This window comes from Streptomyces sp. NPDC006261 (genome assembly GCF_040613515.1).
Classification (GTDB): domain Bacteria; phylum Actinomycetota; class Actinomycetes; order Streptomycetales; family Streptomycetaceae; genus Streptomyces.
The window spans coordinates 1-55671 of record NZ_JBEXSI010000046.1 but is presented as its reverse complement, the minus strand read 5'-3'; the positions used below and the strand labels follow the sequence as shown (position 1 = coordinate 55671).

The window sequence follows — 55671 nt, the reverse complement described above, 5'->3', positions numbered from 1 at the left end:
ACGACTGGCACTCCCCGCACGGGGTCGGCGTGGGCCCCTGCTCGCAGTTCAGGCAGCGGGCGAGGATGCGCGCACTGGTCGTCTTTCCACAGCCGCGCGGCCCGCTGAACAGGTACGCGTGATTGACCCGGTTGTTCCGCAGGGCCTGCTGGAGCGGGTCAGTGACATGCTCCTGACCGATGACCTCGGCGAACGACTCGGGGCGGTAGCGGCGGTACAGCGCAAGGGACGACACATCTACGAGGTTATCGGGGCGGACTGACAACCAGCCCCACACGGCCCGCCCGGGGCTTCCCGGCCCAGCTCAGGCGCCGGAACACCGCCCCGGAAGCCGCCGGAACCCCGCACCCGGCCCCGGAACGCAAAAGGGCCCCCCACGCACCCGCCAGAGCCAACCTACCCTTGCTGCCTTCCGGCCCTGGGGGAGTTCAGTCAGATAGCGCCACGTGAGGGGCTGACGCCCACCTTAGCGGATCCCCACCCCCTCCAGTCCACCCACCCGCCCACCCACCCGCCCCGCCGGACGACCTGCACGGCCTCTGCGGACGATCTTCGGGGAACGTGTTCGCGAGCACCCTCCAACGTCTTGTATTGTTTGCGGCGGAGGATTCGCCTAGTGGCCTAGGGCGCACGCTTGGAAAGCGTGTTGGGGGCAACCCCTCACGAGTTCGAATCTCGTATCCTCCGCCATTGCTCTCACCGGGCAATACGTCGAAGGGCCCCGCAGCTTGCTGCGGGGCCCTTCGACGTTGACGGTCTCAGTTCTGGTCTCATGGGAGACATCAGGGACACTTCACTCCGCCGACTTGCCGTCGCCGGGTCGAGTCACAGGACATCGCCTTCACTCAGAAGCGGGTTTCTGCCGACTCAGGACGCAAGCGTCCCCCGCGATCCGCCATTCTGGGTCTGCGCAGGTCCGATTCCGGTCGGAGACCACCGGCACTCGTCTTTGTGAGGTGTCCCATCGGCAAGCCCAGTGGATCAACTCTGGCCGCGTGGCTGAGTGATCTGGAAGTCGACCGGCTTGAGCGGGTCCTGGCAGCTCGCCCGGATGCCGTGTCCCCGCTGGAACCACGATCGTTCGGCGAACTCGCGGACCGCCTTCAGCGCCCGGCGTCGGTGGCCCCGGTGTTGACCGGACTCGCGCTGCCACACCTGCAGGTAGCCGAGACACTGGCGGCATTGGGGCCCGTTCCATGTGCCGCCCTGGCCGATCTGGTGGATGTGACCGGAACGGAGAGCGCTCGCGGGCTGGGCGCGGCCTTGGAGGCGCTGGCGGACCGCGCACTCGTCTGGCCGGACGGCGAAGGGCTGCTGCGCATGGCGGCGCCGTTGCCGCAGGCGTGGGACTCGCCGCTGGGGCTGGACGCCCCGCTCACCCTGCTACTGGCGGACACGACCTCCGAGGAACTGCGCCGCATGCTGGTGGCCCTGGGCATCCCGTCACCCGGCACCACCAAGAAGCATCGACTGACGGCCCTCCTGGAACACCACAGCGATCCGGAGCGGGTGGCCGCGGTGATCGATTCGGCACCTTCGTCCACCCGGAATCTGCTTGAGCGGCGAGCCTCTCACGGGGGTGAACGGGCCGGATCACCGGCGCATTTCCTCATGTTCGGGACCCCGTCGGCCGACTCCGAGCCGATTGTGCGCTGGGCACTGGAGCGGGGACTGCTGGTCCAGGACCGGCACTCCGGGTACGGATCCACACGCATGCCCGCCGAGGTGGCGCTCGCACTGCGCGGTGCCGGCTGGCGCGCCCCCTTCGAGCCCGTCCCGCCCGTCGTGCGGACGGTGTCCGTCACCTCGGCGGAAGTGGACCGGGAGGCGGCGGCCGCCGCCACGGCGTTCGCCGCACATGCCGCGTCGGTTCTGGCGACGTGCTCCGCGGCTCCGCCGGTCCTGCTGAAGTCCGGCGGGGTCGGAGCACGTGAGCTGTCCCGGATCAGCAAGGCGGCGCAGTGCGACGACATGGTCGTACGCCTTGTTCTGGAGACGGCGTACGCCGCCGGGCTGCTGGCCCGGGACGGCGACCATGTCGCGGCAACGGACGGATACGACACCTGGGCGGAACGAGAACCGGCGGAGCAGCTCACGGCGCTTCTCCACGCCTGGCGGACGCTTCCGCTGACTCCGACCCAGGCGCGCGGCGAGGACGGCAAGGCGCGGCCCGCGCTCGCCGGAACACCGCCCTGCGGCGGCTCTCTACAGGCCCGGGAGGGGCTCCTCGCCGCCGCGGCGCAGCTCCCGGCGGACCGGGGAGTGCACAGCCCCGCAGAACTGGGGCCGCTGGTCGCCTGGCATCGCCCGCTCGCCGAGCAGCTTCCCCAGGACACCACGCCTTTCGCCACCGCGATCCGGGAAGCGGAACTGCTCGGGGTCGTCGCCCGCGGCGCCCTGTCCCCCATCGGTGCCGCTCTGCGGACCGACGACGCCGAAGCGCTGACCGCCGCCTGCGAGCGGCTGCTGCCGACGGCCACCAGGGCAGTCCGTTTCGGCGCGGACCTCACCGCCGTCGTCACCGGCACACCGTCCGCCCGCCTCGCCGCACTGCTGGACACCGTCGCTGACAAGGAAGCCGGTGGCACGGCATCGGTGTGGCGGTTCAGCCCCACAACCGTTCGCCGTGCCCTGGACATGGGCCGCACGGCGGAGGCCATCGCGGCAGACCTGGGCGCCGTCGCGGTCGGCGCCCTCCCTCAGCCGCTGTTTTACCTGATCAACGACTCCGCACGCACTCACGGCCGTGTGCGCATCGCCCCCGCTGCCTGTGTGATCCACGGCGAAGAACCCGCTCTCCTCGCCGAACTCGTCACGCACAGAAAGCTCGCCGCCCTCGGCCTGCGCTTGCTGGCACCGACCGTGCTGGTCAGCCGGACCCCACTCGACAAGACGCTCGACACGCTCCGGGCCGCCGGCTACGCCCCCGTTGCCGAGAGGGCCGACGGAACCGTACGCGTCGAAAAGACCCGGCGCCAACGTGCCGCCGCACCGGTCCCGCCCCCACTCCCAGGCCAGCGGCGGCGGCCCGTGCCGACGGTCACTCCGGTGACAGTCGGCCTGAGCGCGCTGGCCGCCAGGCTGCGGGCCGCCCCGCCGATACTTCCGGATCCCGACCCGTTCGGCACCGGGGTCCCCTACGGCACGGACACCGAGGAGATCGTCGCCGGATGCGCGAAGAACCTGGCGTACAGCGATGTCCGCCAGCTCGCCCATGCCATCGCCGCCGGCACAGCCATCACGGTCGAGTACGTCGCCGCCTCGGGCAACCGGACCGTACGTACCCTCAGCGAGCTCGTGCTCGACCCGCCCTATCTGTATGCCTGGTGCCACCTGCGCGACGACGAACGGGTCTTCACCCTTTCCCGCATCCACGCCATCATGCCCGGGTAGCCGGGATCCGCGTCGTGTACTGGGTGTTCGGCCGGCCACTCCGGCGATGCGCACGACCAAGTACCGCGAAGAACCGCCACTACGATCGCCGACCATGGACTGGGTCGAGCGCACCGCGCAGTTGAGGCAGTGGACGAGGAACGGGGCGCGGGCTCCGCACAAGCCGTTGCTGCTCCTGTACGCGCTCAGCCGGTACCAGCAGGACGCCGACGTCGAGCTGCGGTACAGCGCGGTGGAGGAGCACTTGGGGCGGCTGCTCACCGAGTACGGTCCCAGCAATCGGACAACGCCCGCCTACCCCTTCCATCACCTGGTGAGCGACGGCGTGTGGGAGGTGCGCACCGAGCGCGGTCCGGGCAGCCCCGGGACCGGGGTCAGGGAGCTGCGCGCGACCGGCGCCACTGGGCGGCTGACCCCGGAGCTACGGGCGGCACTACGGCGGGAGCCGTCCCTGCTCGGCCGGATGACACGGGTGCTGCTCGATCTGCACTTCCCGCCCTCCCTCCACGGCGAACTTTGCGAAGCCGTCGGCCTGGCGCTGGAGGAGGCCGAGACCGGACCGACATCGGCCACGCGCAGGCAGCGGAACCGGCGGATGCGGGAAGCGGTCCTGACGGCGTACGAGTACCGGTGCGCCTTCTGCGGGTACGACGGCAGGATCGGCGCGGTGCCGGTCGGGCTTGAGGCCGCCCATGTGCGCTGGTGGGCGTTCGACGGACCGGACGACGTCGAGAACGGGCTGTGCCTGTGCTCACTGCACCACAAGCTGTTCGACAAGGGCGTACTCGGTCTCGGCGAAGGCCATGGCAAGGGCCACCGCATCCTGGTCTCGCAGAGCTTCGTCGGCCACAGCACCGCCGCCCGGGAGCACGTCATCACGCTCGCCGGCCGTCCGCTCATCGGCCCCCAGCCGGGCGTCCGCCCCATCGCCGCCGCCCACCGTTCCTGGCACACCAGCCAGGTCTTCCACGGCAGCCCGCGTCCCGCCACGACCGCCTGACCGCCGACCTGGCGGTCACGAGAATTGCACTGGTAAGGAGTGTGATACCAAGAGAATGGTCGCTTGTCTGGCGACGAAGAAGGTAACGGTGACGATTCCCGAGGATCTCCTGGACGAGATCCGTGCGGAGGCGGCAGAACGGGGGATGTCGGCGTACGTCGCCGAGGCGCTGCGCTTGAAGCGCGACCGGGACCGACTGAGGGAGCTGTCGGACTGGCTGCAGGAGGAGCACGGTCCTCTCACCGAGGAAGAGCGCACCACAGCGTTCAAGGAGTTGGAGGGCCTCGACGCCGAGCACGAGCGCCGGCGCGCCACCGGCTCGCACGGCGCCGGAGAAGCCGCGTGAGGAAGCGGTCCGGTGAGCCCGGGCAGCGGCCGCTGCGCGTCTTCGTACTCGACTGCGAAGCCCTGTCCCTGGCCGTGCGCGGCGACCGGAAGATGATCGCGTGGCTCGACCTCGCAGCCCGGGGCGAAGCCGAGGTGGTCGCGTCTCCGATGACGCTGGCGAGGCGTACGACGGCAGAACCACCGAGCAGCGTGGGGACTGGGTGCTTTCCCGGCTCGAAGTCGCCGACATCGGGAAGGACGAGGCCCGCCGGGCCCGCCGCCTGCTGGCGGACGCCGAGCTGCACGGTCACAAGTACGCGATCCACGCGCTACTCGCCGTCGTCGCGCGCCAGCAGTAAGGGCAGGTCACCGTCTTCACCTCGGACGTGGACGACCTGGAGAGGCTGGTCCCGGAGTCGATCGTCGTCAAGAAGGTATGACCCGGCACTCCGGTCTCAGTTCCGGTCTCATTCCAGCCTGTCCAGTGCCGTGCACCATCCGTCCGATGCCCGGCTCCGTTCCAGGTCAGAACAGCCCCGCCCCACTCCGAACCGTCGGACGAACATGTGGAAAGCATGGCGGGGGCAACCCCTCACGAAGTCGCATCTCGTATCCTCCGCCGTTGCTCTCACCGGGCAATGCGCTGAAGGGCCACCGTTCGCGGTGGGGCCCTTCGGCGTTCGTGGTCTCATCTGCAGTCTCCACGAGACTCTTCGGAGCCCTCCGCGCCGCTGTCGTCAGGCTTGTTCGGAGCCCAGCTGCACCGACGGCGAGGAGGTCCTGGCGGAAGGCTCGGTGACCCGAGACTCGAAGCACTCCCGCTCGCCGTCGGCCGACGCCGGCCGGAAGCAGGCCCGGACGGTGCTGCCGACGGTGACCTCGGTCATCCCGGTGTAGACGAAGGCCGCCGCGTCCTCCGCGTTCCCGACACGCACGCTGTGGGTCGGGCCGTCCGCCGTGACGTCCACCCGGTCGCCGATCTCGGTCCCCCAGGTCCGTACCCAGCTCGCACCGCACTTCTCGCTGTGCCGCAGCTCGACGTGGGCTCCGGTGGCTGTGCGGTACGTGGCGAGGGTGTCGGGGCCGATGCCACAGATCAAGCGCATCGGATCCCGCCCTTCGCAGGCGGTCCCATGGCACAGCGGAGCCAAGGAGAAGGGAACGGAGGCGGGCGACGGTTCATCCCTGGGCGCCTCGGAGCCCAGTAGCAGGAAGAGCAGCACGACGGCGACACCACCGGCGATCACGCTGCAGGCCGACGCCAGCAGCACCAGGAGCCTGCTCCGTCCAAGGCGTCGCCGAGGCCCTTCGGTCGTGGCGGCCTCCATGGGCGGTGGCGGCGGACCGTCCGTCGACGGGGAAGGGGCGGGCTGGGGGGTTGCCGCCGAGCGCCGGCTCCAGCTCGACTCGGCGATCTCCCAGAGGGCCAGCGGTCGCCCCTGCGGATGGTCTGCTAGACGGCACAGGTCCTGTACGGCCTGGCGCGGAGGCAGGGCCTTGCCGTTGAGGTAACGCTCCCACGAGGACTTGCTGTACGCCGTCCGCTCCGCCAGTGCGACCAGGCTCAGCCCCGCATCGGCCCGCAGTTCGCGCAACGCCGTGATCAGCCGGGTATGTTCCGGGGTCACGTCGGACCTGCCTCCCGCAAGGCATTCCACGTGGGCGGGTCGATGACTCCGTTCACGATCAGCCCGTTCCTCTTCTGCAAGTGCTCGACCGCTCGTCGCGTCTTCGGGCCGAAGACACCGTCGATGTCCCCCGGCACGGTACCCGCCCGGCGTAGCAGGCACTGGGCCTCGGCCACTTCGAGGCCCACCTGGGTGTTGGAGAGGAGCATGTCCGCGGTCGGGCTCAGCCCCGCGCGCCAGCGGCCGTCGCGTCTCTCCATGCGGCAGGTGTAGATGACCGGGACCAGGGTCTCCGACACGGTGGCCGGCGCGGTCGCGACGGCCTCCTCGCGCTGGTGGGCGAGCTGGGTGCGGGCCTCGGTGAGCCGCACAGCCAGCAGGAGGGCCACAGAGACGGAGAGTACGGTGACCACGGTCGCCGCGATGAGCGCTGCGCGCAGGTGGCGCCCGGACGGCTGCCGCTCCCCGGGGACCTGGACCTGGGCCGGGGCCGCGGTCGGGCTCTCGGGCGCCCGGGCGGCGGCCTGCCGTCCCTCCGACCAGCATTCGGCCGCGCTCTCGTGCAGCGCCAGCAGGCGGGCCGGATCCTCGCCGCAGACCCGGGACATGGCCGCCACGGCCTCCTGCGGCGGCAGGGACCTACCGTTCAGGTACCTCTGCCACGACTTCGCGCTGTATCCGGTCCGCGCGGCCAGTTGCCGCGAGCTGAGTCCGCTGCGGTCCTTCAGCCCGCGCAGCCGGACCATCAGCTGACGGGCGGGCGGAGGCAGTTCCGCGGGCATTTCCTTCCAGCGGGGCACGCTTTTCCCATCACGTTCCGGACCGCAGGCGCGGCCTCCAGGCATCGGTCCCATTCTGCCTCAGCTGCCACGGGCGGCACAGAGCGAGAACCTGCCGCGACAGCCTGGCGGGCGTCCGCTCGGACGCGGAACCGGCCGCCCCTCCGACCTCGTCATCCCGCCGCAGGGACTTGGCGGGCGGCATCTCCGCAGGCCGGAACGCGGGACGTCCCGGGACGGGGTCACTTCCGCGGCAGCTGTGGCCGACCGCCGCGCCGCTCCTGCAGTCTCGGTGTCGAACCGGCCGGATGCGGTCGGCGCCATTCACGCCACCTCACAGGAGTGTCCCCATGACGCCGAACGGAAAGCTGCCGGCGATCCGGCTCACCGCCGGACTGCCCGTGTCCGCCACCCTGTTGACGGCGCCCTCCGCCAGCGGCACGTATGACTGCGCCTACCCCCGCGTGTGCCGGTAGGGCGGCTCGCATTCCGGCCGCAACGTGTTCGGGGGTTCCAGGACACCTGTCAGCACAACATCCCGCACGGTGGCCGGGACCGGACAGACGCAGTCGTCACCACTCGTGACCACGAATCCGGCTGGCTGCTCGACGTGGGCGCCTCCCCGGACGCGTACATCTGTACGCCGCACCACACTGCAGTGAACCTCGGTGACTACGCGAGCCCCAACGGCGGCACCTGGGCGGGCGTCGTCGACACCATCAAGACCTGGAGCGACGACGGAAGGTGCGACCGCACCTTCCAGGTCCGGCAGGAGGGCGTCTCCCAGACCAACGAGGGGGAGCCCGCGTGTTTCTGGTGATGCCAGACCCGAGGCAGCATTCTGTATACCTTGCGAAATTGAGAGACATCCACGAAGCCCTCATCAGGGCTCGTGAAGAAAGTCGTATCCGAAATGAACCCACGAACCAGAAGGGTAGAATCGTGCAACGAGCATCCATGCCGGTCCGCACGCGGATCGGAGCGCTGGGAGCACTGTCCCTCCTTGTCGCCGCCGGCCTGACGGCCAGCCCGGTGATGACGACACCGGCCCACGCCGCCTATGGACCCTGCAACACCACCTCATGGCGTGACGTTCCCACTCTCGGCGGGAAGAACGACTACAAGATTCCGGCCCGCTCGGGCAATGGAATCTCCTGCTACCTGAGCTACTACGAGGGCTCTTCCTCGGCGGTCAAGGCTCTTCAGCAGGCCATCACCATTTGCTACCCCGGCACCTGGGCCTCCACGAGGATCCACAACTCCGGTGGCGTCGACGGCGTCTACGGCACCGGCATGGTCGAGGCGGTGAGGTGGCTGCAGATCAACGAGCTCAACCTCGCCGGCAGCGCGGACGGCGCCTACGGTCCCCAGACGCGAGGGAAGATGCGGTGGCCCCACTACTACGATCGTGGTGCGCTGCTGAACTCCTGCAGCAACCCTTCCACGCTCTGACCCGGCCGGCCGGGCATCATCCGGTGACGTTGCCGGACTGCCCGAAGGCCACTGTCGGCTCACAGCGGATTCGCAGGCTGCGACGGGGAGGCCAAACCGCCACGAAGGGCCTCGCCGGAAAGGCGGCTACCGGGGAGGGAAGCATGAGCCGTACCCCTCAAGCCCTACTTCCGGGGCGGGCCCGCTGCATTCCGATATGCGTCTCGGCGTGGGCCAGCGAAGAGACGCTGCAAGAAAGCCATCTCGATACGCCTGGCTGCGTCGCCAGTCAATTCGCACACCACCAGAAGGTTCCAGGCTGCTGCATGGGGCAGCCTTCATATCAGCGAGGAAACAGTGCACAAGCGACGGATAGTTCTTGCGGCCACTCTGGCCGTCATGGGATTCGCACTTCCGGCCTGCAGCGGCGACGAGGAAGGGGTGGCGGCGCAGGATTCGCCGTCGGCACCGGCACCGGCCCCGCCCATGCCCACGCCCACGCCCACGCCCACGCCCACGCCGAGCAGCGAAACCCCGGCTGCCGACGACAACAGTGGAGACAGTGGTAGCACGCCGGCCGAGGGAGACGTCACAGAGCCGGGGGCAAAGCTCAAGGTCGGCGACAGGGCCGTCCTGCCGTTCAAGTACACGAGCGACAAGAAGGGCACCATCGCCCTGACCGTCACAGCGATCGAGAAGGGCACCGAAGCCGACATGGCCGCCTTCGGTGACAAGGCGAAGGGCATGACGCCCTACTTCATCAAGATGAAGGTCGAGAACGTCGGCGGCACCGACCTGTCCTACGCGTCGCTGAAGCTGGACGGCGTGCTGGAAGGCGGTGCGGGCACAGGCGTCATATTGATGGGCGACATTCCGGGCAAGTGCGACAGGGAGACCGCACCCCGCGAGTTCACCACCGAGGGTGCGTCGTACGAGACCTGCTCGCTCAGCGCCACGAAGACCGCGCCTGTCACCGGCGCCAAGTTCGACGAGGGCGACGCGTACAGCAACAGCCCGGTCATCTGGGCCAACTGAAGCAAGGTTCACCCCATGCCGCAGCCGAGGCTTGGCACCATCGGGGGGATGGCCGCGTACCCCGACGAGAAACGGTGTGTGCGGACTTACGGAAGGCGCTGACAAAACTGAGGCGTCAGGTCATGACTTCTCCCTTGTCACCGCGAGCGGCGGATCACCGGCCACGAGCAAGCCGGCCAAGGACTGCGAGCCAGCCCTGCCGGACCACAAGCCTGCCTGGCAGGACGGCCCGAAAGCCACTGTCGCGGCGCCAGCGCTGCCCGCACGAGTTCGACTCTCGTATCCTCCGCCATTGCTCTCACCGGGCCATACGTCGAAGGCTCCCGCAGCTTGCTGCGGGAGCCTTCGACGTTGACCGTCTCCGTCAGGAAGACGCGTCACGCCTTGTGCGGTCCGTCGCCCGTCGCGCCCTGCCCAGTCCTTGAAGAAGTTCCCGCGTCGGGTAGTAGGCGTGCAAGGCCGCCTCACTGCCTGAGCCCAGCGCCGTCATGATCCGCTGCAAACGGGCCGAGCGCAGGTCGCCTGCCACGACGATGCGCGGGTGCTGGCCGGCCGGCGGGCAGTAGCCGTCGGCGTCCCGGACGAGGTCGCCTGCGGGGGCGGTGGGTGCGCTGCCGATGCTGAGGTACGTCATGTCTGCCGTCACCCTGTGCCGTCCGCCGGACCGGCTCAGCATGTCAGCTGTCACCGTGGCCGCGCCCGCCTGCTGCAGCGTCAGGTGCTGGACAGGCAGGAACGTGACGCGGGGGTCGTGGCGGGTCTCCTCCGCCTTGTACGTGTCCGCCTCCGGGTACGCCACGAGCAGGCGGGTGGCGGTGGCCGGGCGGCCGGGCGGCCGCCTGCATGGTGGACCGGGCGCCGTTCTTGTCCGCACCCGGCCCTGCGATGTCGGCCCGCTTCTTCAGCTCACTGTGGAGGACGAACGCCTCATGGCCCACAGCTCCCAGACCGTCCTTGCGCACCACCCGGTCCGGCGCGCCTGCGCTTCCCGGCCCGGCGCCTCGTTGCGCCGCATACCCGTACGGCCCTGTGCCACCGCTTCCTGGGCACTCTCCCACTCTTCCCAAGCCGTGCGTGCTCCCCCCGTCGTGCAGCGGCGGGCCTTGCCTCGGTGACGGTCCGCCGGACGGAATGAGTTATCACCTGCCATCCCGGCTCGGTCCCCGCCTCGGAAGCCCCGTCGCTCCACCTGTGCTCGTACGGCAACCGAAGGGCGCTTTTCGGACAACCCTGGTCCATCTGGGGGACCCCAGACAACCCCAGGCACCACGCACCCCCTCTCACAGACCGGACACAGCGTCGCCACAGGCGAGTCGGGGCCGTGCTGTTCGTCCGCGTCCCAGCACGCACTCGGAAAGCCGGAAGTACGAGGAATGATGACCAGATCCCAGCAGGGCCGCACCAGCCGCCTCACCCGCCCCTCGATCGCCATCGCCGCGGCCGTCGCCGTGACGGCGGGGGTCGTCGCCGCCGCGCCCGACGCGAAGACGACTGCGGCAGGGCCGAAGCTCAGCCTGATCGCCGCCTCCAAGTCGGTGACGCTCGACTCGTGGAAGGAGGATCCCGGGGTCTATCTCGATCTCGGGACCTACCTCACCTCCGAGAACGGCGCGTTCGAGTTCAAGGTGACCCGTAAGTCCTACAAGGATCCGGTCGTCGCCTCGCAGATCATCCGGGACGGGAAGAAGACGCGGACCAAAGCGCTTCCCGCGGGGCTGGTGAAGGACTTCTCCGGGCTGCCGGGCTTCATGCAGGTCAGCGTCGTCGACGCGGCGGGGAAGACGGTGCTGAAGAAGACCGAGAGCTTCTGTCCCAACAACGCCTCCGGGCGGGTGCGGCCCGACGCCCCCGCCAACTCGAAGTATCCGCAGAGCTGTCCCGTCAACCCCTTCACCCTCGGCTCCGTCTGGGGCGTGGAGAACGGGTGGGCGGCCAACACCTACGCCGGGTACTACTCCGAGCCGGTCCAGCTGCCCGTCGGCACGTACACCGCCAAGGTCTCCGTGACCAAGAAGTACCGCGACCTCTTCGGGATCGCGAACAAGCCGCAGAGTGTCAAGGTCGTCGTTCGCGAGCGGAGTTGGGAGGGGGAGGGCGAGGAAGGCAGTGAAAGCGGTGGTGGTGTGTCCGCTTCGTCTGCCGACGCCGCCGCCGCCTCTAAGGACGCCTCCAGGTCCGCGCACGACGCCCACGCCGGGCACGGTGCCGCAGCCGCCCCGGCCCCCTCCGGCCACGCCGGGCACGGCGCGCCCGCCCGCACCGACGCCCCCGCCGCCGCGACGACCGGTGCCGGGGCCACGTTCAACGTCGGTCACGGGCCCTACCCGCCGGCGCCGCCCGCCCTCCCCTGGGCGCTCAAGAAGCAGGCCGCCGAGAAGCAGGCCGGGAAGGGCGCCTCCGCGGCGCAGGGGTTCTCCGCCGCTCGTGTCGGTGACCGGGCCGGGCAGACCGACGGGTCGCGGCAGGCGCCCGGGGTGCAGCCCAACGCCAAGCGGCCCACCGGCAAGGCGACCGTGCCCAACGTGCCCAAGCCCGACCTGCGCTCGCTGCCCGCGTACGGCATCACCGTCAGCGACGGCTACGAGGACGTGCCCGGCAAGGACTACCTCGCCTTCAGCGCCAACGTGTGGAACGCGGGCCCGGCCAGGCTCGTCGTCGACGGCTTCCGCTCCCCGGGCAAGAAGCTGATGGACGCCTACCAGTACTTCTACGACGCCAAGGGCAAGCAGGTCGGCTACACCCCGACCGGCACCATGGAGTGGGACCCGCGCCCCGGCCACGAGCACTGGCACTTCACGGACTTCGCCAGCTACCGGCTGCTGAAGGCCGACAAGAAGGAGACCGTGCGCAGCGGCAAGGAGGCCTTCTGCCTCGCCAACACCGACGCCGTCGACTACACGGTGAAGAACGCCAACTGGCACCCGGACAACACCGACCTGTCCACCGCGTGCGGCCAGGAGAACTCGATCTCCGTCCGCGAGGTGCTCGACGTCGGCTCCGGTGACACCTACACCCAGGATCTGCCCGGCCAGTCCTTCGACATCACCAACCTGCCGAACGGCACGTACTACATCCAGGTCCTCGCCAACCCGGAGAACCAGCTCAAGGAGACCGACTACACCAACAACAGCGCTCTGCGGAAGGTCGTCCTCGGCGGCAAGAAGGGCGCTCGTACGGTGAAGGTACCGGCGCACCACCTGGTGAACGCCAACTGACCTCGCTTCCACAGGGCGGATTGTCCGCTCAGTGACTCGCCTCCGGCCCCGGGACTCCCTTCCCGGGGCCGGAGGTGTGGCTCGGCCGTTCACCGTGAAGGCGAGTGAAGGCGAGTGAAGGCGACCGGGAGTCAGCCCTCATGCACCAGGCTGGGCAACTGATCACCCGGCTTCGCGCGGGTCGTCAGCGGCCCGTCGGCCCACGACCTGCCCCATGACGTCCGCGTCCAGGCAGGCGGTGCCCTCCTCGCCGCTCACCGTGCCGGACGGTGACGAGGAGCAGGACGACCAGGGCCCCGCCTCCCGTGAGGAAGGCGGGCACGTCCTCCATGACCACGGCGACGACGAGGGCCGGAAGATGAAGGTGGGGTCAGTCCTCACCCTCCAGATTGCCCTCGGTCTCCAGGTAGACCTGGCGCAGCGCTTCGAGGACCGCAGGGTCCGGCTTGGCCCACATGCCGCGCGACTCGGCCTCCAGCAGGCGTTCCGCGATGCCGTGCAGGGCCCAGGGATTGGCCTCCTGGAGGAACTGGCGGTTCTCCGGGTCCAGGACGTACGTCTCGGTGAGCTTGTCGTACATCCAGTCGGCGACGACTCCGGTCGTGGCGTCGTACCCGAAGAGGTAGTCGACCGTGGCCGCCAGCTCGAACGCGCCCTTGTAGCCGTGGCGGCGCATCGCCTCGATCCACTTCGGGTTGACGACCCGGGCGCGGAAGACGCGGGAGGTCTCCTCGACGAGCGTGCGCGTGCGGACGGTCTCGGGGCGGGTGGAGTCCCCGATGTAGGCCTCCGGGGCCTTGCCCTTGAGCGCGCGCACGGTGGCGACCATGCCGCCGTGGTACTGGAAGTAGTCGTCGGAGTCCGCGATGTCGTGCTCGCGGGTGTCGGTGTTCTTGGCGGCGACCTCGATGCGCTTGTAGGCGCTCTCCATCTCCTCGCGGGCCGGGCGGCCGTCGAGCTCGCGGCCGTAGGCGTAACCGCCCCAGACCGTGTAGACCTCGGCGAGGTCGGCGTCGGTGCGCCAGTCACGGGAGTCGATGAGCTGGAGGAGGCCCGCGCCGTACGTGCCGGGGCGGGAGCCGAAGATCCTGGTCGTGGCCCGCCGCTCGTCGCCGTGCTCGGCCAGGTCGGCCTGGGAGTGGGCCCGTACGTAGTTCTGCTCGGCGGGCTCGTCGAGCGAGGCGGCCAGGCGTACGGCGTCGTCGAGCAGCCCGATCGTGTGCGGGAACGCGTCCCGGAAGAAGCCCGAGATGCGGAGCGTGACGTCGATACGGGGGCGGCCCAACTCCTCGTACGGAATGGGCTCCAGGCCGGTCACGCGGCGCGAGGCGTCGTCCCAGACGGGCCGGATGCCCAGCAGCGCGAAGGCTTCGGCGATGTCGTCGCCCGCCGTGCGCATCGCGCTGGTGCCCCAGAGGGAGAGGCCGACCGAGGTGGGCCAGTCGCCGTTGTCGGTGCGGTAGCGGGTGAGGAGCGAGTCGGCGAGGGCCTGGCCGGTCTCCCAGGCGAGCTTGGAGGGGACGGCCTTCGGGTCGACCGAGTAGAAGTTGCGGCCGGTGGGGAGCACGTTGACCAGGCCGCGGAGCGGGGAGCCCGACGGGCCTGCGGGGACGAAGCCGCCGTTCAACGCGTGTACGGCGTGGGTGAGTTCGTCGGTCGTCGCCGCCATCCGCGGGACCACCTCGGTGGCGGCGAAGACGAGGATGTCCGCCACGGCCTCGGGAAGGCCCCCGGCGACCCCTGCTACTGCCGCCGGGTCCCAGTCCGCGTCGTCCATCGCCTGGACGAGCGCGCGGGCCTGCTCCTCGATCTCGTCGGCGGCGGTGCGGGTGGCGGCCGACTCGTCGAGCCCGAGCGCCTCGCGGAGCCCCGGCAGCGATGCCGTACCGCCCCAGATCTGGCGGGCGCGCAGCACGGCGAGGACGAGGTTGACCCGGTCGTTCCCGGCCGGCGGGTTGCCGAGCACGTGCAGCCCGTCGCGGATCTGGACGTCCTTGATCTCGCAGAGCCATCCGTCGAGATGCATGATGAAGTCGTCGAAGCCCTCGTCCTCCGGCCGGTCCTCCAGGCCGAGGTCGTGGTCGAGCTTCGCGGCCTGGATGAGCGTCCAGATCTGCGCCCGGATGGCCGGCAGCTTGGCCGGGTCCATCGCGGCGATCTGGGCGTGCTCGTCGAGGAGTTGCTCGAGCCGCGCGATGTCGCCGTAGCTGTCGGCGCGGGCCATCGGCGGCACGAGGTGGTCGATCAGCGTGGCGTGGACGCGCCGCTTGGCCTGCGTGCCCTCGCCCGGGTCGTTCACGAGGAACGGGTAGATGAGCGGGAGATCGCCCAGGGCGGCGTCCGGGCCGCAGGCGGCCGACAGGCCCGCGTTCTTGCCCGGCAGCCACTCCAGGTTCCCGTGCTTGCCGAGGTGGATCATCGCGTCGGCGCCGAAGCCGTTGTCGTCGGCGGAGGCGGCGATCCAGCGGTAGGCGGCCAAGTAGTGGTGGGAGGGAGGGAGATCGGGGTCGTGGTAGATGGCGATCGGGTTCTCGCCGAAGCCGCGCGGCGGCTGGATGAGGATGAGGAGGTTGCCGCGCCGCAGGGCCGCGAGGACGATGTCGCCCTCCGGGTTGGCGGACCGGTCCACGAACATCTCACCCGGCGCCGGCCCCCAGTGCCGCTCCACCGCGAGGCGCAGCTCCTCCGGGAGCGTGGCGAACCAGCGGCGGTAGTCGGCGGCCGGGATACGGACCGGGTTCCTGGCCAACTGCTCGTCGGTCAGCCACTCCTGGTCGTGGCCGCCCGCCTCGATCAGCGCGTAGATCAGCTCGTCGCCGTCGCCGGAGACCAGCCCCGGGATGTCGGCCTCGGGCCCGAAGTCGTACCCCTCGGCGCGCAGCCGCCGCAGCAGGGCCACGGCACTGGCAGGCGTGTCGAGACCGACGGCGTTCCCGATCCGGGAGTGCTTGGTCGGGTACGCGGAGAGCACGAGGGCGATGCGCTTCTCCGCGTTCGGAATGCTCCGCAGTTTGGCGTGCCGTACGGCGATCCCGGCGACCCGGGCCGCACGCTCGGCGTCGGCGACGTACGCGGGCAGCCCGTCCTCGTCGATCTCCTTGAACGAGAACGGGACCGTGATCAGCCGGCCGTCGAACTCCGGCACCGCGATCTGGGTGGCCGCGTCCAGCGGGGAGACGCCCTCGTCGTTCTCCTCCCACGCGGCGCGCGGGCTGGTGAGGCAGAGCGCCTGGAGGATCGGAACGTCGAGCCCGGTCAGCGCGCCCGCGTCCCACGACTCGTCGTCGCCGCCGGCGGAGGCCTCGGCAGGCCGGGTCCCGCCCGCCGCGAGGACGGTGGTCACGATGGCGTCGGCGGCGCGGAGCGCGTCGATCAGCTCCGGCTCGGGCGCACGGAGGGACGCCACGTACAGCGGGAGCGGGCGGGCCCCCGCGTCCTCGACCGCCGTGCACAGCGCGTCGATGAACGCGGTGTTCCCGCTCATGTGGTGGGCGCGGTAGTAGAGGACGGCGACCGTCGGCGCACCCTCGGGCACCTCCCGGGCCACCCGCTCCAGCGGGCCCCACGCGGGGGCCGGGGCGGGCGGCTCGAAGCCGTGGCCGGTCAGCAGCACGGTGTCGGACAGGAACCGCCCCAGCTGCTCCAGGTTGGCGGGCCCGCCGTGCGCGAGGTAGGCGTGCGCCTCGGCCGCGATCCCGATCGGCACGGTGGAGGCGGCCATCAGCTGCGCGTCGGGGGCCTGCTCACCGGTCAGGACGACGACCGGCCGCCCGGTGGCCAGCACCGCGTCGAGCCCCTCCTGCCACGCGCGTACACCGCCGAGGAGACGGACGACGACGAGGTCGACGCCGTCCAGCAGTTGCGGGAGGCCGTCGAGGTCGACGCGGGAGGGGTTGGCGTACCGGTAGCTGACCGGTCCCTCGGACGCTCGGGCGCTCAGGAGGTCGGTGTCGGACGTCGACAGGAGCAGGATCATGCTGCGTCAGGCCTTCCTCGGGGTGTCCACGCCCCGGGCGGTGTCGGAGGGGTCTCCCCGCATCCGGCTCAGAGAACCGGGCGCTGCGCCCGGCTCGGAGAACCGGGTGCTCGGGGAAGGGAGTTCCTGACTCGCCCGGCCGGTGGTGGCGGCCGTGCTCACAGTGGCGGGACCGCGCCGGAATCTCACCGGGCTTCCTCCCCTGTCGCCGTCTGGCGATGGCGGCCTGAACGGACCACCGCCTGCATCCTAAGCGGCGGGGGTGGGAGCGGGGCAGGGGGCGGGGGTGCGGCGGTGATCACTGCCAGGCCCGCGTGTCACTTACGAGGCGGGGCCTGTCCCGCAGGTCACAGGCGCACACCGACGGTGGGACCGGCCCGGTCGGTATGCTCGCCGCCATGCCCGACTCCGCCCCCTCGCCCCTTTCCGCGGGCGGCGTCTCCCCCCGCACCGGTGGCGACGCCTGCCCGGGAACGCTGCGGCTGCACCGGGCGGACGACGGGTCACTGGCCCGGGTACGGATTCCCGGCGGCGTGCTGAGCGCGGATCAGGCGGAGGCGCTGCTGGCGGCGGCCGCCCGGTTCGGGGACGGTGAGCTGCATCTCACCTCGCGGGGCAACGTACAGCTGCGCGGCCTCGGTACGGAGTGCGGCGGCGAGCTGGCCGGCCTGCTCACGGCCGCGGGCCTCCTGCCCTCCGCAGCACACGAACGGGCCCGCAACATCGTGGCCTCGCCGCTGGCGGGCCTGGACGGTTCGCCGTCGCTCGGGCGCTGGCTGACCGGGCTGGACGAGCTGGTGTGCGCTTCGGCGGCCGCCGCCACCCTGTCCGGCCGCTTCCTCTTCGCCCTGGACGCGGGGCGGGGTGATGTGGACGCGCTGGGAGCGGACGTGACGCTGATCGCGGACGGGCCCCCGGGGGCTGCGCTGCTGCGGATCGGGGCGACCGACGAGGTGTTCCGGGTCCCGGTCGCCCATGCCCCGCGCGCGGCGCTGCTGGCCGCCGAGGAGTTCCTGCGCGCGGCCCGGGACTCGGGCGCGTGGCGCGTGAAGGACCTGCCCGGCGACGTACGGGCAGCGCTGATCCGCACCATCGGCTCGGCGGCGGGCCCGGCGCTCCACCGCCCCCGCCCGCGTACGGCGACGCCCCCGGCCCCCGGACCGCACGGCTCCACGACCGCGACCGCGCTGAGCACCGACGTGCCCCTGGGGCGGCTCACCTCCACCCAGTGGCGGCTGCTCACGGGGACAGCCAGGCGGTACGGCGGCGAGCTGCGGCTCACCCCGTGGCGCGGGATCGTCATCCCCTTCGGAGCCGGCCGGGACGAGGCTGCGGAGGCACTCCGCGCGCTGTCCGCGTCCGGCCTGATCACCGCCCCCGACTCCCCCTGGACCGGCGTAGGCGCCTGCATCGGCCACCCCGGCTGCGCGAAGTCGCTGTCCGACGTACGGGCCGAAGCGGGGGCCGCTGTCGGACGGCCCGGGCGGCTACCTGTGTACTGGTCCGGGTGCGAACGCCGCTGCGGCCACCCTCACGGGGAGTGGATCGACGTGGTCGTCACGCCGGACGGACACCGGATCTCCCACGTACGGGGAGAGCGCCGGGACCCCCCAAGGGCCGTGCGCAACGACCCGGCGGCACTCGCGGCGGCGGTGGCCGCGGCCCGCGCCTGAACACCCTTCCTTGATGAGCTCACGGCAGAAGAAAGCGACAGCACTGTGCACCAGTACGAGAAGGACGGACCGGCGATCTACCGCCAGTCCTTCGCCACCATCCGCGCGGAGGCGGATCTGGCCGGGCTGCCCGCCGACGTGAGCCAGGTCGCCGTCAGGATGATCCACGCCTGCGGCATGGTCGACCTCGTGACGGACCTCGCCTTCTCGCCGAACGCCGTGGCCGACGCCCGCGCGGCACTGCGTTCCGGCGCGCCGATCCTCTGCGATGTGGCGATGGTGGCCAGCGGGGTCACCCGCAAGCGGCTGCCCGCGAACAACGACGTGGTGTGCACGCTGTCGGACCCGTCCGTGCCCGAGCTGGCCGCGAAGATGGGCACGACCCGCAGCGCGGCGGCTCTGGAGCTGTGGCGGGACCGGATGGAGGGGGCGGTGGTGGCGGTGGGCAACGCCCCGACGGCCCTGTTCCGGCTGCTGGAGATGATCGAGGAGGGCGCCCCGCGCCCCGCCGCCGTCATCGGCGTCCCGGTCGGCTTCGTCGGCGCGATGGAGTCGAAGGAGGCCCTGGCGGAGCACGTGTCGGGCCTGGAGCACCTGATCGTGCGGGGCCGGCGGGGCGGCAGCGCGATAGCTGCGGCTGCCCTCAACGCCATAGCCAGCGAGGAAGAGTAGTGACTTCTCCAGTGACGGACATCAGCAAGGGCGGCGGCAGGCTGTACGGCGTCGGGCTCGGCCCCGGCGACCCGAACCTGATGACGCTGCGGGCCGTCCAGGTCATCGGCGAGGCCGACGTCATCGCGTACCACAGCGCCCGCCACGGCCGCTCGATCGCCCGGTCCATCGCCGCTTCGCACCTGCGCCCCGACCACATCGAGGAGCCCCTGGTCTACCCCGTCACGACGGAGACCACGGACCACCCGAGCGGCTACCGGGGCGCACTGGAGGAGTTCTACGAGAAGGCCGCGGCCCGCCTGGCGGCACACCTGGACGCGGGCCGGACGGTCGCGGTCCTCGCCGAGGGCGACCCGATGTTCTACGGCTCGTACATGCACATGCACAAGCGGCTGGCCGACCGGTACACGACCGAGGTCATCCCCGGCGTGACGTCCGTCAGCGCGGCGGCGGCCCGCCTCGGCACCCCTCTCGTCGAGGGCGAGGAGATCCTCACCATCCTGCCCGGCACACTCCCGGAGGAGGAGCTGACGGCCCGTCTCGCCGCCACGGACACGGCGGTGGTGATGAAGCTGGGACGGACGTTCCCGGCGGTGCGCGGGGCGTTCGAGGCCTCGGGGCGGCTGCCCGAGGCACGGTACGTGGAGCGGGCGACGATGGCCGGGGAGCGCACGGGCGACCTCGCGGACATCGACCCGGCGTCGGTGCCGTACTTCTCGGTGGCGGTGCTGCCGAGCCGTGTGGACGCGGTCAGGCCTTCGGGGGTGGCGGTCGGCGAAGTGGTCGTCGTCGGCACCGGCCCGGCGGGCCCGCTGTGGCTGACGCCACAGACGCGCGGGGCCCTGGCGGCGGCCGACGCCCTGGTCGGCTACACGACCTACCTGGACCGGGTCCCGGTCCGTCCCGGCCAGGCGCGGCACGGCTCGGACAACAAGGTGGAGTCGGAGCGGGCGGAGTTCGCGCTGGACCTGGCCCGCCGGGGACGCCGCGTCGCCGTGGTCTCGGGCGGCGACCCCGGGATCTTCGCGATGGCGACGGCGGTGCTGGAGGCGGCCTCGCAGGAGGAGTACGCGGACATTCCCGTACGGGTCCTGCCCGGGGTCACCGCGGCCAACGCGGCGGCGGCGCGCGCCGGCGCACCGCTGGGCCACGACTACGCCACGATCTCCCTCTCGGACCGCCTCAAGCCGTGGGAGGTCATCGCGGAACGCCTGCGCGCGGCGGCCTCGGCGGACCTGGTGCTGGCGTTGTACAACCCGGGCTCCAAGTCCCGTACGTGGCAGGTCGGCAAGGCCCGCGACCTGCTCCTGGAGCATCGCTCGCCGGACACCCCGGTGGTGCTGGCCCGGGATGTGGGCGGCCCGACGGAGTCCGTACGTACGGTACGGCTGGCCGATGTCGACCCGGCGGAGGTGGACATGCGGACGCTGCTGATCGTGGGCTCGTCGCAGACGCGCTGGGTGCGGCGGGACGGGACGGGCGAGTCCATCGTGTGGACACCGCGCCGCTACCCGGAGGTTCCGGAGCCATCCGCGTAGAGCTCCCGTACGACCCACTCCACGGCCGCCTCGGGCGTAGCGGCCACCGGCACTCCCTCGGGAACCGGTGGCCGCCGCACCACGACGACGGGAATCCCGGCCTCGCGGGCGGCGGTGAGCTTGGGGGCGGTGGCCTCTCCCCCGCTGTCCTTGGTGACGAGGACATCGAGGCGATGGCGCCGGATGAGCTCGCGCTCACCTTCACGAGCGAACGGCCCCCGGTCGAGCAGGACTTCCATCCGTGCCGGGCAGGGCGGCTCCGGCGCGTCGACGGACCGCACGAGAAACCACAGGGAGTTGAGCTCGGCAAAGGCGGCGAGCCCCATCCGTCCGGTGGTGAGGAAGACCCGCTCCCCCAGCGTGGGCAGCAGTTCGGCGGCCTCGGCGAGCGACGCGGCAAAGTGCCAGCGGTCGCCGTCCTGGGCGACCCAGCCGGGCCGGCGGAGGGCGAGCAGAGGAACATGGGCCTGCGCGGCGGCCAGGGCCGCGTTGCGGCTCATGGTGGCGGCGAAGGGGTGGGTGGCATCGACGAGGGCGTCCACACCCTGTGCACGGATCCAGTCGGCGAGCCCGTCGGCCCCTCCGAACCCACCGACGCGCACGTCACCGGGCGGCAGCCGGGGAGCGGCCACGCGCCCGGCGAGCGAGGTGGTGACGCGCACGCGCGGGTCACCGACGAGGCTCTCGGCCAGCCGACGGGCCTCGGTGGTACCCCCCAGAACAAGCACATGCACAGGTACAGCCACAGGCATCGGAACGGACTCTTCTCATGGACGGCTTCTCGTGAACGCTGAGGCGCGGGGCGGTCGCAGTGCCCAACTCAAACACACGGGTCTGCGCCCCGGCTGGACGACCGGTGCGTGTGCGACGGCGGCGACGACGGCCGCGTACACGGCACTGCTGACCGGCGACTTCCCGGACCCGGTGAGCATCAGGCTGCCGAGGGGCCAGACACCGGCGTTCGCGCTGGCGGTGGAGGAGCTGGGGCCCGGGCAGGCGAGCGCCGGGGTGGTGAAGGACGCGGGGGACGACCCGGACGTGACGCACGGGGCGCTGGTGAGGGCGACGGTACGGAGGCTGCCGCCGGGCTCCGGAGTGGTGTTCCGGGCGGGCCCGGGCGTGGGCACGGTGACGCTCCCCGGCCTGCCCCTGGACGTGGGCCAACCGGCGGTGAACCCGGTGCCGCGCCGGTTGATGCGCGAGCACGTGGAGCGGGTGGCGGCGGAGCACGGGGAGCCGGGGGACGTGGAGGTGACGGTCTCGGTGGACCACGGGGAGGAGATCGCCCGCTCGACGTGGAACGGCCGCCTCGGCATCCTGGGCGGCCTGTCGATCCTGGGCACGACGGGGGTGGTCGTCCCGTATTCCTGCTCGGCCTGGATCGACTCGATCCGCCGGGGAGTGGACGTGGCAAGAGCGGCAGGCCTGACGCACGTGGCGGGCTGCACGGGCTCGACCTCGGAGAAGACGGTCGCCGCGGAGTACGGCCTGCCGGACATAGCCCTCCTGGACATGGGCGACTTCGCGGGCGCGGTCCTGAAGTACGTACGCCGTCACCCGATCGCCCGCCTCACGATCTGCGGAGGCTTCGCGAAGCTCTCCAAGCTGGCAGCCGGCCACCTGGACCTCCACTCGGCCCGCTCCCAGGTGGACAAGCCGTTCCTGGCGGACCTGGCCCGGCAGGGCGGCGCTTCCGAGGAGTTGGCGTCCCGGATCGCCACAGCCAACACGGGCCTGGAGGCCCTGAGGCTGAGCGAGGCGGCGGGCGTGCGCCTGGGCGACCTGGTGGCGTCCCGCGCCCGCGACGAGGCGCTGTCCGTCCTGCGCGGCGCCCCGGTGGAGGTGGACGTGATCTGCATCGACCGGGCGGGGGTGGTCGTGGGACGGGGATAGGTGGACTTCCCCTCCTACCCCCTAGCTCTTCTGCAGAGTGCGGGTGACACCGGCGAGGATGGCGGTGGTCAGCACCCAGCCGACGGCGATCAGCAGATAGGCCAGCCACTGGACGCCGTCGTCCGACCAGTACCACCCGGCGCGCTGCCCCAGATCACCGATGGGAACCAAGAGGTCGAGGGTGTAGACGAACGGCTGGAACGGACTGCCTTCGCCTTCCTTGACCGCGCTCGGGGTGTGCGTACTGAAGGCCAGCGTGCCCAGCAAGGTCAGCGCGAGGAGCCATACACCGGCCATCCAGGGCCGGTAGCCGTAACCCACGGTCACATCGAGAAGGTGCCCCCACACGCGCGCCGGCAGGGGAAGGGTCAGACGCCGGTGACGCTGCTTGGCCAGCAGCACGCGGCGGGCTTCGTCGTCATGGCCGACCTGCCGGTACCAGCCGGCGAGTTGCTCGTACGGCTGTGGGGCATAGCCAGGATTCCGCAGGACCCAGCCCAGCCGACGGGCCACCTCGTCACTCGCGCGCGCCCCACCGTCGCATTCGCCTGACGCGGATGACGGGCCCGCGGACCGGATGGCCCCGTAGGTGAACCCGTCGAGGAGCACCTTCTCGGGCCAGCTCTGCTCGCCGTCCCGGAACCAGGCGGTCTGTGCGGACCGGAGGTCCACCAGCCCTGAGGGCGGCGCCGCGAGCCGGTGGTCGAAGTCCCCCACGGACATCGATGCGCAGTCCAGGGCGGTGCCGTCGCCGTTCAGATGCGCGCCTTCGAAGGTCAGCAGACCTTCTATGCGGGTCCTTCGCAGCCGTACCTCCCCCTGTGCGGTGAACCCCTGCGAGCAGTTCACGGACGAAGCGACCACGGCGCCTGCGGCAAGGGCGACGCCTCCGGGGTTCTCCAGCCGTGCGCCTTGTAGAAACAGACCGTTGAGCAGCTGGGCGCCGGGCACCCGCAGTCCGCCCCGTGTGACGAGCCGCTCGCCGAAGACGCTGCCTTCCAGGACCAGGCCGCCGGCTAGTACCGCCCACTCGTCCGGACCCGAGACCTCGGCATCCGAGACCACCAGATTCCCGGCCATACGGGCGTTGATGAGGGTGAGAGCGCCGCCCGCAACCGTCGACCGCCGCAGGTCCAGATCGCCCCCGATGCGGGCGAGTTCGGCGTCGACCCCAGGAACCCAGCTGTCCGTGATCACGATCGTCCGGGTCGTAGCGCCGTACAACCGCAGCGGCTCGTCCAGCCGACAGCCCTCCAGGGAGAACGTGTACGAGATCTCCGCCCCGGACAGGTCGAGACGGCCGCTGATGCGCGCCCCCACGAGTCGCAGGGCGGCCACCGTGCCGGACCGATCGCCGTCGTCCACACCGAGCAGCAGCGTCGCCACGACGGAGGCACGAACGGTACGTTCGGTCCCCCACCGAGCATCCGCAGCCGGAACGTCCGCCTCCGCCGCACCGGTACGCAGATCAACGCGACGCCCCTCGGGGAAGGCGTCCCACAGTTCGCGCTCCGGCGGGGTCAACTCCTCATATGACAGCACCTATGTAGAATAATGACCGGCGCGTCGGTGGCCCCTCAAACCCTCCCCATCCAGGAAAGCCTGGATGTCAGGCGCGAGTTCATCCAGCGCACCTGCGCAGAACTGGGCGTCACGGCCTGAGAAACACCGCCCCGCCCCCGCAACTACTGCCCGGCAACGCCCCCGGCTGCGGCAGCAGTGGCGAGCCGAGACCGCCACCCGCCCGGATCCCGTCCGGATCCCGCCCGGCCTCCACGGCCTTCGCGGCGTCTTCAGCGAGATCGATCCCCGGATCGGCGGCCCGGCGCTCGGCCCACCGCGCCCAGCCGGCGGCCTGCTGGCACTCGGGACATACGGTCTCCCCGCCACAGGCCCGGAAGACATGCTCGTTCCCGGGTCCCTCACAGGTGACGAGAGGCGCAACGTACGGAGGAACGGCAGGCGCGTCAGGCAGGACGGGAGGCGGTGCTCCCTCCGCACAGACCTCAAGCTCCCACCTGAACCACGACCGCTCGGCTCTGGCAGCCCCCACGACGCTCGCCACGCCCCGGTCGGCACTCGCGAACGGCGGCCCTCCCCATCCCGGAGCCTGAGCGCCCCCGCCGGAGGCATCCTCTTGAAGCCGCGGGCTTCGTTCTCGACTCATGCCCTTGGGCCTGGACAGCGGGCGCGCGTCGGCGGCGGCAGCGCCGAGCGGGCCGGAGGCAGGAGCGGGGGCGCGGCCGGAGCCGGGAAAGCGTGCCCGGCGGAGCGGAGCACAGCCTGGTGCCTTGGCGAAGCAGGGAAACTTCTACCGGACTGCCGAGTCAGAGTGCGATCGCTTTGTAGGCCAGCGCTCGGTCGACGATCCGTTCAGCGGTCGGTTCGGGGCCGGTATCCCAGTAGATGTAGTCACCTACGTGGGGGCATGCGAGTCCGCGTTCCAAGGCTTCCAGGAGCTCGTCACCCTCGGCTTCCCCGACGTCGTCGGCGTTCAGCAGACGCTGCACGAGAAGCAAGGCCTCGTCGCGGCTCATCCTGCGGTGCGTCCCTGGGCCCATGTCGTCCTCGTCAGCCTGGGTCGTCCAGTCTCCCGTACGTTCGGCGGTGCGGGCCAAGGGCCCGAAGCGGCCACCGAATCAGAGGGCGTGCCAGCCCTTCCGGATCGCCCCCTCAGAGCTCCGGCCTCCGCACGTCAGCAGGCGCCCCGGTCCCGCCCCACCGCATACAAGTGGCTGTCCCGGAACTGCTCCGCCCCCAGTGTCCGCCCCACCATGATGACCGCCGTCCTGATCACCCCGGCCGCCTTCACCTGCTCCGCGATCGAGCCCAACGGCCCGCGCAGGATGATCTCGTCCGGGCGGGACGCCATCGCCACCACCGCCGCCGGGCAGTCCGCCCCGTAGTGCGGGGTCAGCTCCTCCACCACCCGGTCCACGTAGCGGGCCGCCAGGTGCAGCACGATCAGGGCGCCGCTGCGGCCCAGGGTGGCCAGGTCCTCGCCCTCCGGCATGGCGGTCGCGCGCTGGGCGATGCGGGTCAGGATCACCGTCTGGCCGACCGTCGGGACCGTCAGCTCGCGCTTCAGGGCCGCGGCCGCCGCCGCGAACGCGGGTACGCCGGGGACGACTTCGTACGGAACTCCCGCCTCGTCCAGGCGCTTCATCTGCTCGTTCACCGCGCTGAACACCGAGGGGTCCCCCGAGTGCAGCCGCGCCACGTCATGGCCGTCCGCGTGGGCCCGTACGAGCTCCGCGGTGATCTGCTCGATGTCCAGGTTCGCCGTGTCGATCAGACGGGCGCCCTCCGGGCACTCGGCCAGCAGCTCGACCGGGACCAGGCTGCCCGCGTACAGGCAGACCGGGCTGGCGGCGAGCAGTCGCGCGCCGCGCACCGTGATCAGGTCGGCCGCGCCGGGGCCCGCGCCGATGAAGTACACCGTCATGTTCGATCTCCTGGGACTGGGACTGGGACTGGGACTGGGGCTGAGGATCTGCGTACCGACCACTGCGTCACCGGCATCACCTGGCGCCAGCCCGTGAACCCGCCCACCGGGACCGCGTGCGCGACCGCGAGCCGGGTCAGCTCGCCGCCGTACGTCCGGTACCACTCGCCCAGCAGCGCCTCCGACTCCAGCGTCACCGTGTTCGCGACCAGCCGGCCCCCGGGCCTCAGCGCCTCCCAGCACGCGTCCAGCAGGCCCGGTGCCGTCAGGCCGCCGCCGATGAACACGGCGTCGGGCAGCTCCAGTTCGGCCAGGGACGAAGGGGCCGGGCCCGTGACGACCTTCAGGGCGGGTACCCCCAGGCGTTCCGCGTTACGGGTGATCCGCTCGGCCCGCGCCGGGTCCCGCTCGACGCTCACCGCCCGGCAGTCGGGGTGCGTGCGCATCCACTCGATCGCGATCGAGCCCGATCCGCCGCCCACGTCCCACAGCAGTTCTCCGGGCGCGGGCGCCAGGGCCCCGAGCGTGGCGGCCCTGATGTGGCGCTTGGTGAGCTGGCCGTCGTGTTCGTACGCCTCGTCCGGCAGGCCCGGTACGGCGCCGAGTCGCAGCGCGTCCGCCGACGCCCGGCAGTCGATCGCGATGACGTTCAGGCGGTCCCCCGGGGCGTGCGTCCACGTCTCCGCGACGCCGTCCACGTACGCCTCCGCCTCGCTGCCCAGCTGTTCCAGGACGCGCATGCGGCTCGGGCCGAAGCCGTGGGCCGTGAGCAGGGCCGCCACCGCCGCGGGCGTGGCCGCGTCCGCGCTCAGGGCCAGCAGCCTCCGGCCCTCGTGGAGGGATACGGCCAGGCGGGACGCCGGACGGCCCACCAGCGTCACGACCTCCGTGTCCTCCAGCGGCCAGCCGAGGCGCGCGCAGGCGTACGAGACCGAGGACGGGTGCGGGAGGACGTGCAGGCGCTCCGGGCCCAGCTCCTCCGCCAGCGCGCGCCCGATCCCGTAGAACATCGGGTCTCCGCTCGCCAGCACCGCGATCCGGCGCTCCCGGTGCTCGGCCAGCAGCCGGGGTACGGCGGGGCGCAGCGGTGACGGCCACGCCACCCGTACGCCCGCGCACTCCGGCGGGAGCAGGTCCAGCTGGCGCGCCCCGCCGATCAGCACCTCCGCCTCCGTCAGCGCCTCCCGCGCCCCGCCGGACAGCCCGCACCAGCCGTCCGCGCCGATCCCCACGACGGAGACGGGGTGCGCGGGAGGAGCGGGAGGGGTGGCAGACACGGTCGGGACCTCGTTCAGCTGCGGAGGAGGCGGGTGGACGCAACGCTGCCGAACTTTACTGAACGGCCCGTTCCGACCCCTCCAGCGGGTGAATCCCGACGCTGGCGGGTGAATCCCGAAAAGAACCGCGCGTCGTGTCGAGAACCCCGGACCGGCCCCGACGTCCCCTGTGTAAGCGGAGAACCGAGAAACGAAGAGCTACCGCCAGGAGGCGACGGTCATGAAGTATCTGGTGATGGTCCAGGGCAGCCAGACGGACTACGAGGCGCAGGCCGGCAAGGGGTCCCCCGACAGTCCGGCCTGGGACGAGAAGGCCATGCAGGAGATGTTCGCCTACATGGGCAGCATCAACGACGACCTCGCCGAGTCGGGCGAGCTGGTGACCGGGTACGGGCTCACGGAGCCCGCGCAGGGGCGGGCCGTGAGCGTCGACGCCGAGGGGCGGCCGGTGGTGTCGGACGGGCCGTACAGCGAGACGAAGGAGCTGCTCGCCGGGTTCTGGGTCCTCGAATGCGAGAGCCTGGAGAGGGTGACCGAGATCGCCGCCCGCGTGGCACGCTGTCCGCAGCCGGCCGGGGCGCCCGAGTACCCGGTGCTCATCCGGACCATCGGCGGCGGGACCGACTAGTTCGACGAGGAGCAACCGCTGAAGGCGGACCGTACGACCGACGACGACATCGAGGACCTGCTGCGCCTGCACGCGCCGCAGGTCCTCGGCGCGCTCGTTCGCCGTTACGGGCACTTCGACCCGGCCGAGGACGCCGTCCAGGAGGCCCTGATCGCGGCCGCCGCGCAGTGGCCCGAGGACGGAGTGCCGGAGAATCCGCGCGGCTGGCTGATCCGGGTCGCCTCCCGCCGCCTCACCGACCGGCTCCGCAGCGACGAGGCCCGTCGGCGGCGCGAGGAGACCGTGGCCGCCCTCACTCCGGCGGACGCGTTCGTCGCCCCGCCGCCCGGGGAAGGCCCCTCCGGGCTCGAGGGCCGCGCGCCCTCCGAGGACGACACCCTCACCCTCCTCTTCCTCTGCTGCCACCCCGCCCTCTCCCCCGCCGCCCAGATCGCCCTCACCCTCCGCGCGGTCGGCGGGCTCACCACGGCGGAGATCGCCCGCGCCCACCTCGTGGAGGAGGCGACGATGGCGCAGCGGATCAGCCGGACCAAGCGGGCGGTGCGAGGGGCGGAGTTCCGGCGGCCGGAGCCGGAGGACCGGGACCGGCGGCTCGCGGCCGTTCTCCAGGTCCTCTACCTGATCTTCAACGAGGGGTACACCGCCACCGCCGGCCCCGATCTCCACCGCACCGACCTGGCGCGCGAGGCGATCCGCCTGACCCGTGCCGTACGCCGGCTCCTCCCGCGCGAAGGGCGCGTGACCGGGCTGCTGGCGCTCATGGTCCTCACCGAGGCGCGCACCCCGGCGCGCACCGGGCCCGACGGTGAGCTGATCCCCCTCGACGAACAGGACCGGTCCCTCTGGGACCGTACGGCCATCGCGGAAGGCACCGCGCTGGCCGAGGAGGCGCTCGCCCAGGGCCCGGCGGGCGACTACCAGCTCCAGGCCGCCATCGCCGCGCTGCACGGCGAGGCCGCTCGTGCCGAGGACACCGACTGGCCGCAGATCCTCGCCCTGTACGAGCTCCTCATGCACCGCACCCCGGACCCCGCCGCCGCTCTGGGTCGGGCGGTCGCGGTGGCCATGGTGCACGGGCCCCGGGCGGGGCTGGTGGAGGTCGACGCGCTGGCGGGGGCGCGGGAGGGGCGGCACTACCGCCTCGATGCCGTACGCGCCCATCTCCTGGAGCGAGCCGGGGAGTCGGACGCCGCCCGGGCCGCCTATCGCGCGGCCGCCGACGGCACCCTGAGCGAACCCGAGGCCCGCTACCTGCGCATGCGGGCGGACCGGCTGATCCCGTAGCGCCCGCACACGAACACGTACGGCGACATCACGAGCACGCTCGCGCATCCCCCTTCGGTGGAAGCCGAAGCAGCAGCCGACAGGACGCAGCGGGGTCAGGCAGGGCCGGACGCGGCCAGACGGACCCATCAGCGCGGCTGGAGTCGCCGTGGGCGCTCGCCCTCGCGATCATCGGATGTATGACCAAGAGTGACAGCGGCAAGGACAGCGCCCTGCGGATCGCCCAGCAGCCGGCCGCGGACGAGCTCCTCGCCCGCAGCCCCCTGGCCGCCCTCGTCGGCATGCTGCTGGACCAACAGGTCCCCATGGAGTGGGCGTTCACCGGCCCGTACACGCTGGCGGAGCGGATGGGTTCGGACGACCTCGACGCGGCGGAGATCGCCGCCTACGACCCCGAGGCCTTCACCGCCCTCTTCACCACCAAACCGGCCCTCCACCGCTACCCCGGCTCCATGGCCCAGCGGGTCCAGCAGCTGTGCCAGTACCTCGTGGCGGAGTACGAGGGGGACGCGAGCGCGGTGTGGCGGGACGCGGGCACCGGGGAGGAGCTGCTGCGGCGGCTCAACGACCTGCCGGGTTTCGGCACCCAGAAGGCCCGGATCTTCCTGGCGCTGCTCGGTAAGCAGTTCGGCGTACGTCCCACGGGGTGGCGCACCGCGGCAGGGGCGTACGGGGAGGAAGGGTCGCGGCGGTCGGTCGCCGACATCACCGGGCCAAAGTCGCTCGCGGAGGTACGCGCGTACAAACAGGAGGCCAAGGCGGCGGCCAAGGCAGCCAAAGCAGCCGAAGCGGAGAAGCCGGCGAACTCAGCCACATCGGCCAAGGCGGCCAAGGGCTCGTCCCAGGGGTGACCGGAATGCACAGTCCGGCACACAGTCGGACAGAACACCCGGCGGAAACGATCAAAATCGGCCAGTGCTGTTCCCAGGGGCCACCCCACTCGCTAGCTTTCGCAACAGCTTTCGCAGCACGTTCGTCCGCACCTCCGTCACGTTTCCACCGGAAGGACTCTTGTGCACGCAACACGTCGCAGAGCCATGGCAGTTGTGGCCGCCACCGCTCTGGCCACGCCGCTCCTCCTGGGCGCAGCCCCGCACCACGGGTCTTCGCACGGGTCAGGCCCCTCGAAGGAGGCGGTCAAGCTGTCCCGGGAGCTGGTGAAGAACGCGTCCGCACGTGACGCCTACCGCCATCTCCAGCAGTTCCAGGCGATAGCCGACTCGGCCGGCGGTCACCGCGCGGCGGGATCGCTCGGCCACGACGCCTCGGCGGCGTACGTCTACCGTCAGCTCCAGCGCGCCGGGTACCAGGTCTCCTACGAGACCTTCCGGTTCCCCTACACGGAGACCCTGGCCGAAAAGCTCGCGGTGGTGTCGCCCACGCCCCGCGATGTGACGATCAAGGCGATGACGTACACCCCGTCGACCAAGGTCGGCGGTCTGACGGCCGGACTCGTCGGCGTCCCCGTCGACGACACCTCGGGCTGCGAGGCGTCCGACTACGCCTCCGCGAACTTCACCGGCAAGATCGCGCTCATCAAGCGCGGCGGCTGCACCTTCGCCGACAAGCAGGCGGCGGCAGCGGCGGCCGGCGCGGCCGGCGCGGTCATCTACAACAACACCGAGGGCCTTCTCTCCGGCACGCTCGGCGAGGCCGGGGCGGGCAAGATCCCGACCGGCGGGGTCAGCCAGGAGGACGGCGAGCAGCTCGCCGCCGACCTGGCCGGCGGCGAGGTGACGGTCTCCTTCGAGGTCCGGCAGCTCCAGGAGGAGCGCACCACCCGCAACGTCATAGCGGAGACGCGCGGCGGCAATGCGGCGAACACCGTGGTGCTCGGTGCCCACCTCGACTCCGTCACCGAGGGTCCCGGCATCAACGACAACGGCTCGGGCTCGGCCGGACTGCTCGAAGTGGCCCTGGAGCTGGCCGAGTCGAAGAGCAAGCCCGCCAACAAGGTCCGCTTCGCCTGGTGGTCGGCCGAGGAGAACGGCCTGCTCGGCTCGGAAGCGTACGTCGCCGGGCTCCCCGAGCAGCAGCGCCAACAGATCAAGCTCTACCTGAACTTCGACATGATCGCCTCGCCCAACGGCGTCCAGTTCGTCTACGACGGAGACGACTCCGACGGCGTCGGCGCGGGCCCCGGCCCGGAGGGCTCGGCCCAGCTGGAACGCGACATCAACCAGTTCCTCGACGGCAAGGGCAAGCAGCACGAGGGCACGGACTTCACCGGCCGCTCGGACTACGGCCCGTTCATCGAGGTGGGCATCCCCTCCGGCGGTACGTTCACGGGCGCCGAGGGCATCAAGACGGCGGCCCAGGCCCGGACCTACGGCGGGGAGGCGGGCGCCGCGTACGACCCGTGCTACCACGCGGCCTGCGACGACCTGAGCAACATCAGCATGCGGCACTTCGACCTCAACATCGATGTGATCGCCAACGCGGTCGGCACGTACGCCCACGACCTGCGTTCGCTGACCCGTCCGGTCACCCCGGCCCCCAGCACCGGCACGCCGGGCAGCGGCGGCGGCCTGCACGACGGCCACGGCCACGAGGTCACGGAGTAACAGCCCCGCTGCCACCGGTACAGCGCACTCAGCACGCCGCAGGCTACGAGACGGCTTCAGCGCCTCGTAGCCTGCGGCCTGCATCAGCACCTGCGCGTGGCCCACCCGTACGGGGGAAACCTGTCCCGGTATCCAGCGCTATGCGGCGCTCTACAACGTTTCACAGGCCACCGCAGTGAGGTTCCCTGGCTGCGCCCGGCGCCCCTTGCCCGGTAGGCTTTCCGTGTGATCTTCAAGCGCATCGGAAATGGGAAGCCATACCCCGACCACGGCCGGGAAAGCACCCGACAGTGGGCGGATGTCGCGCCGCGTCCGGTTCGCCTGGACCAGCTCGTGACCACCAAGGGCCAGCTCGACCTGGAGACCCTCCTCGCCGAGGACTCCACGTTCTACGGCGACCTCTTCGCCCACGTCGTGAAGTGGCAGGGCGACCTGTACCTCGAGGACGGGCTGCACCGAGCGGTCCGCGCCGCGCTCCAGCAGCGGCAGGTGCTGCACGCACGCGTCCTCGACCTGGGCTGACGCCGCCGCCCCGCGCGCGTCCGCACGTATCACCCTCATAACAGCTGCCGTAACGGCCGCACGCGAATTCGGGCCTTTCGGGTGCTTTCGCGCTCATCCGGGTGCCATACGTTGATCATTTAGTACGCAGCATCACCGGGTCGCACTACGCTGCCTCCATGAGCATGCTCACTCCCCCCGGCATGGGCGGAAAGTACCGCATCACGGGCGACACCTACCCCCGCATGCGCCGCCCCCGGCACCGCCGCAGGATCGTCCTCGCGGGCGTCTCGGCCGTGGTGGCCCTCGGCCTGGCCGGCTGGGGAACACTGCAGCTCATCGACGTCTTCACGGGCGGTGACAAGAGCGCGAGCGCCGTCGGCCACCAGCGGGACTGCCCCACGCCGAAGCCCGCGGCCCCCGCCAAGGCGCTGCCGAAGCCGGCCGGGATCAAGGTCAACGTCTACAACGCGACGACCCGCAGCGGGCTCGCCAAGGCCGCCGCGGCCGAGCTGAAGAAGCGCGGGTTCGCCGTCGGCGAGGTGGGCAACGCCCCGGAGGCGTACGACAAGAAGGTCCCGGGCGCCGGTGTGCTGCTCGGCGCCCCGACCGCGGCGGACGGCAGCTTCACCGTGCTGGGCACGCAGCTGCCGGGCACGGTGCAGAAGACCGACGGCCGCAAGACGGCGGAGGTCGACCTGATCCTCGGCGCGAAGTTCAAGGCGTTCAGCACCCCGGCGGAGGCCACGGCCGCCATGACGGCCCTCACGAAGCCGTCCCCGGCGCCGTCGGCGTCCTGCTCGACGTCGAAGAGCGGCTGAGCAGCACACGCAGACACGCACAGGCACGCACAGGCACGCACAGGCACGAAGACACGCAGGCACGCTCAGACGCACCGGTGCCCCTCCCGCGACGTAGAACAAGCTCACGCGGGAGGGGCGCCGGTCTGTTCTTCTCGTGCCTGGTGGCTACTCCGCGGTCCCGTACATCCGGTCACCGGCGTCGCCGAGGCCCGGCACGATGTAGCCGTGCTCGTTGAGCCGCTCGTCGACGGAGGCGGTGACGACGGTGACGGGGGCACCCGCCAGCTCGCGCTCCATCACCTCGACGCCCTCGGGCGCCGCGAGGAGGACGACGGCGGTGACGTCGTCGGCACCGCGCTTGATCAGCTCGCGGATGGCCGCGACGAGCGTGCCGCCGGTGGCCAGCATCGGGTCGAGGACGTAGACCTGGCGGCCGGAGAGGTCCTCGGGCATCCGGGTCGCGTACGTCTCCGCCTGGAGCGTCTCCTCGTTGCGGATCATGCCGAGGAAGCCCACTTCGGCGGTGGGCAGCAGCCGCACCATGCCGTCCAGCATGCCGAGGCCGGCGCGCAGGATCGGGACGACGAGGGGCCGGGGGTGCGAGAGCTTGACGCCCGTCGTGGGCGTCACCGGGGTCTCGATGTCGACCTGCTCGGTGCGCACATCCCGGGTGGCCTCGTAGGCGAGAAGGGTCACCAGCTCGTCGGCGAGGCGCCGGAAGGTCGGGGAGTCGGTGCGCTTGTCGCGCAGCGTGGTCAGTTTGTGCGCCACCAGCGGGTGGTCGACGACGTGGATCCGCATGCGTCAACAGTAACCGCGCCTTCCGGCACTCTGCGCTGGCATCAACCACCTGTTCGGGGGGAAGGTGGGGGCATACGGACCCAGCGTTGGGGTGATGTGTCGATGGCGGACGGGGAACAGCAGCGGAACCCGGGCTCACGCGGAGTGAGCGACGCGCGCGAGCCGCGGGGCACGACGGGTGACGTGACGGACGCTCAGGAGAGTGACGCGGCCCGGCGCCGGCGGCGCGCCCAGTTCCTCCGTGAGCTCCATGAGGCCAAGCAGCTGCGGGACCGGGTGCAGCCGCGGCGGGCCCGTGCCGCCCGTATGCGCCAGCAGATGCGGATGCGCACGTTCCGCTGGTGAAGCCGTCCCGTACCACCGGCGCACTCCCCCGCTGATCGGGTCCCCCATCGGTTGCGTCAGGGAGAGGGCCGACCAGGCACTCCTGGAACTGATGGCCGACGCAACGGCCGAAGAGGCCTCGCTCGGCGCTTGTTTCTGCCACGATGCCGATTGGGCGGGGCTCAGAGCAGACGGATCGCCGTCTGCCCTCCCGTCGGACCGATTCACCTATGACCAGTGGGAGAGTCACGGTGTACTTCGCCGCACTGCTCGCGCGCACCGAAGACGGGTGGGAAGCGAGCGATACAGAGCTCGACGATGTGGAGACCCTGTCCGACCTGACGGATCTGGCGCAGGAGGTCTCGGTGGACGAGGACACGGTCCTGGTCTACATCGAGCAGGAGGACGCCTGGTTCGGCATCCTCCGGGTGGACGGTGAGGAGGACCCCCGTATCTACGTCTCGGACGCGTCCGCCGCCGCCCGCTCCTCGTACGGGGAGATCCTGCTCACCGACGAGCTGCTCGGCCGCGAACCAGGGGCCGGGGACGAGATCGCCGCGCTCGAAGAGCTCGTCGACCTCGACGGCACGGAGGACGGCGAACCGGACGGCCCGGCCCGGCCCGCTTCCTCCTCCGCAACGACCGCCGCATCCGCAACCACCGACCGGACCGCCACCCCCGACCCGGACGCGGATACGGGCTCCGACCCCGATGCCGTACCGGCGGGCCCGATCGGCGAGCTGGGCATCCTCGCCGACTTCGGTGTCTCCGAGAAGGACCTGCTGACGCTGCGAACCGACGCGCTGACGGAGATCGCCGACGCGCTGGGAGCGGCCGAGGTCCTGGAGGCGGTCCGCTAGCGGCTGTCCGGCGCCCTGATCGCCGGACGCCCTCCCGGGGGCCGGGCCGCGCACGCTCCGGCTCCGGCCCTGGCCCGCTTCTGCCCCTCCCCCGTCCGTTAAGGTCCGCGGGTGACCGCACGACCGCCGAACCCTTCCCCCCGGCCCACCCCGGATCCCGTACGCGTACCTCTGCCCGGCCACGACCCCGTACGCGATCCGTGGCAGGCCCCGATGCGCCGCGCCCTGGCCGAGGCCGAGCGGGCGGCGTCGGCCGGCGACGTCCCGGTCGGCGCCGTCGTCCTCGGTCCCGACGGCACCGAGCTGGCCGCCGCCCACAACGAGCGTGAGGCCACCGGCGACCCGACCGCGCACGCCGAGATCCTGGCCCTGCGCCGGGCGGCCGAGGCGGTCGGCGAGTGGCGCCTGACCGGCTGCACGCTGGTGGTCACCCTGGAGCCCTGCACGATGTGCGCGGGCGCCCTGGTCCAGTCCCGGGTGGCCCGCGTCGTCCACGGAGCCCGCGACGAGAAGGCGGGCGCGGCCGGCTCCCTCTGGGATGTCATCCGCGACCGTCGCCTCAACCACCGCCCGGAGGTCATCGCGGGCGTCCTGGAGGACGACTGCGCGACCCAGCTGACAGCCTTCTTCCGCACACTCTGACCAGGCTCGGCCCCGCCTCCGAGAACCGATTTCTGTGCACGCCCCGGGATGGTCTAAGCTCTCTCTCGGTAGCGTGTCCGAGCGGCCGAAGGAGCTCGCCTCGAAAGCGAGTGTGGCGTAACCCGTCACCGTGGGTTCAAATCCCACCGCTACCGCTGGTAGACGAAGGGTCCGGCTCGATGAGCCGGACCCTTCGCTTTACCCTCCGTCTCAGTTTCCGTCTCAGTTGGCCGGTACGAGCACCCCAGCGGCCCCGTCGTCATCGTCGTCCGGCCGCTCTCCTGCCGGTTTCCAGATGAGTCCGTCGACCTGCCGAGCCACGTCCGTGCGCACGGTGTCGACCATGTGCTGATACCGCGCCGCCATAGCGGTGGTGGACCACCCCATGAGCCCCATGACAGCACGCTCGGAGACACCGAGGATCAGCAGAACAGTTGCGGCGGTGTGGCGGGCATCGTGCAGACGACCGTCCCTGACCCCAGCGGCGGCCAACAGCTCCTTCCAGTCGTCGTAGTCGGTGCGGGTCGAGGTGCCCCGTCCGTCCGGGGTGGCGAACAGCCATCCCTCATCCGCCCACTTGTCACCCGCCTCCAGGCGTTCGGCTTCCTGCTTCACCTGGTGGGTGGTCAGCAAGTCCGCGAGCTGTGCGGGCAGACCGACCACCCGGCGCCCGGCGCGCGACTTGGTTTCGGCCGTCTCCGGGTTGGTGCGCTTGCGCTGGGGGCAGTACCCGGCCTTACGCCCGCACGGGTCGCTGCAGCCGTGGGCGTAGCGCGGACGCCGGCGGCTTCGCCGGACCATCAGGACGCCCCGCGCCGTGTCCACGTCTGCCCACTTCAGTCCCAGGGCTTCCCCCTGCCGAAGCCCCAGCGCGAGCGCCACGGCCCACCGTGCCGAGTTCCGCCCCTTGTCGGCGGCCACAAGGAGGCGCTTTACCTCATCGACGGTGTACGGCTCGATCTCCTCGTCGTTCAGACGCGGAGCCTTGGCGAGCTGCACCGGGTTACGGGTGAGGTGCCCCCGGCGGACCGCTTCGTTCAGGGCCGTCCGGAAGGTGCGGTGGATTTGGTGGATCGTCCCGGCACGGCGGCCATCGGTCTGCATCCGGCCGTAGAACCGCTCGATGTGCTCAGGCCCAAGCTTGTCCAGACGGTGCCCTCCCAGCGCAGGAATGAGGTGCTTCCGGACCGCGACGCCGTACCCGACCATGGTGTTCTCGTTCACAGCGAGCGGTGCGATGGTCTCCACCCAATGCGTCAGCCACGCCTCTACCGTCCAGGCGCGCCCGGCCTTGCGTACGGCTCCGCTGTCGCGCTGCTTCTCCAGCTCACGCACAGCGGCCGTCACGGCGGCTCGGGTCTTGCGTTCGACATGGCGCCGGTCCGGCTTGCCGTCGTCGCGAATCCCCACCGTGACGCGGCCGTGCCACTTGCCGTCCTTGCCCTGATAGATGGATGAGCGCCCGTTGGGCTGCCGGGTGCGCTTCTTCTCTTCCGCCACGGGCGGACTCCTTCGGGGTGTGTGTGAGCACGGGACGCCACCAGGTGAGGTGGCGTCCCGTGTATGTGGAGTGGTTCAGGCGGTGTACTGCTCGGCGCGGCGGCGGGCGAGGTACGCGGCCGGGGCGTCGGCGGGGACGCGGCGGAGACTGCCGACCGTCAGCGACTCCAGTGCGCCCGAGCGGATCAGGGCGAAGCAGGTGGTCCGGCCGACGCTGAGCCGCCGTGCGGCTTCTTCGACGGTGAGGAGAACGAGGGTCGGGTCAACGAGGTCTGTTGCGGTGCTCACGACGTGCCTTCCTCGGGGCTTGGGCCGGTATCCGTGACAGAACTGACAGAACCTCGCCGCTAGCCCGATGACCTGCGGATACTCCGGTTTCCAGCGTCGTGACAAAACCTCAAAAAACTCTGACAGAACCTCCGGGCAGGGGGTTCTGTCAGAGCACCCCCGGCGCCGGCACGGCCGGTGTGGGCTGTGTCGGAAACCGGGGGCGGGGAGGTTCTGTCAGAGTTTTCGGAGGTTTTGTCAGAGCCGTGATCATGGCTCTTTGTGCAGGTCAGCGGGCTGGTGCGGGGGTTGTGTCAGTTCTGTCAGCGGAATGGGGGTTCTGTCAGCCGGTGGTGAGTGGCGGGGTGACGTTGGGGTGGGTGTCGAAGCGGGGCGACGGCGGGCGTCCACCGCGCCCGGAGCGCGGGGGCAGGGGCTGCTGGCGGACCCATCCGTGTTCTTCCAGCAGGGTGAGCGCGGGGTCCAGGTCGGTCATTGCAGGGAAGTCACTGCGCGACAAGCCCCGGAAGAGCTCCCGCTTGGTGAAGCCGGAGAGGCGCTGTTCCTTGAGATGGGTGAGGAGCTGGTGGGCGGCTTCCTGTGCGGGGTCGGCGCCCATGGCGTCGAAGACTTCCAGGGCGTGGGCGGTGAAGTAGTCCCCGATCTCCACCGCGTTGGCCATGGTGGCGGCTTCGATGGGGACCATCCATCCGTTGTCCGGGTGGGTGGCGAGGTGAAGGAGTCCGGCGATGCGGGCGACGGCCCCGTCACGCTTGGACGCCCACTTGATGACCGAATGGAGGCTGCGGCCCTTCCCGATCCGGGACTCCGTCACCCTCTGGTAGGCCAGCAGGACCGCGTCCGCATCGGGGGTGAGGGTGAGGACGGCCGGGTCGGTCCAGTCCGCCAGAGCCAACGTCAGCCCACCCAACCGCTTCGCGTAGGTGTCGGCAGTCTCCTCCGGCAGCAGGTCGGGGGTGAGGTTGCGGGAACCGACCAGAGAGAGGGGCTTGGCATACAGGAACCGGGCCAACAGCCCCCGCCCGTCAGCCCCCTTCACCCGCCCCAACGCGTCCAGCACTTCGGGCTGGATGGCGAGGCCCATGGTGATGGCTGGCGCTTCGACGTGCTGCGCGTCCCGCCCCTGCCGGTTCACCCTCACCATGTCCCCGGCGTGGCCCTTGAGGAAGATGCCCATGTTGGGGGTGCCGGAGTAGCGTCCGGCGATGATGTCGAAAATCTCGCCCTCGGCGGACATGACGCTCATCCGCCCGTCCTGGTCCGCGACCAGGGAGGCGAGGCTTTCGGGGGTGACATCGTCCGCGACCAACTGCGGCTTTGCGGGCACCGTCATCTCGTCGGCCTGCTGGGCGAGGTGGACGGCTTCGGCGGTGAGCTGGTCCCGCAGCCCCGGTTCTGCGGCTGCGGCCTTCTGGGCGGCCTTGTCGGCTGCGGAGCGGGCCAGGCGGGCTGTGGTCTCGGCTTCGGCCCGGCGCGGCCCGGACAGCTCCACCAACGCCTTCTCAGCGGCGAGGAGCGGGCCGGTCATGAGCGCGAACACGGCGCTCTTGCGGTTGCCGGGGGGCAGGGCGACGGCGGTGTAGAGGTTCACCGGCTCCCGCCAGTGCCCCCGCACATGAACCGTGGCCCGCCCGCCGGCCGCCGTGGCGAGCACAGCCAGGGCCAGGCATCCCGCCAGGTCCACCGGGGTCTGCGTCTCCTCCGCGACCCCGGCGACCATGCCGCTCAGCCAGTCGGGCAGGGCGTGGACGGGGAAGACGGGGAGTTCGCGGCGGGGGTTGAGGGGGACGGGTTCGTCCCAGACGGGGCCGGTGATGGTCTCGGGGTCCAGGGCGGCGTTGAAGCCCTCCCACAGGTCGGCGCTCATGCGGCCTTGCTCCCTTCTGTGTTGAGCAGCGGGCAGGACTCGGGGTGGGCGGTGTGGGCTTCGATCAGGGCCAGGACACCGGAACGGCCCCGGGCGGTGCGCTCGTAGCCGCACCGGCACCAGGACCGGGCCGACACCAGAGCCGAGAACGACGGGGGCGCGATGACGTCCAGCCACCGCACCGGCTGCGGGCGCAGGTCAGAACGAACAGCAACGGGGACGCCTTCGGCGACGCCCTTCGGCACGCCACCACCGGCCGGTCCTGCGGCCCGGTTGGCGGCCTGCGGGCTGCTCGGGGTGACAGGCAGGCTCTTAAATCGAAGGTTCCTGGCGGCGGTCAAGCCGGCCGCCCGAAGTTGTTGGCGACGGACCAGTTCAGAGCGCTCGCCACAGCCTTGCGGCACTCGTTCTCCCGGAGCCCGGCCGCCAATCCCGCCGAATTAAGAGCCTCCTCCACCACACTGCGGTCGAGGTCGCCGGACGGGATGAACCGCCCCAACGCCCGTGCGGCCCGAACCAGCGTCCAGTTCCGCGAACCCACCCCAGCCCCGGCCACGGCCGCCGTTTCGGCCCTGAGAGCCGCTGCGGCGTACCTGGAGGCTCGAACCGGCACGGGCACAGCCATCAGGCCCCGCGACGGCTGACGGGGCGTCAGGAGGGCGTGCAGCCATTCCGGGAGCGGTACGGGCTCGGTGGGGTCAACCACCTCGTACGCACCGCCGGGGAGGGTGCTCCCTGCGGCGACGACGTATCCACCGTGGGCGCGGGTGTCGATGTGCTTGCCGAGCCTGCCCGCGCTGTTGCCGAGCCTCACCCCGGGCGGGGCGGTGAAGTACAGGTGGTGTCCGCCGCTCGCGGTCCGGGTCCGGTAGGTGGCGGGGGCGGTCTGCCCGGCGCGCTCGCAGAGCGCTTGCAGGGAAGTGACGCCGTCAGGCGTTCCTTTCGGGTCCTTGGCCTTGACCGGGTCCAGGTCCACCACGACCAATCCGGAAGGGCCCGTGGCGATCCCGACGTTGAACGCGCCCGCCGACCACGCGGCGCGGATGCGGTCGGGGTCGGTGGTGGCCCGGTCCTCCCACTTCCGGTGACCGGCCGCGCAGTCGCCGGTACGGGGGCAGGCGGTCTCTCCGTGGAGGGCGGGGCGCTTGTCGCGGGGGCGGAGCGGGAAGACGCGCCATCCGCGCTCGGCCGCGTCCAGGGCGACGCTCAGGAGGCGGACGTTCACGCGGCCACCTCCAGCCCGGTCGCGGCCAGCAGGGCGAGTGCGGTGGTGCCGATCCAGTGGGTGTAGGCCGGGGGGATGCATTCGCGGATGCCGTCGCGGTTCATCCAGGGGACACCCATGACGTTGCGGGCGTGCTGGACGCCGGAGAAGTTGCCGACGAACTGGCCGTAGTGGCCGGGCGGGATGGGGCGGCCCATCTTCGCCTGCGGGACCAGGTGCGGGGGGTGGTGGGGCTGGGTGAGGGTGAGGCCGCCGCCGGTTTCGAAGTACCGGTGCCGGTAGGTCTCCACCGCGAACATCGGCCCGCACAGCATCACGGGTCGCTCCAGCTTCGGCAGGGCACCGCGTACGTTCTCCATCACCCACGGCCGTCCGGTCGCCTTCAGGGCGGTGCGGGTGGGGGCGATGAGGTCGGGGTGGGTGTTGCCCTGGAGGCGCTGGCAGTCGCTGTCGTGCTGGCACGGCGGCGACGCGTGGATGACGTCGAACTCTGCACCGCGCTCCAGCACGTAGGCGATGGCATCGGCCTGGACGAACCGGAACGGGTAGCGGGGCTGGGGTGCGGTGTCGACGCCGGTCACGTCGAACCCGGCATCGGCGTAGCCCTTGGCGGCCCCGCCCTGGCAACAGAACAGGTCGAGTAAGCGCGGCCGGAGGCCCGGGGCTCGCCGGATGGTGGTGTGTTGGGTCATGCTGGGTGTCTCCAGTTCTCGTCAGGGAGCTGCTGGACAAGGGCGGTCCCGGTCTTTGGCGAGAGGGGGGCCGCCCTTGGCTTAGCTACTGGTTGCCGGCCCACAGGGCGTATTCCTGGCGGATGTAGCCGCGCGGGTGGTGGGTGCTGTCGGGGTGGTCGGGCGGGTAGGGGCCGTTGGCGTAGCCGCCGGGTCCGAGTCCGGCGGCGTGGTCGATGGCGAGCAGCCGGCGGGCGGTGTCGTCGGCCGCCGCGTCGGCGTCGCTGTCGGTGCTTCCGGCGACGGTGAAGGTGCGCTGGTGTTCGGTGAGGGCGATGCGGTCGAAGGCGGCCGCCTTGCGGAGCCAGTACTCGCGGGGGTTGGTGAGGTGACCGAAGTCCCGCGCGGTGTAGGCGACCCAGGTGATCTCATTGGTGATGCTCGGGGCGAGGGTGTACGCCGCTTCCGGTGTCGGCCATCTGCCGCCGGTCTCGGTGCTGTCGGGGTACGTCTCGGGCATGACGGTGCACTCCTTGGAGAGTTGAAGCGGAATCCCTGCCGCTGATAGGCCAGGGAGGCGAACACACCCCCTGTCGAGGTGCGTGTGGAGGGGGTTTCGGGGGTCTGACCTGCGGGGCCTCCCCGCCTCCCCCGAAACGGTGTTTTCGCTGATCAACGTGGGGGAGGCGGTGCGGGGAGGGGGTTGGGGAGTTCTCCCCGCCTCCCCGCCTCGGGAGGGTGCGCCTCCCCGCTACTGGGAGGCGGAAGCGGAACCGTCGGTGTCGCGGTTGGCGAGGGCGCGCAGGACGTGATCGCGGTGGACGACCATGACGCCGTGGGACTTCTTCGGCTCCTCGCCGTGGGCCTCCAGCAGGCTCTTGAGCCGGTCGTTGGTCCACTGGTTGCCGTAGACCTTCGGGTCCAGGGAGTGCAGCCGCTTGAGCACCTCGTTGGTCCGCATCCGGGGCGCGTCGGCGAGGACGGCGGCCACGTCGGTGAGCGGGTCGCGCTCCTCACCACGGTCGACGGAGGTCAGGGTGGTGACCCCGTCGCGCAGGGCCTTGGCCCGGGTGGCGATCTCGGCGGCGTCGTCGGTGCTGATGTAGTGCGTCCGCACGGTGATCGCGGCCTGCCCGGCGGGAATCTTGATCCCGTCCGACGCGACCACGACCGTGCCCTTGTCCAGCCCCGGCCGCAGCAGGTTCGGGGCGGCCCCGCCGTCGACCGCCTTGTCGCCCAGCGCCATGCGCGCCTGTGACTCGGTGCCCAGGGCGAGGGAGGCGCGGGTGTGGGCGCCTTCGCGGACCAGCTTGGGGAGGTTCTGGTCGGTGGGGTCCTGGGTGCCCTGGTAGAGCAGCACGTCCACGGCACGGCCCTGGTTGTGGATCTTCCGGGCGGCCATGAAGTAGCGGGAGGTGGCCTTGGACCCGCCGTAGGGGCGCTTCTCGCTGTCCACGACGGGGCACATGAACGCGACCTGCGCTTCGTCCACGATCCCGATCAGCGGCGTGAAGACGGTGCCGGGCGGGGCCTGGATGCGGCGCTCCATCTCCTTGACCAGGCCTTCGAGCATCTCCGTTGCCTCGATGACGTGGTCATCGGTTGGCCCCTGGATCAGCACGGTGGCCAGCCCGTCGAACATGCCCCAGTCGCCCACGCCCTTGAGGTCCGCGACGCGGAACTCCACCCGGGCGTCCAGGGCGAGCCACAGGGCCAGGGCGCGCAGGGCGGCGGTCTTGCCCTGGTTGGACAGGCCCGTGATCAGGAAGTGCCGCTGATAGAGGCTGATCAGGGCGGCATCCCCACGCAAGTCCTGACCCCAGGGCGCGCGGCCCTTGGCGTAGTCGGCGGTGAGGGTGGTGTCGGTCAGGAGCGGGGACGAGCCGATCGGCTCGTCCAGCGCACCGCTGTCCGCGATCCAGAGCCGGACGGTGCGGGCGGCCTGGGGGATCGTGATGAACACCTCGTGCTCATGCCGGGCCAGGTTCTCGGCGAGTTTCCGCCGGCGCTTCTGGACTTCGTTGGTGGCGACGCCGGAGGGGAGGGTGACGTCGACTTCGACACCGCATCCGGCGATGCGGATGGGTCCGAGCATCGCGGCCCCGGCGTCGCCCATCTCTTTCACGGCCTGCCGCAGGGGGGCGATGCCGAGGTCGCGCAGGGCGGTGACGACGACGGACGGAGTGATCGGTGCCCCCGCGTCCGCTGATCGGGCGGGCAGTACCCACTGCGGCGCCGCCTGCTGATGCCGCCCCACACCCCACAGAGCAAGTAACCCGGCCCACGGACCGAGGGTGACCAGCGGCCCCCACACCACGGTGATGACGACGACGATCCAGCGGACCAGTTCGATCAGGGCCAGGGTGGGGGTGGCGAGGTCGGCGAAGTTCTTGTTGGCGATGGCGAGGAAGATGCCGAGCACCAGCAGCCCACCGGCCGTGAGCCCGGCCGCTGCGGCGGCGCCCTTGGCGGCCTTGACCGGGGCCGAGAGCAGATCCATGCGGCGCTGGTGGCGGGCGGCGCGGAAGCGGGAGAGGCGCTCTTCCCACTCGGTGGCGAGGTCGAGGTTCCCCGCGGCTTCCGCCGCCCGCAGCATCCGCTCGTACCGGGAGGCGGTGCGGCCCTCCCACGCCCGGCGGGCCACGATCCGGCCGCCGCCGACCACGTACATGCCGTGCCGGACGGCGAACCGGGCGGTGGTACGCGTGCGGTCGTGCGTGGCGACCCTGCGCACGGCACGGCCGGTGCGGACGATCCGCGACCCCTGCGGGCCGGACGGGGTCTGCGGGGTGGTCGGCTCGGTGGCCGGGTCCTTGACCAGGCTCACCGGTTCGGCAGGCGGGGTGGGGCGGTGGTCGTCGAGGTGGTGCACGGTCCCCATTCCGGGGACCTGGACGGCGGGTTCGGTCATGATGAACGTGCCTCTCCGGCTCGTTGCTGTTGGGTTGGGGTGAAGGGGGCGGCCGGTTTCCTTGGCCGGGTCCGGCCGCCCCCGCTCAGGAGCGCTCAGCGCGCTGGACGGCCCGCTCCGCGAGACGAACGCGCTCCTCGGCCTGCTTGCGGGCCTGCTTCGCGGCGGGCTTGTCGGCTCGGGGGGCGGTGCGCTCGACGGCCTTGGCGGCGGCCAGGTCCTGGCGGGCGTCGGCCTGGACCTTGTGGAGCGCGGCAAGCTCCAGGGCGCCGCGCTCGGCGGCGGCCTGGTCGATGCGCTCGATCCGACGCTTGATGTCCGGGTCCAGGCAGTCCGCGAGGGACTGGCGGAAGCCCTTGCGGAACAGCTTGGCGCGCTCGCGGGACTCGGCTCGGGTGTAGCTGTGCACGGTGACCTCCCGTGGTGGGGCCGGACTGTCCGGCTCCCCAACCACCCCCGAAACGTGCGTGCTGGGTTCGGGGGTGGCGGGCAGCCGTCAGGCGAGCCGCAGTTCGCGGGTGTGGCACAGGACCGGGCCGATCAGCAGCCCGACCCGGTGCACGGTCCACCGGCCGTTCGTCAGCTGTCCCGGGGGAACCTCGTCAACGATCCGGCCGGTACGTCCGACCGCGCGCGGGTCGTCCTCACACGCAACGATCAGTACCTCTTGACCTGCCTGGAACACGGGCTTCTCCTTCCAGGTCAGCGGCGCTTGCGGCCGGTCGGGGTGGTCTTGCCGCCGACCGACTTCACGACGGTGACGACGCCCCAGGCGCAGACGGCGGCGAGCAGGGCGAGCAGGGCGAGGTTCGCGGCGATCGCGGTCAGCACCCCGACCAGCAGCGGGCCGAAGTAGACGCCGGCGGCCACCATCCCGGCGCCCATGCCGGAGCCGAGCGCGAGACGCTGCACCGTCCGGTCCGGCGGGGCCTGGTGGACGTGCACCACCTGCGGCACCGCGTTGGCCGACTGGTAGGTGGTGGGGAGGTGGTCGGTGTAGGCGGGGGTGCCGTCCGGCAGATTCACGACGGACGGTCGGCGGGGCTCGGGCAGGTGGTCCACGCGTGTTCCTTCCCTGGATGCGGGGTGGTGCGGGAGTGCCCCGGGCCGGAGTCGAACCGGCTGACCACCCCCGTGTTCGTCGGGTGGCCGGGGCAGTGGTGCGTCAGGCGCTCGTCGGCTGCGAGGTACGGGCCTCGGTGGCCTCGGAGGTTGCGGCGGATACGGCGAGCTGGGCGAGGATCTCGGCCTTGCGGAAGTCGTAGGGGGTGATGGCCTGGTAGCGGTCTCGGTCCTTGGCGAGGAGGCGTTCGGCGGCGGCGCGGTACTCGGCGGCGTTCATCAGACGGTGTCCTTCCGGTCAGCGGGTGGGCGAGGCGGGCGCGCAGTCGGTGCAGGACGGGTTGGTGCACAGCTCGATCCGGCCGAGCCCGAGCAGGCCGGTCAGGACGTTCGCGGCGCGACCGCCGGGCTCTCCGGCGATGCGGAGCCCGGCGGCGTGCAGGGCGCGGGTGAGGCGTTCACGCAAAGACACAGCGGTTCCCTTCGCAGGGGGCGGGGGTGTCGTGGCAGGGGACGCACATGCCGAGCGAACGCGGGATGCAATACCCCACATCGGTCCGGCAGTTGGGGCAGGTTCGGCGGGCGAGCATCGCCGCCGCCAAGGCGGCGGCGCGGCCCGGGGTCATGGGGCGTACGGGCTTGGCGTGCTCGATGCGGTAGAGGTAGGCGACCAGCGGGCCGCGTCGGCGGCGAGGCCGGTGGACCTCCGCGACGACGTCCTGACCACCCGGCCGCAGCCCCAGCGCGCGGAGCTGACGGCGGGTGGCCAGACCATCGGGAGCGAGGCGCCACCGGTAGACGTCGGCCATCAGGCGGCGGCGCGTTCGGCGCGCAGGGTCTCGCGCAGCTCCCGCGCCTTCACAGGCGATGTCCGCACGGCCCGCCGGATGCCCTCGGCCGTCAACTCCTTCACCGGCCAGTCGGCCGTAGCCGACCGCGCTTCGATGAGGAGCTGTTCGGCGGTGCGCGTCGGTCGACTCGACCGGGCGGCGTCGGGGACGCGTCCGGTCGCCCGACGCGGACGGGCCGACTCAGCGGCCACCGCACCGACCGGGGCCCGATCGGTCGGCTTCACCAGGTCGACCACCCTCGGGGCTTCCAGCGCCGCAGGAACCGGCGCCGGGGTGATCGGAGCAGGGGTCGATACTCCCAGGTCAGCCGTCGACCGTTTTACGGCGGTCTCAGTCGATTCCTCCTGATTTGTGGAATCGGCCGGGGTCTCGATCGGTCGGTGGTGCAGCACCTTGGCGACCAGGTCGGAACCGAAGTAGATCGACCCGACCGGCAGCGACGTGGCGAGCAGGACCAGGGCCCAGTTGGCGGGGTCCCAGTCGGCCAGTCGACCCCAGTCGACCACCTCACTGTGCAGCTCCGGGACAAGGCCGTGGACGTAGTTGAGAACGAGGGAAGCCAGGGTGTAGGCGGCCAGCACCCGCAGCGCGAACCGGCGGGCATCCCCGGTCAGGACCAGGGTCGCGACCAGGGCCAGGGCCATCAGGCCGTCGACCACGAAGGGGTAGAGCGTCGCGGCCGTGGGGTCGGCACCGGTCGCCGTGGCGACATCGCGCAGCGCGTTCCACGACACCCGGAACGCCATCCCGACCACACCGACCAGAGCGGCGACCAGCAGCCCCTTGCCAAAGCGGTTCATGACGCCCCGCCCTTCCGCTGGACGTCCACGGACGCCAGCAGCTCGACGCGGTCCATGACCCCGGCAGGCAACTCCCGCCACTCCCACCCGGCCCCATCCGGCAGGACGAAACCGAGCCGGGCCAGTACGTCCACCCGCTCCTGCACCGTGGGCACCGGCCCGCTCCGCCCGAACGAGTGCTCGGGCCACTCCAGGCTGATCCGGTCGGTGATGACGTACAGCTCCCACTCACCCTGGAAGCTGTTGGACAACCGCGCGCCGTAGGTCATGCCGTACCCCCCGACACCGTGGCGTACGACGAGGCGGCGGTGCGATTGGCCAGGTCCCGGCGGGCGGCCAGCACCCGCCGGCGTGCCCGGCGGATGCGCCGCGCATCCAGCTCGGTCGGCGTGCGGTCGATGGTCATGATCTGCGCGTCCAGCAAGGCGACGTCCGCCAGAATCAGCGGCATCTCCAGCTCGATCGCGTCCAGCTCAGCGTCAGTCGGCTCACCGTCGAACGGGGTGGCCGTAACAACGGCCTGAAGTGCTGCGATGCTCTTCACGGGTCTGTTCCTCTCTGACAGGAACGGCTCACCACGAACCCCCGGAGTTCCAGCTCCGGGGGTTCTCGCCGTTGGAACCAGCAATCCGGCTCCCCTCAGCCCCGCCCGTACGACCCCAGAGGGCCGGACGGGCGGAGGAGGCAACCGGCCGCAGCATGAGCTGCGGAGGGTGGGACGCCATCTCTCTGCCTGGCGCTCAGCAGGGCAGCTCACTGCGGGTGGCACCAAGGTGTTCTCCAGGGCCGCAGGATCGTGCGTACCGCGCCGACGCGCCGTACCACTGCCGACGGCACACCCGGCCGCCACGGGGGCGAGGGCTCTCACCTCGCCTCAGTTCACTGTTCAGTTCTCAAGAACCGGACGCTTCCTTCGGACCCGCTTCACGGGGCCCTCCGGACGTTCTTGCAGCTCAAACCACGGATCGATCACCCCCAAAGAGCCTGCCTAGGGGGGGTTTCCAAACCGCTTGATAGGTACCGTAGGCAAACCCAGCGCGGCGCGCAACCCCCTCTCGCGGTACAGTTCGATAGCCCCCCTAAGCGAGGAGTGGAGAACCGTGGACAAGGACATGACGCGGGTCACTGAGATTGCGCAGCCCGTAGCGCGGGCCAAGGCCGCAATCGACCTGATGGGGACCTATCAGTCGTGGGTACTGGAGCTGTCCCGAGTAAGGCGCGAAGCCATCGAAGAGGCTCAAGCGGCTGGCATGACACAAGCAGAGATCGCAAAAGAGCTGGGCGTGTCCCGAGGCCGCGTGGGACAGCTAGCGTCCGCCGGCCCCCCGCCGGAACGTGCCTTCTTCGGCACGGACCGCGTGACCATCTCTTTGGGCGGAAAGTACGAGGCCGGCAAGGGGCCCGACCAGAAGCCGAGCGAGGTTGTCACCAGGGAAGACCTCAACAACTTCGAGCATCTCCGAGGGATGCTCGCCGGCATGAAGCTCGATGCCGGGTACGAGGTGATCCCACCTTCCGGCATCGTGAACTTGAACCGCGAGAACCACATCGTGGTCTGCGGGCCACGGCTGTCCCCCATCGTTGCCCAGGTGCTAGAGGGGGATGACAACCTGCGCTTCGAGAAGGACACGGCCTGGCACCTGGTCGACCGAAAGGCAGGCGCCGAGTACCGGTCACCAATGGACGAGGACGGCTCAGCAGGCGACTTCGGATACCTGGGTCGGCTCCCTCGTCTCGATGGGCGCGGCACCTTCCTGTACATCGCGGGTGTCCACGCCATTGGGGCCAACGGGGTCGTTCACTACCTGCAACACAACCTGGCTGAGCTGTACCGAGAGGTTCGTACCCGCCGATTTTCGACCCTGATCTCTTGCCGCTACGACCCCAAGACCCTTGAGGTGCTCGAAAGCCGTAGGGTCACTCCGCTGTACCGACACGAGAGCTGAGCATGCGCGTATCCATTGACACACTCCCGGGCGGCGCCAACCCGAATGAAGACTGGGTGGCGGGCACGCCTTCGCTGGCGATCGTCCTTGACGGGTTGAGTACCGCTGGCCTCAGCACGGGTTGCAGCCACGGAGTCCCGTGGTACGTCGCGCATCTCGGAGGACAGTTGCTCGCGTCTCTCGCGGAACCGGACCAGTTGCTCTCCGACGGCCTGGCTGATGCCCTAGAACGGGTCGCCCACCTCCACCCTCGGTGCGACCTCAAGAACCCCGGTACCCCGTCTGCCACTGTGGCCGTTCTACGCCGCCGGTATGAAGTGCTCGATCACCTAGTGCTAGCGGACTCCCCCATCGTCCTCGCGGCGGATGGAGGCTTCACGGTGCTAACTGATCTACGCGTCGACTCCGTACTACCGGAGATGCGAGCCGAGGTGGAGCAGCACGAAACCCACACGCCGGGTCACAGGGAGGCGCTGCAACGATTCGTCCTGGCGCAGCGGCAGGTACGGAACACCGCCGACGGCTACTGGGTAGCGGCCGGGGACTCACGAGCGGCAGCGCACGCCCAGACAGGCAGCACCCCGCTCAAGGAGGTCCGCGACGCAGCGGTCATGTCGGACGGGGTGTCACGACTCGTCACGGAGTATCAGACAGCGAGCTGGGACGACGTCTTCACCACCCTCAGATCCAAGGGCCCCCGCCGCCTGATCCAGGACGTGCGGGATACAGAGGCGACAGACCCCACCGGGCGGCGGTGGCCTCGGTACAAGTCAGGGGATGATGCCGCTGTGGCGTACTGCCAGTGGTGAAGAAGCCGTCTCAGTTTCCGTCTCGTTCAGCAACGTACGGAGCCGTTCGCGGCTGGTTGCGCCCCCTGGCGATCCGAGCCGGAGACCCTGCGGCGAACGGCCGTGAACGCTCGCGGACGAACCGCCGACAGAGATGAACAGACCTCGAAAGCGAGTGTGGCGTAACCCGTCACCGTGGGTTCAAATCCCACCGCTACCGCTTCTGACACCCCCTTGGTCTGCAGAGACGCAGTCAAGGGGGTGTTCTGCGTCCAGGACACCGTGGTCACCAGGTGACCACCACCCGCACGATCTTCCCGAAGGGCCGCTCGGCCACACCCCACCGCGAGGCCAGCACCTCGACGAGGTGCCGCCCCCCGCCCACGGACGCGCTCATCGGAGGCCGGACGAAGGCGTGGTCCCCGGCTCCTCGGAGGCCAGGCGACGGATGCGGTGTGGCCCCGCACAAGCGGAGGTGAGCCGGTGGCGTCAGGGTCGCGTCGTGGTCCATCGCCCTCGTGAGACACGGGAGACCGTCGCGGAGGTGTATGCGCTTTCCGATACGCCCGCGATATAAGGCGTCCCTTTCGGCAGCGGGCGCGAGCGGGCGGAGAGGGGCCTTGCCGTGTCACTCCCGTGGCCCTGACCCGAGGGCCTCCGCAACGGCTAGGTATAGGGACATGAGCAACGAGAACGCCCCACCCGATGCCCTGAAGGCGAAACACCGCGCGATGTGGGCACTGGGCGACTATCCCTCCGTGGCGGCGCAGGTCATCCACGAACTCGGCGGCGAGCTGGTGCGGGAGTGCGGCATCCGGCAGGGCGACCGCGTCCTCGACGTCGCGGCCGGCTCCGGGAACGCGGCCATCCCCGCCGCCCTCCTCGGCGCCGACGTCGTCGCCTCCGATCTCACTCCTGAGCTCCTGGAGGCCGGGCGCCGCCTGGCCGAGGTGCGCGGCGCCCGGCTGGACTGGCGGGAAGCGGACGCGGAGGCACTGCCCTTCGCCGACGGTGAGTTCGACACGGTGATGTCCTGCGTCGGCGTGATGTTCGCCCCGCACCACCAGCAGACGGCCGACGAACTGGTCCGGGTCTGCCGGCCGGGCGGCACCATCGGCCTGATCAACTGGACCCCGGAGGGGTTCATCGGGCAGATGTTCGCCACGATGCGCCCCTACGCTCCCCCGCCGCCGCCCGGTGCCCAGCCGCCGCCTCTGTGGGGCGATCCGGAACACGTGCACTCCCTGCTCGGAGACCGCGTGAGCGACGTCCTGGCCCGCCGGCAGCCGCTGCGCGTCGACCGGTTCGCCCGCCCGGAGGAGTTCCGGGAGTTCTTCAAGGCCTGCTACGGCCCCACCATCGCCACGTACCGCTTCATCTCCGAGGACCCCGAGAAGGTGGCCGCCCTCGACTCGGCCATGGACGATCTGGTCGCGCGGAACCTCGTCGACGGCGCCATGAACTGGGAGTACCTCCTGGTCACGGCGCACCGCGTGGCCGCGTAGGCGCCGGGGGCCGACGCGTCGCAGGGATGGGCCGAGGGCCGCATGCGGCCGGCGCCGCCCTGCGCCCGCGTGCCGGTCCCCCCTGCCCTTGCGCGGTGCTGCCGACGCGGCGTACGTACGACTGGACTCCGGCCATGTGCCGTGGTCCCCGCGCGGGCATGTGCCGTGGTCCCCGCGCGGCCATGTGCCGTGGTCCCCGCGCGGGCTGGGGCAGACCCCGGCCGCCCAGCGCACAACGCCATCACCCTCTTCTCGGAGCCTCAGCAGCTGGGATACGCGCACGTGGAAGGCCCCTGCCCGTCCGGCGCCGTCATGCGGCTTCCGCAGCCGTTCGACCTCGGCATCGGCACGGGCAGCCTCGTCTGACGGACGGCGTCGGCGTCGGCGTCGGCGTCGGCGTCGGGAAAAGTGAGGCCGGGGGAAGTGAGGCCGGGGGAAGCGGCGTCGGGGGGACCGGCCGCTTCCCGCCATGAGAGCAGGGCCTCCGGGTCGGGCGCCGAGGTCGGGGGAAGTCGCGCGGCGGTGACCCCGCAGTGAGGGCCTGTTCCGGCCCTCCGGTTCCTGCCAGGGCCGGAGAACTCGGGGTCCATCCTGCGTAGCGCAGAAGCCGCCCGGGTGGGCAAAAGGCCTCGACGGGCGGGGCCCAGGTCCGTGAAGGGCGCATCAGTGAGCGAGAGCAGCCACCCGATACGGCCATACGTGCGGATACAATCTGCCGATCGCACGCCAGGTCCAGGCGGCGTCAGGCGGGGTCTACGGGGAGGCAAGGGCAGTGGCGCTAGCGAAGAAGATCGCGCTCTTCATATTGGTGGTCTTCGTGCTGTACTCGATCATCACCTCGCCCGAACGCTCCACCGAGCTCGTAGGGGTGGGGTTCGAAGGCGTTTCCAGCGCTGCTCAGAGCGTCGGCGACTTCATGACCGAACTGGTGAAGTAGCGAAAACAGTAGGGGTACCGATGATCCGCCACCTGGTCCTGTTCAAGCTGAATGAAGGCGTCGAGCGGGACGATCCGCGCGTCGTCGCCGGGGACCGCGCCTTCCGGGAACTGGAAGGGCAGGTTCCGGAACTGGAGTTCTGGGAGTGCGCCTGGAACATCACCGACCGACCGATCGCGTACGACTACGCCATCAACTCCGCCGTCGCCGACGAGGCCGCCCTCAAGCGCTACATCGAGCACCCGGCCCACCAGGCCGCCGCGGCACAGTGGCGCGCATTCGCCACTTGGGTGATCGCGGACTACCCCTTCTGATCCCTCCCGCCGCGGGTGTAAGACCGGCCCCGCCTGCCCCCTCGCCGCTCAGGCGAGGGGTTCTTTCGTTCCGTTTAAACCTTTATGACCTCAACACGGCGCTTTGGGGTGCTTGCACACAGTGGACATGTCTTGTGATGCTATGACCGCTTTTGACGGATGAGTTGACCGTAGTTGACCGCGAAGGGGTGGCGTCACCGTGCCGGCCAGTACAGCGCCTCAAGTGCCTCCCCAGTCCGTCCAGCCGTCCCCAGCCGTCTCGCAGAGCGCCTTCCAGGGCGCCTCCCAGGTCGTCCAGGCCGCGCCGGCCCAGGAGATCCAGACCGAGACCCCGGACCCCACCGCCCCGCCCGCCAGGACCCGCGGGGCGGACACCAGGGCCCTCACCCAGGTTCTCTTCGGGCAGCTCAAGAACCTGGAGCCCGGCACCCCGGAACACGGTCGCGTCCGGGCCGCCCTCATCGAGGCGAACCTTCCGCTCGTCCGGTACGCCGCCGCGCGGTTCCGCAGCCGCAACGAGCCGATGGAGGACGTCGTCCAGGTCGGCACCATCGGCCTGATCAACGCGATCGACCGCTTCGACCCGGAACGCGGCGTCCAGTTCCCCACGTTCGCCATGCCCACCGTCGTCGGCGAGATCAAGCGCTACTTCCGCGACAACGTCCGCACCGTCCACGTCCCCCGCCGGCTGCACGAGCTCTGGGTCCAGGTCACCGGTGCCACCGAGGACCTGACGACGGCTCACGGACGCTCCCCCACCACCGCCGAGATCGCCGAGCGGCTGAAGATCTCCGAGGACGAGGTGCTCGCCTGCATCGAGGCGGGGCGCTCCTACCACGCCACCTCCCTGGAGGCGGCCCAGGAGGGCGACGGGCTGCCCGGGCTGCTCGACCGGCTCGGTTACGAGGATCCCGCGCTCGCCGGTGTCGAGCACCGCGACCTCGTACGCCATCTCCTCGTCCAGCTCCCCGAGCGCGAGCAGCGCATCCTCCTCCTGCGCTACTACAGCAATTTGACCCAGTCTCAGATCAGCGCCGAACTAGGCGTCTCCCAGATGCATGTGTCAAGGCTTCTGGCCAGGAGTTTCGCCCGACTGAGATCCGCAAACAGGATCGAGGCGTAACCGGAACGGGTAGACCTTCCAGAGACCGGTTCTGGCGGCATAAAAGCCCTACACCCCCTGTTTCCAGGGCGGATTCGGCGCTGACTTGTCGACATGTCACTACAGCGTGTTGCCGACATGTGACATTCTGCTCGAAGCGCGTTTGCCGCAGCCCCGCCTCCGGTATTCAGGTGGAGGCTGCGTTCCTCCGATGGTCGCGGCCACCGCGACCGTCCGCGACCTCAAGGGGGTGGCATGTCCGCAGAACAGGGCAGCTCGAAGGTGCTCACGCTCACGAAGAGCGTGCCGGCACCCGCCGTGCTCACCAGCTCGCCGGAAGCCATCGACACCCGTACTCTGTCCCGCTCCCTGTTCCTGCGGCTCGCCGCGCTCGGCCCCGCTTCGGGTCCCGAGGGAACGGACAGTCCGGAGCGGACCTACGTGCGGGACACACTCATCGAGCTCAACCTCCCGCTGGTGCGTTACGCCGCGGCGCGGTTCCGGAGCCGCAACGAACCGATGGAGGACATCGTCCAGGTCGGCACGATCGGCCTGATCAAGGCGATCGACCGGTTCGACTGCGAACGGGGCGTGGAGTTCCCGACGTTCGCGATGCCGACCGTCGTCGGGGAGATCAAACGCTTCTTCCGCGACACCTCCTGGTCCGTACGGGTGCCCCGGCGCCTCCAGGAGCTGCGGCTCGCGCTGACGAAGACCAGCGACGAGCTGGCCCAGAAGCTCGACCGCTCCCCGACCGTGCCTGAGCTGGCCAAGGCGCTCGGGGTCTCCGAGGAGGACGTGGTCGACGGCCTCGCCGTCGGCAACGCGTACACCGCGTCCTCGCTCGACTCCCCCTCGCCCGAGGACGACGGCGGCGAGGGCTCCCTCGCCGACCGCCTCGGGTACGAGGACGCGGCGCTGGAGGGCGTCGAGTACCGCGAGTCGCTGAAGCCCCTGCTGGCCAAGCTCGCCCCGCGCGAGCGCCAGATCATCATGCTGCGGTTCTTCGCCAACATGACCCAGTCGCAGATCGGCGAGGAGGTCGGCATCTCCCAGATGCACGTCTCCCGGCTGCTCACCCGCACCCTTGCCCAGCTCAGGGAAGGGCTCATCTCCGACTGAGCCGTGAGCCGTGCACGGGGGTTCTGATTTGACGGAGTGTCAGACACACTGGCGCAATGCGACGTCGGACTCGTCAGTCATGCGGACCCAACGGCCGCCGAGGCACCGTGATCGCCGCCTCGGCGGCCTCGCTGTGGCTGGCCGGCGGCCTCCTGACCGGCTGCGGGGGCAGCCCCGGCGACGGTTACGCGGCCGTCGGTGCGGCCGGTGGCGGGGCCTCAGGGCGCCCAGGGCCCTCGGGGAAGGTGACGCTGGTCCCGCTGGACGGAGGCGGTAGGCAGGAGAGCGGGGGCGAGGCCGGGGGCCCGGGTGCCGACCGGCTTCCGGGGGCCTCCTCGCCGCCCACCGGAGACTCCGCCGGCCCTGACGCCGTCGACGGGCCTTCGGGGGTTCCCGCGGCGCGGCTCCCGGGCCCCGGGCCAGGAGGCGGCGGGAGCGGAGCGCGTACGGGGGCGCCTGTCGGGTCCGGAACAGGGACCGCCGGGGCCGGGGCCCAGCCCGGTACGCCCTCGCAGCCCGCACAGCCGTCCAAGCCCGCCGAGCCCTCCACCCCCGGCAGCGGGTCGAGGCCCGGCGGCGAAGGCGGTACGACCAGCCCTCCACCCAGCCCCCCGCCCAGCACACCTGCCCCGCCCCCGCCCCCCGCCACGCTGGCGCTGAGCGCCCCGCAGCGCGCGCCGGCGGACAAGCGGTGGTGCGAGAAGGTGACCGTGGAGTTCCGTAACACCGGCGGCTCCCCGGCCCGTTCGGGAACCGTCACCTTCGCCACGCACATCATCGGGGCCCTGGGCGTCGACTGGGCCACCATCAGGTCGAGCCAGTCGCTGCCCGCGCCCATCGCGGCCGGTGCGACGCGCTCGCAGACGTACGCCGTCTGCGTGGAGTCCTGGCGCGTCCCCCTGGGGATGCGCGTCGAGACCCAGGACGTCTCCGCCGTATGGGAGTGAACCTCGGCCCCTGGGCGAAAACGCCCGTGGGGCGGACGGCGGAACCGCGCATGCGCTCCCCCGTGCGGGAGGTCCCCCGGGCCCACCTCGACCTCCACTCCGCCACCCAGGAGGCCGAGGTGGAGCGGCTGATCGGGCTCGGCGCC

At 71.1% G+C, this 55671-nt stretch carries 57 protein-coding genes, 2 tRNA genes, 1 other RNA gene, 2 pseudogenes and 1 riboswitch (1 of these 63 only partly in view); of the genes and pseudogenes, 32 read left to right on the top strand and 30 right to left on the bottom strand.

Going from position 1 to position 55671, the window contains the following annotated elements:
* The coding region annotated (locus ABZ154_RS26245) for a DNA polymerase III subunit gamma and tau (protein ID WP_356836538.1) crosses the window boundary (this coding region is incomplete at its 3' end): on the bottom strand, positions 1-235 show 235 of its 1628 nt. 1393 nt of the annotated region lie to the left of the window's left edge.
* A 128-nt stretch (positions 236-363) separates the two neighbouring features.
* Positions 364-458, bottom strand: an RNA gene (gene ffs / locus ABZ154_RS26240) — signal recognition particle sRNA small type.
* A 144-nt stretch (positions 459-602) separates the two neighbouring features.
* On the opposite strand from ffs, the gene ABZ154_RS26235 reads away from it, so the two are divergent.
* From ABZ154_RS26235 to ABZ154_RS26215, 5 genes are all read left to right on the top strand, one after another.
* Positions 603-690, top strand: a tRNA-Ser gene (locus ABZ154_RS26235).
* Between the two features lie 492 nt (positions 691-1182).
* A complete protein-coding gene (locus ABZ154_RS26230; protein ID WP_356836536.1) occupies positions 1183-3393 on the top strand; it encodes a helicase-associated domain-containing protein in 2211 nt (736 codons plus the stop codon).
* A 94-nt stretch (positions 3394-3487) separates the two neighbouring features.
* Positions 3488-4393, top strand: a complete 906-nt coding sequence (locus tag ABZ154_RS26225; protein WP_356836534.1) for a phosphorothioated DNA-binding restriction endonuclease — start codon at positions 3488-3490, stop codon at positions 4391-4393.
* 55 nt (positions 4394-4448) lie between these two features.
* Positions 4449-4739: a CopG family transcriptional regulator gene (locus ABZ154_RS26220; protein WP_356836532.1), complete on the top strand. Its 291-nt coding sequence runs from the start codon at positions 4449-4451 to the stop codon at positions 4737-4739.
* A 100-nt stretch (positions 4740-4839) separates the two neighbouring features.
* The gene (locus ABZ154_RS26215) at positions 4840-5079 is read left to right on the top strand and encodes a hypothetical protein (protein WP_356836530.1); all 240 of its coding nucleotides are present in this window, start codon (positions 4840-4842) and stop codon (positions 5077-5079) included.
* 378 nt (positions 5080-5457) lie between these two features.
* Here ABZ154_RS26215 and ABZ154_RS26210 read toward each other — a convergent pair whose 3' ends face one another.
* Both ABZ154_RS26210 and ABZ154_RS26205 read right to left on the bottom strand, forming a co-directional pair.
* The gene (locus ABZ154_RS26210; protein WP_356836528.1) at positions 5458-6348 is read right to left on the bottom strand and encodes a DUF2690 domain-containing protein; all 891 of its coding nucleotides are present in this window, start codon (positions 6346-6348) and stop codon (positions 5458-5460) included.
* On the bottom strand, positions 6345-7130 hold the full coding sequence (locus ABZ154_RS26205) for a peptidoglycan-binding protein (protein ID WP_356836526.1): 786 nt from the start codon (positions 7128-7130) through the stop codon (positions 6345-6347). Before ABZ154_RS26205 ends, ABZ154_RS26210 begins: the two co-directional genes overlap by 4 nt.
* 347 nt (positions 7131-7477) lie before the next feature.
* On the opposite strand from ABZ154_RS26205, the gene ABZ154_RS26200 reads away from it, so the two are divergent.
* The 4 genes from ABZ154_RS26200 to ABZ154_RS26185 all read left to right on the top strand — a co-directional run bounded on the left by ABZ154_RS26200 (position 7478) and on the right by ABZ154_RS26185 (position 9593).
* Complete coding sequence (locus tag ABZ154_RS26200) at positions 7478-7603, top strand: hypothetical protein (RefSeq protein ID WP_356836524.1); 126 nt, start codon at positions 7478-7480, stop codon at positions 7601-7603.
* A 134-nt stretch (positions 7604-7737) separates the two neighbouring features.
* Positions 7738-7947 carry a hypothetical protein gene (locus ABZ154_RS26195; RefSeq protein WP_356836522.1) on the top strand — a complete coding sequence of 70 codons (210 nt, stop codon included), beginning with the start codon at positions 7738-7740 and terminating at the stop codon, positions 7945-7947.
* A gap of 122 nt (positions 7948-8069) precedes the next feature.
* On the top strand, positions 8070-8579 hold the full coding sequence (locus ABZ154_RS26190) for a peptidoglycan-binding domain-containing protein (protein WP_356836521.1): 510 nt from the start codon (positions 8070-8072) through the stop codon (positions 8577-8579).
* 378 nt (positions 8580-8957) lie between these two features.
* Complete coding sequence (locus ABZ154_RS26185) at positions 8958-9593, top strand: hypothetical protein (RefSeq protein WP_356836519.1); 636 nt, start codon at positions 8958-8960, stop codon at positions 9591-9593.
* Between the two features lie 364 nt (positions 9594-9957).
* On the opposite strand, the pseudogene ABZ154_RS26180 reads toward ABZ154_RS26185, so the two are convergent.
* Positions 9958-10416: pseudogene (locus ABZ154_RS26180) on the bottom strand (hypothetical protein); the annotation flags it as partial.
* A gap of 550 nt (positions 10417-10966) precedes the next feature.
* On the opposite strand from ABZ154_RS26180, the gene ABZ154_RS26175 reads away from it, so the two are divergent.
* Positions 10967-12808 (top strand): lysyl oxidase family protein, encoded by a 1842-nt coding sequence (locus ABZ154_RS26175; protein WP_356836517.1) that lies wholly within the window; start codon positions 10967-10969, stop codon positions 12806-12808.
* Positions 12809-13178: 370 nt separating this feature from the next.
* Here ABZ154_RS26175 and cobN read toward each other — a convergent pair whose 3' ends face one another.
* Positions 13179-16784, bottom strand: coding sequence for a cobaltochelatase subunit CobN (gene cobN / locus ABZ154_RS26170; protein WP_356836515.1), 3606 nt, complete (start codon positions 16782-16784; stop codon positions 13179-13181).
* A gap of 120 nt (positions 16785-16904) precedes the next feature.
* Positions 16905-16984: riboswitch (cobalamin riboswitch) on the bottom strand.
* Between the two features lie 186 nt (positions 16985-17170).
* On the opposite strand from cobN, the gene ABZ154_RS26165 reads away from it, so the two are divergent.
* The 3 genes from ABZ154_RS26165 to ABZ154_RS26155 are packed head-to-tail and all read left to right on the top strand — an operon-like array spanning position 17171 to position 20667.
* The gene (locus ABZ154_RS26165; protein ID WP_356836513.1) at positions 17171-18457 is read left to right on the top strand and encodes a cobalamin biosynthesis protein CobG; all 1287 of its coding nucleotides are present in this window, start codon (positions 17171-17173) and stop codon (positions 18455-18457) included.
* Positions 18458-18502: 45 nt separating this feature from the next.
* The gene (locus tag ABZ154_RS26160; RefSeq protein WP_356836511.1) at positions 18503-19129 is read left to right on the top strand and encodes a precorrin-8X methylmutase; all 627 of its coding nucleotides are present in this window, start codon (positions 18503-18505) and stop codon (positions 19127-19129) included.
* Positions 19130-19140: 11 nt separating this feature from the next.
* Positions 19141-20667 carry a precorrin-2 C(20)-methyltransferase gene (locus ABZ154_RS26155; RefSeq protein WP_356836548.1) on the top strand — a complete coding sequence of 509 codons (1527 nt, stop codon included), beginning with the start codon at positions 19141-19143 and terminating at the stop codon, positions 20665-20667.
* Here ABZ154_RS26155 and ABZ154_RS26150 read toward each other — a convergent pair.
* The gene (locus tag ABZ154_RS26150; RefSeq protein WP_356836509.1) at positions 20637-21419 is read right to left on the bottom strand and encodes a cobalt-precorrin-6A reductase; all 783 of its coding nucleotides are present in this window, start codon (positions 21417-21419) and stop codon (positions 20637-20639) included. The genes ABZ154_RS26155 and ABZ154_RS26150 overlap by 31 nt on opposite strands.
* Positions 21420-21450: 31 nt before the next feature.
* Between ABZ154_RS26150 and ABZ154_RS26145 the strand changes: the two genes are divergently transcribed.
* Positions 21451-22560, top strand: a complete 1110-nt coding sequence (locus tag ABZ154_RS26145) for a cobalt-precorrin-5B (C(1))-methyltransferase (RefSeq protein WP_356836508.1) — start codon at positions 21451-21453, stop codon at positions 22558-22560.
* 21 nt (positions 22561-22581) lie between these two features.
* On the opposite strand, the gene ABZ154_RS26140 is transcribed toward ABZ154_RS26145, so the two are convergent.
* The 5 genes and pseudogenes from ABZ154_RS26140 to cbiE form a co-directional block, all read right to left on the bottom strand.
* A complete protein-coding gene (locus ABZ154_RS26140; protein WP_356836506.1) occupies positions 22582-24102 on the bottom strand; it encodes an oxidoreductase in 1521 nt (506 codons plus the stop codon).
* Between the two features lie 143 nt (positions 24103-24245).
* Positions 24246-24523 (bottom strand): annotated as a pseudogene (locus tag ABZ154_RS26135) (hypothetical protein); the annotation flags it as partial.
* A 364-nt stretch (positions 24524-24887) separates the two neighbouring features.
* The gene (locus tag ABZ154_RS26130) at positions 24888-25097 is read right to left on the bottom strand and encodes an e9imm peptide (protein ID WP_356836504.1); all 210 of its coding nucleotides are present in this window, start codon (positions 25095-25097) and stop codon (positions 24888-24890) included.
* A gap of 158 nt (positions 25098-25255) precedes the next feature.
* On the bottom strand, positions 25256-26005 hold the full coding sequence (cobM, locus tag ABZ154_RS26125) for a precorrin-4 C(11)-methyltransferase (RefSeq protein ID WP_356836502.1): 750 nt from the start codon (positions 26003-26005) through the stop codon (positions 25256-25258).
* Entirely contained in the window at positions 26002-27282 is a 1281-nt protein-coding gene (cbiE, locus tag ABZ154_RS26120) for a precorrin-6y C5,15-methyltransferase (decarboxylating) subunit CbiE (protein ID WP_356836500.1), read from the bottom strand. Before cbiE ends, cobM begins: the two co-directional genes overlap by 4 nt.
* A gap of 220 nt (positions 27283-27502) precedes the next feature.
* Between cbiE and ABZ154_RS26115 the strand changes: the two genes are divergently transcribed.
* From ABZ154_RS26115 to ABZ154_RS26090, 6 genes are all read left to right on the top strand, one after another.
* Entirely contained in the window at positions 27503-27910 is a 408-nt protein-coding gene (locus ABZ154_RS26115; protein ID WP_356836498.1) for a YciI family protein, read from the top strand.
* An 18-nt stretch (positions 27911-27928) separates the two neighbouring features.
* Positions 27929-29194: a DUF6596 domain-containing protein gene (locus tag ABZ154_RS26110; protein ID WP_356836546.1), complete on the top strand. Its 1266-nt coding sequence runs from the start codon at positions 27929-27931 to the stop codon at positions 29192-29194.
* A 179-nt stretch (positions 29195-29373) separates the two neighbouring features.
* Positions 29374-30045: an HhH-GPD-type base excision DNA repair protein gene (locus tag ABZ154_RS26105; RefSeq protein ID WP_356836496.1), complete on the top strand. Its 672-nt coding sequence runs from the start codon at positions 29374-29376 to the stop codon at positions 30043-30045.
* 186 nt (positions 30046-30231) lie between these two features.
* On the top strand, positions 30232-31758 hold the full coding sequence (locus tag ABZ154_RS26100; protein WP_356836494.1) for a M28 family metallopeptidase: 1527 nt from the start codon (positions 30232-30234) through the stop codon (positions 31756-31758).
* 225 nt (positions 31759-31983) lie between these two features.
* Complete coding sequence (locus ABZ154_RS26095) at positions 31984-32280, top strand: type II toxin-antitoxin system VapB family antitoxin (protein ID WP_003967677.1); 297 nt, start codon at positions 31984-31986, stop codon at positions 32278-32280.
* A gap of 182 nt (positions 32281-32462) precedes the next feature.
* Positions 32463-33080 carry a LytR C-terminal domain-containing protein gene (locus ABZ154_RS26090; RefSeq protein WP_356836544.1) on the top strand — a complete coding sequence of 206 codons (618 nt, stop codon included), beginning with the start codon at positions 32463-32465 and terminating at the stop codon, positions 33078-33080.
* Positions 33081-33227: 147 nt separating this feature from the next.
* Here ABZ154_RS26090 and upp read toward each other — a convergent pair whose 3' ends face one another.
* Positions 33228-33863, bottom strand: a complete 636-nt coding sequence (gene upp, locus ABZ154_RS26085; RefSeq protein ID WP_326704646.1) for a uracil phosphoribosyltransferase — start codon at positions 33861-33863, stop codon at positions 33228-33230.
* Positions 33864-33965: 102 nt separating this feature from the next.
* On the opposite strand from upp, the gene ABZ154_RS26080 reads away from it, so the two are divergent.
* The 4 genes from ABZ154_RS26080 to ABZ154_RS26065 all read left to right on the top strand — a co-directional run bounded on the left by ABZ154_RS26080 (position 33966) and on the right by ABZ154_RS26065 (position 35844).
* The gene (locus ABZ154_RS26080) at positions 33966-34208 is read left to right on the top strand and encodes a hypothetical protein (protein WP_356836492.1); all 243 of its coding nucleotides are present in this window, start codon (positions 33966-33968) and stop codon (positions 34206-34208) included.
* A gap of 230 nt (positions 34209-34438) precedes the next feature.
* A complete protein-coding gene (locus ABZ154_RS26075; protein WP_356836542.1) occupies positions 34439-35047 on the top strand; it encodes a hypothetical protein in 609 nt (202 codons plus the stop codon).
* A gap of 213 nt (positions 35048-35260) precedes the next feature.
* A complete protein-coding gene (gene tadA / locus ABZ154_RS26070) occupies positions 35261-35689 on the top strand; it encodes a tRNA adenosine(34) deaminase TadA (protein WP_356836540.1) in 429 nt (142 codons plus the stop codon).
* Positions 35690-35756: 67 nt separating this feature from the next.
* Positions 35757-35844, top strand: a tRNA-Ser gene (locus ABZ154_RS26065).
* Between the two features lie 67 nt (positions 35845-35911).
* Here the strand turns inward: ABZ154_RS26065 and ABZ154_RS26060 are convergent.
* The 17 genes from ABZ154_RS26060 to ABZ154_RS25980 form a co-directional block, all read right to left on the bottom strand.
* Positions 35912-37189: a site-specific integrase gene (locus tag ABZ154_RS26060; protein WP_356836490.1), complete on the bottom strand. Its 1278-nt coding sequence runs from the start codon at positions 37187-37189 to the stop codon at positions 35912-35914.
* A gap of 75 nt (positions 37190-37264) precedes the next feature.
* Positions 37265-37477 (bottom strand): excisionase family DNA-binding protein, encoded by a 213-nt coding sequence (locus tag ABZ154_RS26055; RefSeq protein ID WP_073875408.1) that lies wholly within the window; start codon positions 37475-37477, stop codon positions 37265-37267.
* 322 nt (positions 37478-37799) lie between these two features.
* Positions 37800-39344 carry a YfjI family protein gene (locus tag ABZ154_RS26050; protein ID WP_356836488.1) on the bottom strand — a complete coding sequence of 515 codons (1545 nt, stop codon included), beginning with the start codon at positions 39342-39344 and terminating at the stop codon, positions 37800-37802.
* Positions 39341-39685, bottom strand: coding sequence for a hypothetical protein (locus tag ABZ154_RS26045; RefSeq protein WP_356836486.1), 345 nt, complete (start codon positions 39683-39685; stop codon positions 39341-39343). The genes ABZ154_RS26050 and ABZ154_RS26045 overlap by 4 nt, the downstream gene beginning before the upstream one ends.
* Positions 39682-40569: a bifunctional DNA primase/polymerase gene (locus tag ABZ154_RS26040; RefSeq protein WP_356836484.1), complete on the bottom strand. Its 888-nt coding sequence runs from the start codon at positions 40567-40569 to the stop codon at positions 39682-39684. The genes ABZ154_RS26045 and ABZ154_RS26040 overlap by 4 nt, the downstream gene beginning before the upstream one ends.
* Positions 40566-41261 carry an SAM-dependent methyltransferase gene (locus ABZ154_RS26035; RefSeq protein ID WP_356836482.1) on the bottom strand — a complete coding sequence of 232 codons (696 nt, stop codon included), beginning with the start codon at positions 41259-41261 and terminating at the stop codon, positions 40566-40568. The genes ABZ154_RS26040 and ABZ154_RS26035 overlap by 4 nt, the downstream gene beginning before the upstream one ends.
* Positions 41262-41346: 85 nt before the next feature.
* Positions 41347-41760, bottom strand: coding sequence for a hypothetical protein (locus ABZ154_RS26030; protein ID WP_356836480.1), 414 nt, complete (start codon positions 41758-41760; stop codon positions 41347-41349).
* A gap of 231 nt (positions 41761-41991) precedes the next feature.
* Complete coding sequence (locus ABZ154_RS26025) at positions 41992-44151, bottom strand: FtsK/SpoIIIE domain-containing protein (protein ID WP_356836478.1); 2160 nt, start codon at positions 44149-44151, stop codon at positions 41992-41994.
* Positions 44152-44236: 85 nt separating this feature from the next.
* Entirely contained in the window at positions 44237-44560 is a 324-nt protein-coding gene (locus tag ABZ154_RS26020) for a hypothetical protein (RefSeq protein ID WP_356836476.1), read from the bottom strand.
* 87 nt (positions 44561-44647) lie between these two features.
* The gene (locus ABZ154_RS26015; protein WP_356836474.1) at positions 44648-44836 is read right to left on the bottom strand and encodes a hypothetical protein; all 189 of its coding nucleotides are present in this window, start codon (positions 44834-44836) and stop codon (positions 44648-44650) included.
* A gap of 17 nt (positions 44837-44853) precedes the next feature.
* Positions 44854-45213 (bottom strand): DUF6251 family protein, encoded by a 360-nt coding sequence (locus tag ABZ154_RS26010; protein ID WP_073875391.1) that lies wholly within the window; start codon positions 45211-45213, stop codon positions 44854-44856.
* 103 nt (positions 45214-45316) lie between these two features.
* Complete coding sequence (locus ABZ154_RS26005; protein WP_356836471.1) at positions 45317-45493, bottom strand: hypothetical protein; 177 nt, start codon at positions 45491-45493, stop codon at positions 45317-45319.
* An 18-nt stretch (positions 45494-45511) separates the two neighbouring features.
* The gene (locus ABZ154_RS26000) at positions 45512-45685 is read right to left on the bottom strand and encodes a hypothetical protein (protein WP_356836470.1); all 174 of its coding nucleotides are present in this window, start codon (positions 45683-45685) and stop codon (positions 45512-45514) included.
* On the bottom strand, positions 45672-46022 hold the full coding sequence (locus ABZ154_RS25995) for an RRQRL motif-containing zinc-binding protein (protein ID WP_356836468.1): 351 nt from the start codon (positions 46020-46022) through the stop codon (positions 45672-45674). Before ABZ154_RS25995 ends, ABZ154_RS26000 begins: the two co-directional genes overlap by 14 nt.
* Positions 46022-46864 carry a DUF2637 domain-containing protein gene (locus ABZ154_RS25990; RefSeq protein ID WP_356836466.1) on the bottom strand — a complete coding sequence of 281 codons (843 nt, stop codon included), beginning with the start codon at positions 46862-46864 and terminating at the stop codon, positions 46022-46024. The genes ABZ154_RS25995 and ABZ154_RS25990 overlap by 1 nt, the downstream gene beginning before the upstream one ends.
* Complete coding sequence (locus ABZ154_RS25985; RefSeq protein ID WP_356836464.1) at positions 46861-47133, bottom strand: DUF6303 family protein; 273 nt, start codon at positions 47131-47133, stop codon at positions 46861-46863. Before ABZ154_RS25985 ends, ABZ154_RS25990 begins: the two co-directional genes overlap by 4 nt.
* Positions 47130-47408, bottom strand: coding sequence for a DUF6284 family protein (locus ABZ154_RS25980; RefSeq protein WP_356836462.1), 279 nt, complete (start codon positions 47406-47408; stop codon positions 47130-47132). The genes ABZ154_RS25985 and ABZ154_RS25980 overlap by 4 nt, the downstream gene beginning before the upstream one ends.
* A 556-nt stretch (positions 47409-47964) precedes the next feature.
* Here ABZ154_RS25980 and ABZ154_RS25975 point away from each other — a divergent pair.
* From ABZ154_RS25975 to ABZ154_RS25940, 8 genes are all read left to right on the top strand, one after another.
* On the top strand, positions 47965-48810 hold the full coding sequence (locus ABZ154_RS25975; protein WP_356836460.1) for a sigma factor-like helix-turn-helix DNA-binding protein: 846 nt from the start codon (positions 47965-47967) through the stop codon (positions 48808-48810).
* 2 nt (positions 48811-48812) lie between these two features.
* Positions 48813-49619 (top strand): protein phosphatase 2C domain-containing protein, encoded by an 807-nt coding sequence (locus tag ABZ154_RS25970; RefSeq protein WP_356836458.1) that lies wholly within the window; start codon positions 48813-48815, stop codon positions 49617-49619.
* A gap of 659 nt (positions 49620-50278) precedes the next feature.
* On the top strand, positions 50279-51103 hold the full coding sequence (locus ABZ154_RS25965) for a class I SAM-dependent methyltransferase (RefSeq protein ID WP_356836456.1): 825 nt from the start codon (positions 50279-50281) through the stop codon (positions 51101-51103).
* Between the two features lie 772 nt (positions 51104-51875).
* On the top strand, positions 51876-52040 hold the full coding sequence (locus tag ABZ154_RS25960; protein WP_356836454.1) for a hypothetical protein: 165 nt from the start codon (positions 51876-51878) through the stop codon (positions 52038-52040).
* Between the two features lie 20 nt (positions 52041-52060).
* Positions 52061-52354, top strand: a complete 294-nt coding sequence (locus ABZ154_RS25955) for a Dabb family protein (RefSeq protein WP_356836452.1) — start codon at positions 52061-52063, stop codon at positions 52352-52354.
* A gap of 199 nt (positions 52355-52553) precedes the next feature.
* Entirely contained in the window at positions 52554-53477 is a 924-nt protein-coding gene (locus ABZ154_RS25950; RefSeq protein ID WP_356836450.1) for a SigB/SigF/SigG family RNA polymerase sigma factor, read from the top strand.
* Between the two features lie 234 nt (positions 53478-53711).
* Complete coding sequence (locus tag ABZ154_RS25945) at positions 53712-54578, top strand: RNA polymerase sigma factor SigF (RefSeq protein ID WP_015610039.1); 867 nt, start codon at positions 53712-53714, stop codon at positions 54576-54578.
* Positions 54579-54634: 56 nt separating this feature from the next.
* Positions 54635-55525 (top strand): hypothetical protein, encoded by an 891-nt coding sequence (locus tag ABZ154_RS25940; RefSeq protein ID WP_356836448.1) that lies wholly within the window; start codon positions 54635-54637, stop codon positions 55523-55525.
* Positions 55526-55671: the final 146 nt, after the last annotated feature.

Bases quoted from the DNA above. Each gene is read 5' to 3' on its own strand.
- ABZ154_RS26225 (WP_356836534.1), top strand. From the start codon at position 3,488: ATGGACTGGGTCGAGCGCACCGCGCAGTTGAGGCAGTGGACGAGGAAC.
- ABZ154_RS26220 (WP_356836532.1), top strand. From the start codon at position 4,449: ATGGTCGCTTGTCTGGCGACGAAGAAGGTAACGGTGACGATTCCCGAG.
- ABZ154_RS26205 (WP_356836526.1), bottom strand. From the start codon at position 7,130: ATGCCCGCGGAACTGCCTCCGCCCGCCCGTCAGCTGATGGTCCGGCTG.
- ABZ154_RS26200 (WP_356836524.1), top strand. From the start codon at position 7,478: ATGACGCCGAACGGAAAGCTGCCGGCGATCCGGCTCACCGCCGGACTG.
- ABZ154_RS26185 (WP_356836519.1), top strand. From the start codon at position 8,958: ATGGGATTCGCACTTCCGGCCTGCAGCGGCGACGAGGAAGGGGTGGCG.
- ABZ154_RS26175 (WP_356836517.1), top strand. From the start codon at position 10,967: ATGATGACCAGATCCCAGCAGGGCCGCACCAGCCGCCTCACCCGCCCC.
- cobN (WP_356836515.1), bottom strand. From the start codon at position 16,784: ATGATCCTGCTCCTGTCGACGTCCGACACCGACCTCCTGAGCGCCCGA.
- ABZ154_RS26165 (WP_356836513.1), top strand. From the start codon at position 17,171: ATGCTCGCCGCCATGCCCGACTCCGCCCCCTCGCCCCTTTCCGCGGGC.
- ABZ154_RS26150 (WP_356836509.1), bottom strand. From the start codon at position 21,419: ATGCCTGTGGCTGTACCTGTGCATGTGCTTGTTCTGGGGGGTACCACC.
- ABZ154_RS26130 (WP_356836504.1), bottom strand. From the start codon at position 25,097: ATGAGCCGCGACGAGGCCTTGCTTCTCGTGCAGCGTCTGCTGAACGCC.
- cobM (WP_356836502.1), bottom strand. From the start codon at position 26,005: ATGACGGTGTACTTCATCGGCGCGGGCCCCGGCGCGGCCGACCTGATC.
- ABZ154_RS26115 (WP_356836498.1), top strand. From the start codon at position 27,503: ATGAAGTATCTGGTGATGGTCCAGGGCAGCCAGACGGACTACGAGGCG.
- ABZ154_RS26105 (WP_356836496.1), top strand. From the start codon at position 29,374: ATGACCAAGAGTGACAGCGGCAAGGACAGCGCCCTGCGGATCGCCCAG.
- ABZ154_RS26100 (WP_356836494.1), top strand. From the start codon at position 30,232: ATGGCAGTTGTGGCCGCCACCGCTCTGGCCACGCCGCTCCTCCTGGGC.
- ABZ154_RS26090 (WP_356836544.1), top strand. From the start codon at position 32,463: ATGGGCGGAAAGTACCGCATCACGGGCGACACCTACCCCCGCATGCGC.
- upp (WP_326704646.1), bottom strand. From the start codon at position 33,863: ATGCGGATCCACGTCGTCGACCACCCGCTGGTGGCGCACAAACTGACC.
- ABZ154_RS26080 (WP_356836492.1), top strand. From the start codon at position 33,966: ATGGCGGACGGGGAACAGCAGCGGAACCCGGGCTCACGCGGAGTGAGC.
- tadA (WP_356836540.1), top strand. From the start codon at position 35,261: ATGCGCCGCGCCCTGGCCGAGGCCGAGCGGGCGGCGTCGGCCGGCGAC.
- ABZ154_RS26050 (WP_356836488.1), bottom strand. From the start codon at position 39,344: ATGAGCGCCGACCTGTGGGAGGGCTTCAACGCCGCCCTGGACCCCGAG.
- ABZ154_RS26035 (WP_356836482.1), bottom strand. From the start codon at position 41,261: ATGACCCAACACACCACCATCCGGCGAGCCCCGGGCCTCCGGCCGCGC.
- ABZ154_RS26030 (WP_356836480.1), bottom strand. From the start codon at position 41,760: ATGCCCGAGACGTACCCCGACAGCACCGAGACCGGCGGCAGATGGCCG.
- ABZ154_RS26025 (WP_356836478.1), bottom strand. From the start codon at position 44,151: ATGACCGAACCCGCCGTCCAGGTCCCCGGAATGGGGACCGTGCACCAC.
- ABZ154_RS26005 (WP_356836471.1), bottom strand. From the start codon at position 45,493: ATGAACGCCGCCGAGTACCGCGCCGCCGCCGAACGCCTCCTCGCCAAG.
- ABZ154_RS25995 (WP_356836468.1), bottom strand. From the start codon at position 46,022: ATGGCCGACGTCTACCGGTGGCGCCTCGCTCCCGATGGTCTGGCCACC.
- ABZ154_RS25990 (WP_356836466.1), bottom strand. From the start codon at position 46,864: ATGAACCGCTTTGGCAAGGGGCTGCTGGTCGCCGCTCTGGTCGGTGTG.
- ABZ154_RS25985 (WP_356836464.1), bottom strand. From the start codon at position 47,133: ATGACCTACGGCGCGCGGTTGTCCAACAGCTTCCAGGGTGAGTGGGAG.
- ABZ154_RS25970 (WP_356836458.1), top strand. From the start codon at position 48,813: ATGCGCGTATCCATTGACACACTCCCGGGCGGCGCCAACCCGAATGAA.
- ABZ154_RS25965 (WP_356836456.1), top strand. From the start codon at position 50,279: ATGAGCAACGAGAACGCCCCACCCGATGCCCTGAAGGCGAAACACCGC.
- ABZ154_RS25955 (WP_356836452.1), top strand. From the start codon at position 52,061: ATGATCCGCCACCTGGTCCTGTTCAAGCTGAATGAAGGCGTCGAGCGG.
- ABZ154_RS25945 (WP_015610039.1), top strand. From the start codon at position 53,712: ATGTCCGCAGAACAGGGCAGCTCGAAGGTGCTCACGCTCACGAAGAGC.
- ABZ154_RS25940 (WP_356836448.1), top strand. From the start codon at position 54,635: ATGCGACGTCGGACTCGTCAGTCATGCGGACCCAACGGCCGCCGAGGC.